Raw genomic sequence first — 57,040 nt, forward strand, 5'->3', positions numbered from 1 at the left:
CCGTTTGAGCACCGCGAACCACGATCGACGGGACAACTCCGTCGGACCGTCCGGGTTTTCCGTTGTGGCAGCCAAGGGAACCTCCTGAAGGGGATTCCCTCGCTTACCCGGGAGCGCCGGGGCGAAACAGCGATCAGACCGGGCGAGGACGCGGCTGTGGTGGAGGCGGGACGGTCTTCGCGAGGACGATGTCCGCCAGCCGGATCGTCACCAGCCCGCGTTTGGTCTCCACCGCGCATTCCGCGTCGTCACGGGAGCGCAGGTAGCCGAGCGCGTCGGTGAACCCGCCTTCGATCCGGTACCGCACGACGACCCTCGTGCCGACCGGGACGTCCGGGAGGGTCACCGGTCCAGGTGCGCGGTGAGCTCGTCGTCGCTCGGCTCGACCAGGTGGGTGCCGTCCGGCCAGACGATGGTGGGGATCCGGCGCTCACCGTTCTGCAGCGCCCGCACGGTTTCCTCGGCGACAGTGTCCGCTTCGACGTCGATGTAGTCGTACTCGACGCCCTTCGCGTCCAGCAGGGCACGGCTGCGTTTGACGTCGGGGCACCAGTCGGCGCCGTACACGGTGAGGTCGCTCATGGATCACAGCATGCCAGGTCGCGGTCCGGCGGCGTGTTCGGCGAGGGCCGAACGGTCGGCGAGCCCGGTCTTGGCGAGCAGGCTCGCGACGTGCTTCTCGACCGTGCGGGGCGAGATGTGCAGCCGGGCGCCGATGTCCTTGTTGCCCATGCGCTCGGCGAGCAGTACCAGCACCTCGTATTCGCGGACGGTGACGCCGGCCGCGCGCAGCTCACCGGGGACCCGGTCGACACCGGACCGGCGCTGCCGCACGGGTGCGCCGAGCTTGCGGAGCAGGCTCCGGCAGGCGGCCGCGACCGCCTGGATGTCCCTGCCGTGGAAGTACTCCTCGGCCTCGTTGAGCCAGCCCGCCGGATCTCCCCAGCCGTCGGCGGCGGCCGGTTCGGCGATCAGCCGGAGCCCGAGGTGCCGGGCAAGGGGATAGGGCGCCGACGTCTCGAGTGCGGAGGCCACCGACCGTTCGGCCTCCGCCGTGTCACCGCGCCTGCCGTGCTCGACGGCGTGCGCGAATTCGACGAACTGCCGGTTCCACCGCATCCCGCTCACGGCGGAGCCCGCCTCCGGGCAGGGAGCGCCGCCGAGGGTGTCGACGAGCGTCCTGAGCCCGTGCTGTCCGGCGAGGTGGAACCGGCTCGGCCGCCGGTCCTCCAGCTCGATGACCTGGTCGAGTTCGCGGCGCGCCCGCTCGAAGTCCTCCTCGAGCAGTGAACAGAAGACGCGTGCCAGCCCGATGCTCAGCACCATCTCCTGCGCGTTCTCGCCGCCGCTTTGCCGGAAGTCGTCGAGCGCCCGCTCCATCGCCGGGCGGTCGGCGCGGTGCCCGGCCGACATCGCCCTGGTCATATGCGCGTACTGCAGCAACGCGGTCAACCGGAGCCTGCCGAGCACGGCGAGGTTCTCTTCCAGCAGCGCGTGCGCGGTGTCGAACTCGCAGCGCAGGATCGCGTGCATGGTGCGCACGGAATCGACCGCGCAGTGCAGCGTGATGGACCCGGTCCGCTGGGCGTCCGCGCGGGCGAGCAGCAGGGTCTGCTCGTCGCCGTTCATCAGCACGCGATGCCCGCCGAGCCGGACCAGCGCCTGGGTGCGGAGGTGGTGCAGGTGGTTGTCCTCGGCGGTTCGCCGCGCGAGCTGCATGTACTGCTCGGATTCGGTGAGGTCCCGCGACAGCGCGAGCATGCCGAGCACCTGCAGTGCCTGGCAGACGACGAACGGCTGCTCGGTCTCCTCGGCCACTTTCCACGCCTGACGCGCGAGCCGTTCCGCTGTGCCGGTCCGGCCGGGGACGTCGAGCCACAGGTTCGCTTCGACGGCGTCGAGCGCGGCCTGCTGAGCTGGCGAGATCGCGGAACCGAGTGGAGCTCGGGCGCGTTCGATCTGGCCGAGGCATTCGTCGTGCCGTCCGGCGATGTAGGCGGCCCAGGCGAGCTGGGTGTGCAGTTTGGCGGCCCGTTCGAGCGTGCCGATCTCGACGAAGCCCGCCGAAAGCTCGACGGCGCGGTCGAATTGGCCGGTCTGCCCGAGCGCGTACAGCAGTGTCTCCAGTACCTCGGCCCGATCACCCGCGTCGGCACCGGCGAGCAGGTCGACGGCTTTGGTGAGCATCGTGACCGCGGAATCCGCGGCGCCGGCGTCGAGGGCGCGGCGACCGGTCCGCGCGAACAGGTGGCCCGCGGCCCGTTCGTCCATCGCGGTCAGCCGGAGCGACGCGACGAGCGCGCACAGATCGCCCGGCAGACCCGGGTACAGCTTCTCGACGGCGTCGGCGGCTTGACGGGCGAGTGCCGCCTTGCGGGCCGGTGACTGGCGTGCCAGCAGCGCTTCCGCGGTCAGCGGATGACGGAAGGCGTACCAGCCCGGCGTCGTCTCGTCGGTGGTCACCAGGTTCGCCGAGACGGCGGCGCTCAGGTGGTTGTGCAGGGTCCGGTCGTTCGTGCCGATCACCGTCTGCACCACCGTCAGCGGGAAGCGGCGGCCGATGATCGCGGCGACCGACAGCAGTTCGCCCGCCTGCTCGCCGAGTTGCTCCGTCCGGACGCCGATACTGGTGACCAGGGCGGCGGGTACGCGGGCGCGGAGTTCGCCGATGACCCGCCAGCCGTCCCGGCCCTCGACCAGCAGGCCCTCGTTCACCATGCCGTGGAGCAGTTCCTCGACGATGAACGGCAGGCCGGCGCTGTTGCGCCACAACAGTTCTGCCGCGGGCGACGGCAGTTTGCCCGGCTCGGTCTCCAGGCAGGCCGCCGCGAGTGCGCGGGTGTCGGCGAGACCGAGCCTGCCGAGTTCGACGACGGCGCAGCTCATCCGCTGGGCACCGGAGGTCGCGAGGCGGAGGGCGTCGGAGGGCTCGTTGCGGAGCGTGCCGACGAACAGGGTCTGTGCCGCGGGCAGGTTGTCGACGAGGTATTCGAGGATGAACAGCGTTTCGGCGTCGGCGTCCTGGAGGTCGTCGAGGACCAGGAGCGCGCCGCGGTCGCGGCTGGTCACGGCCAGCAGCCGGAACACCGCTTCGGCGAGCACCAGCAGGGAGCCCGATTCCCGCGGCCGGTCGCCTTGGCCCCAGTCGGGAACGAGCTGGGCGAGCACCGGGACGAACGGGTCGAGTTCGGCCGCCTCCGGCGGTCCGCCGCCGCGGAAATGCGACAACAGCGCCTGGGTCAGCGGCCGGAACGGGACGAGCGGACCGATCGAACCGGCCCTGCCCTGCAGAACCGGGATGTCGGCGGCGACCGCGCGAGACGCGGCTTCGGTGGCGAGGCGGGACTTGCCGATGCCGCCTTCGCCGACGAGAAAGATCGCGCCGCCGCGGCCCGCGATGGCGCGATCGAGAGCTTCGGAAAGCTCGGTCAGTTCGGCGTCGCGGCCGATCACCCGCGACGAACGGATCCCCACGGTCGCGACTATAGCGAGCGGATTCCGCAGTCATGGGGAAAGGCGATCACGAAGGCGGGCGGCGCGAGCCCGCCTTCGTGAGCTTTTGACGGACCTCAGATCCAGCCGCCGGTGAACACACTGACGACGGACGGTGAACCGGGGTCCGTGGAAAGGGTGGCGAGCGGGTTGGCGCTCAGCCGCGGCTTGCTGCCCGCCAGCGCGTGGTTGCGCGAGCCGACCTCGAGGGCGCGCGGCAGGTTCACGGCGCCGAGGGCGTCTTCGGTGGCGGGCAGATCTCTTTCGTACATTCGGTTCTTCTCCTCATACTCGGTTTACCGGCGGAACAACGGTGGCCGCGGGATGCGGCCGGTCGGGGCGGAGCAGGAGCGCGGACGGGACCCGGTCGCCGAATCCCAGCCGCAGCAGGCCGTAGCCGATCCCCGCCAGGCCGCTCAGCAGTCCTGGCGAGGGGACCGCGCCGGGAGTCCCGCAGCGGGTACCGCGCTGATCGATGGCGGCGAGCAGATGACCGGTCCGGCGGCGTACCGCGGCGGCGGCGCCAGTGTGCCCGTTCTCCGCCAGCACGCACAACACGTCCAGCACTCCGGACTCGCCGTGGCAGAGGCTGAGATCCTTCAGCGGTGCCCCGTCGGCCAGCCGTTTGATCGTCCGGTCCAGGCCACGGGCGGATCCGGGATCCGGCAGGTGCGCGGCCTGGCCGAGTGCCTCGCCCGCGAGACCTTCGCACCAGCCGCCGGTGCTTTCCGCCCGATCGTCCGCCTTTCCGGGTGGTTCTTCGCCGGAACGGTCGTGTGCCCGGAGGACCCAGTCGATCCCGGTCGGACCGCGGGCGAAACCGGTCTCATGTGGACGTTCGCGTTCGAGCAGCTGTCCGGTGTAGCGGTCCGCCCGCTTCAACGCCGCCTCGAGTCCTGTTTGGACATACACCGAGCGCATCGACGCGACCCCGCCTGCCAGGCCCGTCGTGAATCCGGACGGTGTTTCGGGGGTGGCCTCGGGCATCAGGTCGACGGCCTGCTCGATGAGGTCGCCCACAGGAAGGCCGACCAGGGTGCTGAGCCGCGCGATCGTGTACGCGACGCCGCCGAGCCCGAGAAGCCCGCCGCAGCCGGCGGTGGCGGCCAGTCCGGGATCGGCGCGGAGCGTGGCGAAGAGACCGGGGAGCGGGCTGATCGCGTACGCGGCCAGATCGCGGTACCGCGCGATCCCGGTCAGCTCGGCGAGCTGGGCGAGGAACAACGCGACCCCGCAATAGCCTTCGCCGAGTCCCGCCCCCATCGGCAGGACGGTCCAATAGCGGTCGTCGACGAGTTCGATCCCGAGCCAGTTCGAGCGGTGCTCGTCGGAGAAGGCGTTGGCGACGATGTGGTCGGCGATCCCGCACGCGGTGAGCAGCAGGCGTTCCGGGTCGGGCGCCTGGTTCGGCACCGCCGTTTCCGCGGTCTCGCCGCCGCCATGGTGGTCGTCGGTCGCCGTGCTGATCGCGAGGGTGGCCGAGATCAGCCATTCCTGGTCACGCTGATCGAGCGGATCCATGTCGGCGACCTTGGCCAGCACGGTGTCCAGCGACGCCCGGTCGACCACTCCATCGACGCTGTCACCACGCGAATCCAGCAGTGAGGTCGAGCCGGGGTTCGAGGTGAACATCGGCACGTCGCCCGCCCACAGGTCGGCCCGCTCGTGCGGGACGAGCCGGAGCAGTTTCTCCTCGTCCGCCGAGTCCTCTTCGAGCAGGTCGAACGCGTGGTCGCGGTCGGCGGCGTCACGCAGGAGGTCGGGATGGGTGGTCTCGTCGAGCAGGCGGAAGTAGAAGTTCGTCGGCCGGATGAGCACCCGGATGGGATCCTCGGCGCAGCGCCGCAGAAGCTCGGCGAGTTCGTCCCGTCCGGTGGAGATCGCGTCGTAGCCGAGCCGGAACCCGGCCAGCAGTGCCGCACTGTGCTCGACGGGGGTGACGTCACGGCCGTCGAGACGCGGGAGGTTGTTCCCGCCCGCGAGTTCGCCGGGGACCCGGATCAGCCGCATGTGGTCGGTGCCCGGATCGGCCCAATCGATCCGGTCGGTGGGCAGCTTGCCGCCGCGGCCCGCCAGACCGGAGATGTCGACGGCGCCGTGCTCGCCCGCGAAGAGCTGGGGGAGGAGCAGCGTGCGCTGTACCGATCGCGCCAGCATCGCCGCGGCCGGGTCGCCCTCCGGCGGATCGGGTGGAGACGGCTGGAACAGCGTCTCGATGTCGATCAGCACCGGCTGGTCACCGCAGGCGATGATGTTCTCGTAGTGGACGTCGGTCGCGTCGAGCGCGTGCAGGAGCGCCAGGAGGATGCCCTGACGGCGGTAGAACCGGTCGACGTCGGCGATGTCGGCGCACGGCCGGTGCTCGACGAACCGGAGCCAGCCGTACCCGTCACGCTGGAGTGCGTCGGCGGTCCGCAGGTGGAGACCGGGCAGTCGCTTGTTGACCTGTTCGACGATGTCGGTGAACCGATCGTGCAGGATCAGCGGGCGGGGTTTGTAGATCACCTTGGCACCGCTGGAGAAGCGGAGCAGTTTGACCGAACGCCCGCGTGCGTGCGAGTCCCCGATCCCGCCCGCGACCTCGACGAGCGTGCCGAGTTCGCCGTCCACGACCGAGCAGGGCAACGCGGCGGCATCGGCCGAGAAGCGGGCCAGTGTTTCGGCGTGGGCTTCGGCGGCGTGGAGGCAGGCCTGGGCGAGGAGCCGGGCCAGTACCGGGTATTCGCTGAACAGCCGGACGAGGCCGGCCGGGGTGGACTGCTGGCGCACGAAGTCCGAGAAGCGCTCTTCGGGTGTCTCGCCCCGAAGGATCCCGGCTTTGCGGGCGCGGTGGAGCTCCAGTACGAGCGTGCGGACCGAGAGCTTGAGCAGATGCTGGTCGAGTTGGGCCGCGAACCCCCGGCGGAGTGCTTCGACGTCGGCGTCCGCGAGATCGTCCGGGACCGCCTCACGAGTGGCGGCGTCGACGAACGACCTGAAGACCCCGGCGAACGCGGCACGCCAGTCACCGACTGGGGGACGCTCCGGCAGAAGCGCGGTGACGGCGTGTTCGGCGAAGTGCGCCCATGCGGGCTTGGTCGTCGCCGCGCGTTCGCGCGGGGTCTGGCCGTGCACCCACCACGTCAGCGGCAGGGACGTCGCCGTGGGCTGGGGCGTCACGGCAGTCATGCTTTCAGTTAGGCATCGCCCGCACATGGGGGCGACGTACCCACATTCAGCGCACGCACGAAGATGCCCGGAGAGTGACGACCGGCTCTCCCGCGGTCAGCCACCCATCGCGCCGGAATATGGGGGCCCTGCACCCATGCGCGGGCCGGGTCCCGGCCGCACGATGGTCGGGTGGAACGGGTCTCGCGGTGGTCGAGGAAGTGCCGTGAGGGTCGGGCGCGGGCCGGTTGCTGGGGGTCCGGCCCGCGCCACCCCAAATCCGCACTCAGTTCCGGCGGAGGATCTTCTTGGCTTCCTTGGCCTTGCGGATGACCGTGGCGAGCACACGGCGCGGCCGGAACCGGTTCGTGGTCTCCTCGGGTTCCGCCGCTTTCGGCTCCTCCGAGGCATCCTCGGGAGCGGGCCGATCCGAAGTGAGCTCCCCGGTGATCGTGCCTTCCTCCGACGGACGCGGCTCCGGCACCGCGGCGACCGGCTGGGTCTCCGGCTCCGGCGGGCTCGCCTGGGCCGGAACAGTGCCGGCATCGGTGAGCGGCTCCGCGATGGCCTGCGTTCCGGCGAGCCCCTGTTGGGATACCCGAGCGCGAACCCCGCTCGGCCGGGAAGCTCGCCAACGGCGCGGGCCGTGGATCATCTCCGGGGTGACCGCCGGGATCATGAGCGGAGTGTGCGCGGTATCGGCGTTCGGCACCGCCGGCCCCTGGGCGGCGGGATACCGCGCGAAGACGTCCGCGGCCGGAGCCTCGGCCTGGGCACCGGCTCGGTGCCGGATCCGGACGAGTCCGTAAGCCCCCAGCAGGCCGAGCAGGCCGGTCAAACCCCACCACGCCGTCATCGTCGTCCTCGCTTCCCTGGTAGCCGGTCACCGCTGGATGACCGCTGGCCGGTCGTCTAATCCGGAAGACAACCGTGTGGGTGACATTCGAGGAAACCCGAGTGTGGACGCCCTCGGTGCGGGTACGCGGACGCCGATGATCGTTTGTCACCGAAGGGAAGGATGATCAAATGCGGCACAGGGGAGCGAAAGTCGTCTCCACGTTCGTGGCCTCCGGCGCCATCGCCCTGACCGGAGCGATTCCCGCGTCCGCGATGCCCGAGCCCGCCATCGCGACGCAGGCATGGCACCAGGCCGACAACGACCCGAACGACGGGAATGACTCCGACGGGAACAACGGTCTGTGGGGCCTTCTGGGCCTGGCCGGACTTTTGGGCTTGGCAGGCCTCGCCCGCCGTGGGCCGAGACCGGGCGCGATGAACGGCTACCCGGCCGCGGGTTCCGGGGCGCCGCCGGCGAACACCTATTGAGGGGTAACGCAAAGGTGTCGGGTCGCGGGTATTCGCTCGCGGCCGTGCCGCGAAAGCCACTTTCGCGACCCCAGGCGTCGCGAAAGTGGCTTTCGCAACCTCCCAACTTCGCCTTACCCCCCAATAACTCGCGTGTTTGGGACCGCCCCCTGAACGAACGAGCTTGCACCATAGACCAAGGGCGAAGGGGCCCTTCACCGCATCGGACGCGGTGAAGGGCCCCTTCACCTCACCGCCGGCTCCACCCCACGACCACGACACATTTGACTTACCCCTCAATATCCGCCGGCCGAACCGCGACGGAACCCGCCGGGCGCCTGAGCACTGTCGGAGATCCGCTCCTCGGTCCCCTCGGGCTTCCGGCCCTCTACTCGGTGGTTCGCTTTTCGACGACCTCCGAGGCACCCCGCTTGGAGAACGCAGCCCAGAGATTGAACCCGACAATGCCGACGCACACCGCTGCCCACAGCCACAGGAAGCCGCTGTTCCGCCCGACGCCGTTGACGAACACGAAAACGAGCATCGCCACTCCGACCAGCGCACCGAAGACGGCGAAGGGTTTTGACGGTTTCACTCTGTAGGTGGCCACAGCCCGGCTCCTTGATCAAATCGTTGAGGTGAGGCCGTGATGCCCCGGCTCCCCGACGACGAAACCGTGCCTGCTGTCCAGAACAGGGATGTTGCGCTGAATGCGTATCCTCACTGGGCCGCAAGGACCTGGCCCTCTCCTCCATTCATCTGGTCGGGTGGGCACCGCCGTTGACCCCGAAGGTCTGCCCGGTGATGTGCCGGGCGCCGGCGGAAGCAAGGAAGTGCACCGTTTCGGCGATGTCGTCGGGAATCCCGGCGCGTCCGGTACTGGTCGCCTCGATCAGCTGCTCGGCCCGCTCGGCGGGGAGCTTGTCCCGGAAGAACTCGGTCTCGCGGATGTAGCCCGGCGCGACCACGTTCGCGGTGATCCCGCGGGCGCCGAGCCGCCGCGCCAGGTCGACGTTCCACGACGCCAGCCCGGCCTTGGCCGCGCCGTACGATCCGGCGCCCTGGTCGGCGGCGATGGACCCGATATGGATCACGGATCCGCCTTGGGCCAGCCTGCTCTCGACCGCGGTGGTGGTCAGCACGGCGCTGATCAGGTTGGCGTCCAGGTTGGCCCGCCAGCGCGCGAGGACCCCGGCGAGCCCGTCCTGGTCGGGAAGATCGAAGTCGGTGTTGCCGCCGGCGTTGTTGACCAGCACGTCGATCGGCCCGTCCAGTTCGGCCAGCGCTGAGGTCACCTGGTCGGGATCGGTGCTGTCGCAGACGAGTGGCCGGATCGACGCGCCCAGTTCGGCCGCGGCCGAGACCAGCACTTCCTTGCGTCGTCCGGTGATGTGCACGACGGCGTTCGACGCCGCGAACCTCGCCGCCACAGCCCTGCCGATGCCGGTGCCCCCACCGGTGACCAGGATCGTCCGAGTCATTCAGCCTCCTTCGAGTTCGCCGTTCTCACTCACGTTTAGGTCTAAATGATAGGCTGTGAGTCGTGCGTCCGACAACCGCGATGGAGGTCTGGGATGAGTGCAGCGCCCGAAAACGTCCCTGCCCCGGACGCCGCGGACGAGATCGAGGCGGCATGGCGGCGCGAGCGGCCCGGTACGTCGACCGAGTCCATCGGCATCGTGACCCGGGTGTGGCAACTGGCCAAGTTGTTCGGTGAGGACCGCCGCCGCGTCCTCTCCGACTCCGACGTCGATTCGGCCACGTTGGACCTGCTCAGCGTGCTCCGGCGCAGTTCCCCGCCGTACTCGCTGACGACCAGGGAACTGGCGAGGTCGACCCTGGTCACGGCGGGCGCGATCTCCCAGCGGGTGGCTCGCGCGGAACGGGAGGGGCTGGTCGAGCGGCACACCGAACCGCCAGGCCGCAGCGTGTACGTGACGTTGACCCCGGCGGGACACGCACTGGTGGAGCGGACCGTCGATCGGGTACTCGAGCGGGAACTCGAACTGGTGTCCGGACTGAGCGACGAGCAGCGGGCCCAGCTCACCTCACTGCTGCGGGTGCTCCTCGGCGAGGTCCAGAGCCACTGCGGTGATCACGGCGTTTCCCACGTGGGCGATCCCGGCCAGGCGCTCTGAACCCGACCTCACTGGCTCAGTCGAGCCGCACGCGCGGGTTCCTTGGCCTGAGTGGCGTAGTGGGCGGTGACGATCGCACCCGACATGGCCAGGATCAGGCCCGCGACCGTGAACGTGGCGAAGCCGTCGCGGACGCGGTCGTCGAGGAAGACCAGACCGATGATCGAGGACAACGCCGTGTTCGTGGTGAACATGATCGCGTTGACCGCCGTCGCCCCGCCCTTCTGCAGGGCGAGGGCGAACGAGACCGCCGCGGCCAAGCCGTTGAGGATCATCGCCCACACGGCCGGTTCCACCAGAATCGCCCAGCCGGACGACGGTAGGTCCAAGGTGCGTGCGGAGACACCGACCACGCTGAACCCGACCCCCGTCGCGAAACCGAGCACCTGCGCGGCCCAGGGGCGATCGAAGCGCCGAAAGTACCAGGCGATCGACCCCACGACCAGCGCCATCGCAGGCAGAACCCAGCGCCACGCCGCCGGAAGAACCTTGGCCGGACCCGGCTGCGCCGACAAGCCCAGCAAGATCAGACCGACCGCTCCGACACCCAGCGCGATCCAACCCGGCGCGGCCAGGCGGGTGCCCATGAACGCGGAAATCGCGGCCGTCACGCCGACGCTGAACGCCAGCACCGACTGGACCAGGAACAGCGGCAGCCGTTGCAACGCGGCCGCCGCGCAGGCGAAGCCGACCAGGTCGACGCCGATGCCCACGAAGTAAACCCATTGGCGCCGCAAGTGCACCAGGTCCAGTGCGCTGCCGCCGTACGCGCCCGCGCGGCGGACACCGATCGACTCCAGCACCGAACCACTACCCGAGGCCACCGCAGCCAGCAGCGCGAGGACGTATCCGACGATCACCCCCGCAGTCTGTCAGCCACGCCCTGGGCCCCTTACCGGTCACCCGCCGTGAAGTGGGCCTTCACACGGTGTCCGCCACGCGGTGGCAGCGGGCCGGTGGGCTCCACCAATGGCAGGAACGCCCGGCACGCTGGTCGGTGAACGTCGCCGAGAAGCCCTCTCCGGTCAGCGCAATTCGAGGCGGATGCCGTCTCCATCGGGTCCGTGATCGCGAATGATCCCGACGATCTCATCGAACAACGTCGAGCCTTCGCGGCGCTTGGCTTTGAGAATCTCTGCCTGGACGGTCGAACGGTTCGACGGGTGGCAGGTGAGGAGAAGCTGCTCTCGTTTTCGGAGCGTCGCCTCGTAGCCGAGCGCGGACCGGGACAACTCCGAGTTGAGCCACCTCAAAACCCAGCCGTTGTCGGGTGTCCCGAAGCCTCCGCCGAGGATGTCGTTGAAGGCGTCGAGGTTTCCCCGCCACGTGTGGTCGCGGAGCAGCAGCCGTGAGAACTCGCGAGTGAACCCGTCGAAGTCGGAAAAGCAGGCTCCGTCGATGGTCAGCACAGGAAGGTCGTCACTCCGGCCGGACATGACCCGAGCATGGCATGCGGCGCCCGGACCACTCGTTTGTTCGGGAGTCCTGTCACGCCGCAGACCGCGTGAGATCTGCCAAGATGACATGATGCCCTTGCTCTCGGCTGCCGAGGAGTTCGTTCGCCCGGCGGGCGGCGGCGATCGTGTGTATCGCCGGCCCGTGGCCCGGCTGAGGTGCTGAATCCGGTGGCGGCACAGCAAGATCCGTATCGCGGCTATGCCTGCGAACGGTGACAGTGTCGTGGTGATGAGAGAGGGATCATATGGATTCTCTGTGGACGACACTGGGCACCGTGGCCGTGGTGGTGGTCGTCGTCCTCGTTCTGGTCGCGCTGTTCCTCGTGGTCAAGCTGGTGCGGAAACACCGTCAGGTCCATCAGCCGGGCACGCCGGTGCCGACGAAGGCCGCCTACTGGATTTCCCTTGCCTACACGGTGTTCCCGTTCGATCTGTTGCCCGACCCGGTGTACTTCGACGACATCGTGGTCCTGACCAGCGGGCTGGTCTACGTCAGCAGGTCGCTCACCAAGAAGGCGCGCGAGGACCGCCGGGCGGACTGAAACACAGCCGGCCCTGGGCGCGGCCAGAGTGGACCGCCACCCGCCGTCCACCCGATGGTGGCATCCGGTCGGCGGGCTCCACCAATGGTAGGAATGCCTGGTGACCGAACCGAATTTGATCGAAGCAGCCGCCGAAGAGGCAGTCACGCTCACCAGTGAACTGATCCGCATCGACACGACCAACACGGGTGATCCCGACACGCTGGTCGGTGAACGCGCCGCGGCGGAGTACGTCGCCGAGAAGCTCACCGACGCGGGCTACGAGATCACCTACGTCGAGTCCGGCGGCAAGAACCGCCACAACGTGATCGTCCGGTTGCCGGGCGCCGACCCGTCGCGCGGCGCGCTCCTGATCCACGGTCATCTCGACGCCGTCCCGGCCGACGCCTCGGAGTGGTCGGTCCACCCGTTCTCGGGCGCGATCCAGGACGACTACGTCTGGGGCCGCGGCGCGGTCGACATGAAGGACATGTGCGGAATGGCGCTCGCGCTGGCCCGCCACTACAAGCTCAACGGCATCGTCCCGCCGCGTGACCTCGTCTTCGCGTTCCTCGCCGACGAAGAAGCGGGCGGCAAGTACGGCGCGCAGTGGCTGGTCGAGAACCGGCCCGAGCTGTTCGAGGGGGTCACCGAGGCGATCAGCGAGGTCGGCGGCTTCTCGATCACGCTGAAGGACAACGTCCGCGCGTACCTCATCGAGACGGCCGAAAAGGGCATCCGCTGGATGAAGCTGCGGGTGCGCGGCACCGCCGGCCACGGCTCGATGATCCACCGCGACAACGCCGTCACCAAGCTGTCCGAGGCCGTCGCCAGGCTTGGCAACCACCGCTTCCCGCTGGTGATGACCGACTCCGTGCGCGAGTTCCTCGACGGCGTCACCGAGATCACCGGCTGGGACTTCCCCGAGGACGACATCGAGGGTTCCGTCGCGAAACTCGGCAACATCTCCCGGATGATCGGCGCGACCCTGCGCGACACGGCGAATCCGACGATGCTCACCGCCGGGTACAAGTCGAACGTCATCCCCTCGGTCGCGGAGGCCTCGGTCGACTGCCGGATCCTGCCCGGGCGTCTCGAGGCGTTCAACGCCGAACTGGAGGAGATCCTCGGCCCGGACATCGAGAAGGAGTGGATGGAGCTGCCGCCGGTCGAGACGACCTTCGACGGCGCTCTCGTCGACGCGATGACCAACGCGGTCCTCGCCGAGGACCCGGGTGCCCGCACGCTGCCGTACATGCTGTCCGGTGGCACGGACGCGAAGTCGTTCCAGTCGCTCGGGATCCGCAACTTCGGGTTCGCGCCGTTGCAGCTGCCCGCGGACCTCGATTTCTCCGCGCTGTTCCACGGGGTCGACGAGCGTGTCCCGGTCGAGGCGCTGAAGTTCGGCGTGCGCGTGCTCGACCGCTTCCTCCGCTCGGCCTGATGCCCGGTCTGCTGGCCGCCGATGGCACACCCCTGCACTTCGAGCGCTGGGGTGATCCGTCGGCGCCGGTGACCGTGGTGCTCCTCCACGGGTACGCCCTCGACAGGCGGAGCTGGCGCGGCATCGCGCCAGTGCTGGCTGAGGCGTCCGAGTCTTCGGAGGAACCGATCTCGGTGGTTGCCTACGACCAACGCGGGCACGGCGAGTCCGGTGAGGTCCGGGCCGCGTCGGCCACCATGGGGCAGCTCGCCGATGATCTGGCCGAGGTGCTGGAGAAGGTGATCCCCGACGGCCGGATCGTCCTGGTCGGCCATGACATGGGCGGCCTCGCGATCCTGTCGCTCGCCCAGCGCCATCCGGACGTCTTCGCCGCGCGGGTGGCGGGAATCGGGCTGCTCGCCATGTCCGCGGGCGGCGTCACCCCGGACGCGATCTGGCCGAACGCGCTCGGGAAACTCGGCAGGGACCTGGAGATGGTGTTCGGGTCGAAGCTGATCGGCCTGGTGCGGGAGCATACGAGCAAGGCGGTGACCGCGGGGCTGCGATGGTGGCTCTTCGGGGACGACCCGGTGCCCGCCGACGTCGAACTGACCGTGCGGATGATCCGCGGCAACTGGCCGCAGACGGTGTCCGCGTTCCGGCCAGCCTTGGACGCCTACACGCGGGAATCGGCGTTGTCGCAGGTCGGCGCGGTGCCGGTGACCGCGATCGTGGGGGAGCGCGACAGGCTCGTGCCCACGGCGGACGTCGAGGAACTGGCGGGCGCCGTGGAGAACGGGACGTCAGTGGTGCTGCCCGGCGTCGGGCACGTGGTTCCACTGGAGGCGGCTCCGCAGGTGGTGCCGCGCCTGCTCGCCCTCGTGACCGAAGCACGCCGACAAGCCTGACGTTCTTGACAGTTTCTCTTTTCGGTGACACCTTCTTGCCATGTTCTCCGTTGCGGTGATCGAGGACGCGGAAGCGGCCGAAGTGTCGCTGGATCCCGTCCGGGCCCGGCTGCTCGCCGAACTCGCCGAACCGGCGTCGGCCACGATGCTGGCCGCGCGGATCGACCTGCCGAGACAGAAGGTGAACTACCACCTTCGCGCGCTGGAGAAGCACGGGCTGGTCGAGCTCGTCGAGGAACGGCGCAAGGGCAACGTCACCGAGCGCATGATGCGCGCGACGGCGTCTTCGTACGTCATTTCACCGACGGCGCTTTCGGCCGTGCAGCCCGATCCGGCCCAGTCGCCGGACCGGCTGTCCGCACGCTGGCTGCTCGCCGTGGCAGGCAGGCTGGTGCGCGACGTCGGCCTGCTGATCACCGGTTCGACCAAGGCGCGCAAACGGGTCGCGACCTTCGCGATCGACGGCGAGGTGCGGTTCTCGTCCGCCGCGGACAGGGCCGCGTTCGCCGAAGAGCTCACCGTCGCGATCACGAACCTGGTGAGCAAATACCACGACGAAGGCGCCGAACAGGGCCGCGACCACCGGATCGTCGTCGCCGTGCACCCGAGCGTCAAAACCGAGCCCGAGGAGCGCTGAATGGGCCACGAATTCGAGCTCACCGACCGCCTCGAGGTCGACGCGACACCGGAACAGGTCTGGGACGCCATCGCCACCGGGCCCGGGATCACGTCGTGGTTCATGGGGCGCAACGAGGTCGACGGCGGTGTCGGCGGCACCGTGAAGACCGCTTTCGGCGGCTACGAACCCACGTCGGCGATCACGGCGTGGGACCCGCTGGAACGGCTCGTCTACGGCACGGAACCCGGGCCGGACGGGCGATTCGTCGCCTACGAATTCCTCATCGAGGGCCGTTCCGGCGGCAGTACCGTGCTGCGGACCGTGACGAGCGGTTTCCTGCCGGGCGACGACTGGGAAGACGAGTTCGAGGCGATGACCGCCGGCGGCGAGCTGTTCTTCCGCACCCTGGTCGAGTACCTCAACGGCTTCGCGGGCAGGCGGGCGGTGCCGGTCACGGTGTTCGGGCCGATGATCGGGGACTGGGACAGCGCGTGGCTGAAGCTCGGCCGAGAACTGGGCCTTGCCGGGCGGCCGGAAACGGGGGACAAGGTCCGCCTGTCCACCGGCGCGGTGTCCACTGTGGACGGCGAGGTCTATTGCGCGAACGACCAGACGGTCGGGATCCGGACCGGGGACGCGCTCCTCAGGTTCGTCCGCGGCTTCGCCGGTCCGATGGTCGCGATGCATCACCTGTTCGGCGACGTCGACTCCGCGGAACAGGACGCGCTCTGGGCGGGCTGGCTCGACCGGGTGTTCAGGTGATGAGGCCGGGCAGAGGAGTGGCGGTGCGCTTGCGGCGCAACCACACCCTCCTGGTCCCATCGGAGTAGAGCCGGACGGTCGAGAGCTCCCAGCCGGCGAATTCGGCGTGGATCGACAGCTGCGTCGCCGCCGCCCGCCGGGAAACACCGGGAGGCAGCTGCAGCCGCCGGTACTCCCAATCCCCTTCGACCACCGCCTCGTCCACAACTGTCATGGCGTGATCACCTGGATCCCTTCTCCGATGGCCGAGCCGACGACCACGCGGCCGCTCTGCTCGTCGACGGTGACCGAATCTGGCTGCCGCACGGTGGGGAACCGGTGTTTCTCGATCGGCTCCCCGCCGCGGACGTCGAAGCCGACGACCTCGTTGCGTCCCGTGAGCGTGACCCACATGAGGCCGCGCGGGCGGTCGTAGGCGAGGCCGTACGCCCCGCCGGGAACGGGATAGCGCTGGCGCAGCAGCAACGGCGTCGTGGAGAACGCCAGCAGCGCGCCCGCGCGCGCGTCGGTGACGAAAACGCGTCCGAGATCGTCGGTGACGGCGTTGGCCGCGCCGTCGCCCGCACGAAGACCCTCGCCGATCTTGCCTTCGGTGAGGTCGACGGCGAACAAGGCGGTGCGCAGCTTGTCGAGCACGACCACGCCGTCGCCGGTGTTCAGCACGTCGTCGGCGCTGTAGATCTGGCCGGTGATGGTCTTCGGGCCCGCGTTCTTCGTCAGCACCTCGACGACCTTGCGGTCGCGGACGGAGACCAGCGTCGCGTCGCCGTCGGCGAGACCGGCCGACGGCTGCCCCGCGACCGGAACCGTCTCCAGCGCGCCACCTGGCAGGGAAACCTTCGCCAGCAGGCTCTTGCCGGGAACGCTGGCGAGCACCTGGGAGCCCGACACCGTGAGCCGCTCCGCAGGACCGGGCAAGGCCACGGTCGTCTTCGGCGCGTCCAGCGCGGCGAGATCGTAGATGCGCAGGGAGGGCGGCTCCGAGACGGCGACGACCAGCGTCTTGCTCGCCTCATCGGTCGCCAGCGCCTTCACACCCGGCCCGGCGAACACCGAACCGGCGGGTTTGGTCGTCACCGCGGGGGAGACCGCCGCGGTGACCGCGACGGGGTTCTGCACGATCTGCAAGGTGTCGTTCGGTGTGTCGTCCGAACTACAGGACGAGAGCACCAGGGCACCGGCGAGCGGGATCGCGATCCGGGAAACGGCGGACAGCCGACCCACCTTGGTGCCTCCACCTGCTACTCGTCGGACGGACCTGTCCAGCATCCTCCAGGAACTCCGCCACGTCACGTCTGCGTCACCCAACAGTCACCTAATCCAGTATTCGAGACGGCTCACAGGCCGCGTTCCGGGTATCCGACCTCGATCGCGCTGACGTCGTCGAGCGCCGAGCGGATGGCGGGCGGGAGCATGATGTCCTCGGCCGTGAGCGAGCCGGTCAGCTGACCGGTGTCACGGGCCCCGACCACGGGCGCGACCACTCCGGGCCGGTCGCGGACCCAGGCCAGCGCGACGGCCAGCGGCGAGGTCCCGAGGCCGTCGGCGGCCGTCGCGACCGCCTGCACGATCCGGGCCGCGCGTTCGGTCCGGTGATGTTCGACATAGCCCGCGAAAACACTCGAAGCACCGCGTGAATCGGCGGGTGTCCCGCTGCGGTACTTGCCGGTGAGCACGCCCCGGCCGAGCGGTGCCCACGGCAGGAGCCCGATGCCGTGGTGTTCCGCGGCCGGGACGACCTCGCGATCGACGCCGCGCTCCAGCAGCGAGTACTCGACCTGCGTCGAGACCAGCGGGGCGGCGGCGGAACTGCGGGCCGCGGCGGTCGCCAGCTGCCAGCCGGAGTAGTTGGAGACGCCGACGTAGCGGGCCTTGCCGCTGGTCACGGCGTACTCGAGGGCGCCGAGGGTCTCGTCGACCGGCACGGTGGTGTCCCAGGCGTGCAGTTGCCAGAGGTCGATGTGGTCGGTGCCGAGCCGTCGCAGCGAACCTTCGAGCGCGCTCAGCAGGGCACCGCGTGAGGCTCCGCCGCCGAACGGGCCATCGGTGCGGCGGGCGACGGCCTTGGTGGCGAGCACGATGTCGTCACGCGGGACGAGGTCGCCGAGCAGGGCGCCGAGGACGCGTTCGCTCTCGCCCTCGCCGTAGATGTCGGCGGTGTCGACCAGGGTGCCCCCGGCGTCGACGAACGCGACCAGCTGGCTGGCCGCCTCCTCCGAGTCGGTGTCGCCACCCCACGTCATGGTCCCGAGGGCCATCCGCGAGACCCGAAGTCCCGACCGGCCCAGCTGTCGCTTTTCCACGACGGGCGAGCCTAGCCGGAAGGCAAGTGGGTGACACGGAGCAGGTGAGCGTGTCGTCATCGAGTACCACCGGGTGGGTCATCGGCTGTCAACACCCTGAACGGAGGAGTGACACTCCGATGGATACATTCACGCCGTGCGACTCGGACTGAACTTGGGCTATTGGGGCGCGGGGAACGACGCGGCCAACCTGGCATTGGCGAAGAAGGCGGACGAACTGGACTACGCGGTCGTCTGGGCCGCGGAGGCGTACGGTTCGGACGCGCCGACGGTGCTGGCGTGGGTGGCGGCGCAGACCTCACGGATCGACGTGGGCAGCGCGGTGCTGCAGATCCCCGCGCGGACACCGGCGATGACCGCGATGACCGCCGCGACCCTGGACACGCTGTCGGGTGGCCGGTTCCGCCTCGGCCTCGGTGTTTCCGGCCCGCAGGTGTCCGAAGGCTGGCACGGGGTGAAGTTCGCGTCGCCGCTCGGCCGCACCCGCGAATACGTCGAGATCGTCCGTAAGGCGCTGAGCCGCGACCGGGTCCGCTACGACGGCGACCACTTCCAGCTTCCGCTGCCCGGCGGGCCCGGCAAGGCGCTGACTCTGACCGTGCACCCCGTGCGCGAAGAGATCCCTGTGTACCTGGCCGCCATCGGCCCGAAGAACCTCGAACTGACCGGCGAGATCGCGAACGGCTGGCTGCCGGTGTTCTACTCGCCCGAGCACGCCGGTGAGCAGCTGAAGCTGATCCAGACGGGGGCCGACAAGGCCGGGCGCTCGCTCGACGGCTTCGACGTCGTCCCCACCGTCCCGCTCGTGGTCGGGGACGACTGGGAGGCCTGCGCCGACGCTGTCCGCGGGTACGCGGCGCTGTACATCGGCGGGATGGGCAGCCGGGAGAAGAACTTCTACAACCAGCTCGCCTGCCGGATGGGCTTCGAACGCGAAGCGGCCGACGTCCAGCAGAAGTATCTGGGCAAGGACTACGTGGGCGCCATGGCGGCCGTCCCGCTCGAGTTCATCGACGCGACGTCGCTGCTCGGCCCTAAGGAGCGGATCGCCGACCGGATGCGGGCCTTCGCCGAGTCCGGCGTCACGACGCTGACCGTCGCGCCGTCCATGCCGGATCCGGAGGGCTCCGCACGCGCCCTGGAGATCGCGGCCGAAGCGATCGAACTGGCCGGTGTCGCCTGATGGGATGGTTCGAAGCACTGGTCCTCGGTCTCGTCCAGGGCCTCACGGAGTTCCTGCCGATCTCCTCCAGCGCGCACCTGCGGATCACCGCGGCGCTCGCCGGCTGGGACGACCCGGGCGCCGCGTTCACCGCGGTGACCCAGATCGGCACCGAACTCGCGGTCATCCTGTACTTCTCGACCAAGATCGGGAAAATCCTCCGCGCCTGGTTCTTCTCGATCTACAAGAAGGACTGGCGCCGCGACCCCGACGCCCGGCTCGGCTGGCTGATCATCGTCGGCTCGATGCCGATCGTCGTACTGGGCCTGCTGCTGCAGGACGCCATCGACGAAACCTTCCGTGACCTGCGGATCACCGCGACCACGCTGATCGTGTTCGGGCTCGTCCTGCTGGTGGCCGACCGCATCGGGAAGCAGCAGCGCACGCTCGACCACCTGACCGTGCCGCACGGCCTCGGCTTCGGGTTCGCGCAGGCGCTGGCGCTGATCCCGGGTGTCTCCCGCTCCGGCGGCACCACCAGCGCCGGGCTGCTGCTCGGCTACACACGCGCGGAGGCGGCGGAGTACTCCTTCCTGCTGGCGCTGCCGGCGGTGTTCGGGTCGGGCCTGTACAAGCTGACCGACATCGGCAAGGACGGCGCCCCGGCTCAGTGGGGGCCGACGATCCTGGCGACGCTGGTCGCGTTCGGCGTCGGTTACGCCGTCATCGCCTGGCTGATGTCCTACATCAAGACCAAGAGCTTCGTGCCGTTCGTGATCTACCGGCTCGTGCTCGGTGCCCTGCTGTTCGTGCTGATCTTCACCGGCGTCCTCGACCCCGGTGCGGGCCCGCACCTGTAACCCCCCACGCAATTCGTCACCTGCTTGCGGTGGTTGCCAGGCGCAACGATCGCAAGCAGGTGCCGAATTGCGTAGCAGGGCAAAGCACGGCACGTAGGGTGGGCCACGTGAGTACTGTGATCCTTCTGCGCCACGGCAAGTCCACGGCGAACGGTTCGGGTGTCCTGGCCGGGCGCACGCCCAAGGTCGGCCTGGACGACACGGGCCGGGCACAGGCGGCCGCGCTCGTCGACCGGCTGGCGCCGGTCCCGCTCGCGGAGCTGGTGGTCTCGCCGATGCTCCGCTGCCGTCAGACGGTCGCGAAGCTGGCCGAGGCGCGCGGGATGGACAAGGTCAAAGAGCCCGGCCTGTCCGAAGTGGACTACGGCGAATGGACCGGTCGCGCGCTCAAGGATCTGTTCAAGGAACCTCTGTGGCGGATCGTGCAGGCGCATCCGTCGGCCGCGGTCTTTCCCGGCGGCGAAGGGCTCGCCGAGATGCAGGCCCGGTCGGTCGCGGCCGTCCGCGCGCATGACGCCAGGATCACCGCGAAACACGGGGAAGACGCGGTGTGGCTCTTATGCAGCCATGGCGATGTGATCAAGGCGATCCTCGCCGACGCGCTCGGCCAGCATCTCGATTCCTTCCAGCGCATCGTCGTCGATCCGGCGTCGGTTTCGGTCGTCCGGTACACCGAGACTCGTCCGTTCGTGTTGCGCGTCAACGACAACGGCGGCGACCTGGCCGGTATCGCACCACCGGAACCGAAGACCAAAGCCAAGCGAGGCAAGGGAAAGCGGAGCTCCGACGCGGTGGTGGGCGGTACCACCGGAGCGTGACCACTCCCCGTCGGTGGCGTCACGCCACGGACGGCATCCACCGGCCCCTCGCTGCCCGTAAGGTGGCCAGACCAGCAGATTCGACGACCCGGGAGCAACACCGATGATTTCGCAGGACAACCCGTTCGCCGCGCCGAGTGAGCTGCCCTACGCCCTTCCTCCGTTCGACCGGATCGCCGACGAGCACTTCCTTCCCGCCTTCGAAGCGGGCTTGGCCGAGCACGCCGCCGAAATCGACGAGATCGCGAACTCCGCCGAGCCGCCGACCTTCGAGAACACCATCGTCGCGCTCGAGAAGTCCGGCAGGCTGCTGTCCCGCGTGTCCAGCGTCTTCTTCAACCTCGCCGGATCCAACGCGAACGACGAGATCCAGCGCGTGCAGGCCGAGATGGCGCCGCGGCTGGCCGCGCACGCCGACGCCATCAACCTGAACCCGGCGCTGTTCGCCCGGATCAACACCCTGTTCGAGCGCAGGCAGGAACTCGGTCTCGACCCCGAGTCGCTTCGCCTGCTGGAGCGTCACCACACCGACGTGCGCCGCGCCGGCGCCGGGCTTCCCGAAGCCGAGCAGAAGCGCCTGCGTGAGCTGAACGAGCAGCTTTCGACCTTGTCGACCAAGTTCCAGCAGAACCTGCTCAAGGACACCAACGAACTCGCCGTGGTCGTCGACGACGTCGCGGAACTCGCGGGACTGGGCGAGGCCGAGATCGCCACGGCCGCCGAGACCGCAGGCGAAGAGGGCAAGTACGTCCTCAAGCTGACCCTGCCGACGGCGCAGGCCGCGTTGGCCTCGCTGGAGGACCGCGCCTTGCGCGAGCGGATCTTCACCGCGTCGGTGTCCCGCGGAAACCGGGGCAACGAGTCGGACAACAACGAGATCGTGGCTCAGCTGGTCCGCTTGCGCGCGGAGCGGGCGGCGGTGCTGGGCTTCCCCGACCATGCTTCGTACGTCATCGAAGACGAGACCGCGAAGACCGCCGAGGCCGCGGTGGGCCTGCTCGAACGCCTCGCCCCGGTCGCGGTCGCCAACGCCAAGGCCGAAGCCGAAGAGTTGCAGCGCTACCTCGAAGCCGACATCCCCGGCGCGGTCCTGCGGCCGTGGGACTGGGCGTTCTACGCCGAACGCGTCCGCAAGGACCGGTTCGACGTCGACACCGCGGCGCTGCGCCCGTACTTCGAACTGAACCGGGTGCTGACCGACGGGGTCTTCTTCGCCGCGTCCAAGCTGTACGGCCTGAGCTTCACCGAGCGGGAGGACCTGCCGAAGTACCACCCGGAGGTCCGGATCTTCGAGGTCTTCGACGCGGACGGCACGGAACTCGGCCTGTTCCTGCTCGACTACTACGCCCGCGACTCGAAGCGCGGCGGCGCCTGGATGAACAACTTCGTCGACCAGACGAACCTCCTGGGCACCAAGACGGTCGTGGTGAACGTGCTCAACGTCGCCAAGCCGCCGTCCGGCGAGCCGACCCTGCTGACCTTCGACGAGGTCGACACCGCGTTCCACGAGTTCGGGCACGCACTGCACTCGCTGCTTTCCGGCGTCGAGTACCCGATGTTCTCCGGCACCAACGTGCCGCGTGACTTCGTCGAGTACCCCTCGCAGGTCAACGAGATGTGGATGCTGTGGCCCGAGGTCCTGGCCAACTACGCCAAGCACCACGTGACCGGTGAGCCGCTTCCGCAGGAGCAGATCGACAAGCTCCTGGCGTCGCAGCAGTACGGTGAAGGCTTCTCCACCACCGAGTACCTCGCGGCGGCCCTCCTCGACCAGGCGTGGCACGCGCTCGGCACCGAGGACCACGTCGAGGACGTCCAGCGGTTCGAATCCGAGGCGCTGACGAAGGCGGGTGTCGCGCTGGAGGCCGTGCCGCCGCGCTACCGCACCACCTACTTCGCGCATATCTTCAGCGGCGGCTACAGCGCCGGGTACTACTCCTACATCTGGAGTGAGGTCCTCGACGCCGACACCGTCCAGTGGTTCCGCGAGAACGGCGGGCTCACCAGGGAAAACGGTGACCACTTCCGCCGTGAACTGCTCGGCCGGGGCGGCAGCGTCGACCCGATGGCCGCCTTCCGCGCGTTCCGCGGCCGCGACCCGGAGATCGAGCCGCTGCTGAAGCGCCGCGGCCTCGCCGGGGCCTGATCCCTGACGGTTTCCCTGCCCGGACACCCCCAGTGCCCAGGCAGGGAAACCGCGTCAGGCGGCGAGTTCGGCGACGGCAGCGGCCACGTCGTCCACCTCTTGTTCCGTGTTGTAGTAATGCGGACTCAGCCGCAGGCACCAGTCGACGTCCTTGTCCCCGAAGTCGAACTGCGCGAACTCGCGATAGCTGAGCGCCGAGTTGATCCGCCGGGCGTCCATCGCCGCTTTGAACGGCACGGCTTCCCAGCCCTTGATCGAGAACGTCACCAGTGCGCCCAGCCGCGGGCCGCGGTCGAGCACCTCGACGCCCGCGATGGCGCCGAGTCCGTCCCGCAGCCTCGCCGCGAGCGCGGGGGTGCGCCGTGAGATCGCCTCCAGGCCGACCGCACGGGCGTACCTCGCGGCCGCGGCGCAGCCGAGCACCGTGGCGTACGGGAACTCCCATTCCTCGAACCGGGAGGCCGAAGCCGCGGGTTCGTACTCGCCGGGCGCGCTCCAGCGGGCGCCGTGCATGTCGATGAACAGCGGCTCGTGTCCTGCTTCGAGGAACCTGTCCGAGACGAACAAGAACCCCGAACCACGGGGACCGCGCAGGAACTTGCGGCACGTCGAGGTGAGCAGGTCGGCGCCGATCTCCTCCACGTCGATGGGGTACTGACCGACCGACTGACAGGCGTCGACGAGATACAGCAGACCGAGGTCCCGGCAATGCCGCCCGATCTCGGCGACCGGCTGGACCAGCCCCGAGTTGGTCGGAATATGCGTGGCGGCGACCAGTTTCGGCCTTCTCGCGCGCATCAGGGCCGCCATGGCCTCGACGTCGACACCGCCTTCCGGCGTGTCCGGCGCGTGCACGACCTCGACGCCGAACCGCTTCCGCAGGGACAGGAACGCGATCTGGTTGGAGATGAAGTCGTTGCGGGTGGTGAGCACGACGTCGCCGGGTTCGAACCGGATCGAGGACAACGCCGCGGAATAGGCGTGGGTGGCGCTCGCCGCGAAGGCGATGTTGTGCGGCCGCGCGTTGATGAGCGCGGCGATTTCGCGGTAGAAGCCGTCGACCTCGGCCGCACGGGCGGCCGCGGCCTCGTAACCGCCGATCTCGGCTTCGAGATTCAGGTGGTCGAGCATCGTCGCGAGTACCGGCTTCGCCAGCAGTCCGCAGCCCGCGTTGTTGAAATGGACGACCTTGTCGCTGCCCGGTGTGTCGGCGCGCAGTGCCGGAATGTCCAGTAGTGATTCCGTGCGAGGTTCAGTAGCACTATCATGTTCCTTCATGTCGGATAGTAGCACTTCCGCGCTTGCCCTCCAGTTGCGTTCGCTGATCCGCGCGGCGGCGGCAGGGGACCGGCTGCCCAGTAGTCGTGAGCTCATCGAGCGCTACCGGGTCGGCCCGGTGACGGTCTCGCGCGCGATCGCCCTGCTCGCCGCCGAGGGCGCCGTCGTGACGCGCCCCGGGAGTGGGACGTACGTGGCGACGAAGCCGTCGAGGGCGGGCGAACCGCTCGATACGGCGTGGCAGACCGTCGCACTGACCGACCGCAGCGTCGACACGAGATCCCTCACCGGCACCCTCGGCCCACCGCCGGACGGCGCGATCCTCCTCGACGGTGGCTATCCGCACCGGTCGCTGCAGGCGACCCGGTTCCTGAGCGCGGCACTCGCCAGGGCGGGCCGCCGTCCGGACGCCTGGGATCGCGCGCCCGCCGCCGGGCTGACCGCGCTGAGGTCAGTGTTCGCGGGACCGGCCGGTGCGTCCCCGGACGACGTCCTGATCACCGCCGGCGGGCAGAGCGGGCTCTCCATGGCGTTCCGGGCCATCGCAGCGCCCGGAAGCCCGATACTCGTCGAATCACCGACGTACCCGGGAGCGCTTGCCGCCGCACGGGCGGCGGGACTCCGCCCGGTGCCGGTGCCGATCGACGACGACGGGGTACGCCCGGACCTGCTGGCCGAGGCGTTCGCGATGACCGGAGCCCGGCTCTTCTACTGCCAGCCCACCTTTCACAACCCGACCGGCACCGTGCTCGCCCCCGAACGCCGCACCCCCGTGCTGGAGGTGGCGCGGGCGGCGGGCGCGTTCGTGCTGGAGGACGACTTCGCCCGGCATCTCTCGCACGGGACCACGGCGCCGCGTCCGCTGATCACCGACGACCGCCACGGCACGGTCGTCCACCTGACGTCGGTGACGAAAGCCGCCGCACCGAGCCTCCGGATCGGCGCGCTGATCGCGCGGGGGCCGGTCCTCGACCGGATGAAGGCGATCCGGCGGGTCGACGATTTCTTCGTCTCCCGCCCGCTGCAGGAGGCGGCCCTCGAACTGCTCAGCGCGCCTTCGTGGGAACGTCACGTGCGGAAACTGGGTGTGGAATTGCGGGAACGATGCGGAAAAGCCGCCGCGGTGCTGGCCGGGGAGTGTCCTGAGTGGACTGTCGCGCGGCTTCCCGAGGGAGGGCTGCATCTGTGGGTGCGGCTACCGGCGGGGAGCGACGCGAACGCGCTCGCCCGCACCGCGAGAGAGCGAGGTGTCGTGGTCGGGGCAGGGGAGCGGTTCTTCGCGACCGAGCCGTCCGGACCGTTCCTTCGGCTGGGCTTCGCCGCCGCTGCTGACATCGCCGAACTCACCGAGGGCATCCGACGGCTCAACCAAAGTGTATAACGACCTATACAGCGCGGCTCAGGCCAAAACCGCTTCCAGCAGCAGAAAAACCCCACCGCCGAGGACGACACCGGCGACCATGCCGACCGTGACCTCGGCCTTGGTGTGATCGCCGAGTTCGACGCGGGACCAGCAGACCCAGCCGACACCGAGGAAGACGAGTGCGAGCCAGGGACCGTAGACGCGGATCAGCATCACGGCCGCGCCGGCCGCCACCATCGCGTGCATCGAGATCTTGAACTTCCAGCCGAAGGTGATCGCGAGCGCGGCGACCAGGCAGACGAGTTCGGCGGCCGCGAGCGCGATCATCTCGTGCGGCGCGCCACCGGCGATCAGGACGACGAATCCGGCGGCCAGCGAGCCGATGCAGACCGCGAACGGGACGAGCCGTCCGGCCCGATCGGTGACATGGTGGCTGTCCCACTTGCCTTTCCGGGCGCCGCGCACGATCACGGCCATCGGGATCAGCGAGCCGGTGACACCGACGATCAGACCCCACAGCACCGTCTCGCCGAGGTGCTGACCGGTGACCTTCCAGGCGACGATCAGCGGGAGACCGAGCACCCAGACCCAGGGGGCGAGCACCTCGGTCGCGACCCGCGCGAGGTGGCGGCGGGTCCCTGGTGCTTCGGTGGACTGGGACGACATGGCGCGTGGTCTCCTCGGGGATCGTGGCCGGAGCGGCTCCTGCCGGACTCGCGTCCGGCAGGAGCGTCGATCATCGTCGCAGACCCCGGCGGCCCGCCCGCGCCAGGATGTCGGCGCCCGCCGGGACCGCCTTGATCGCCTCGTCGAAACTCTCCTTGGGCAGCAACGTGTTCCCGGCAACGGTCACCGTCTCGGGCGGGGTGTCGTAGCCGTCGGGAAGGACGTCCCAGAAGTTGCCGATGAAGGCGACGTTCTCCATCGGCGGACCCACTTGGAGGACGATCGGGGTGTCGGCTCGGTGGACGATGTTGCCGACGACGGTGATCCACGCGGCGCCGTAATCGGCGTAGAGGCCGAAGTTGTACGAGGTGAGGACGTCGCGGATCACGTTGCCGCGGACCATCGCCCCGCCGGCGAACGACGAGCCCTGCGGTGCCGAGAGGTAGATCCCGCCGCCGTCCATCAGCTTCCCCATGCTGCGTTCGACGAGGTTCGAGATCACCTGGATGCCACTGGCCCGCTCGCCGCCGGTGATCACGATGCCGTTGTGCGGAACGTCGTGGATCTCGTTGTGGGCGACGGTGGTTTCTTCGGACTCGACGACGAGGACGGCGGGGGAGCCGCGGTACTCGGTGGCGATGTGGTGGACGAGGTTGTCCTCGACGGAGACCCGGGTGCTCGTGTGGACGGCGATCCCGCTCCCCGAGATCTCGTCGAAGACGTTCGCCCGGATCTCGACGTCGGTGCCGTCCTCGATCAGGAGTGCCCCCGCGCCGAGCCGGGTGAAGTGATTGCCCTCCAGCGTGACCCGCTGGGCCGAGGTGAGGCTGACGTTGGCCGGCAGCTGAACCGGCTCCGCGGGCACGTGGACGTAGCCCACGTCCGCGCCGAGGTCGATCTTCTGGAATTCGCCCCGCTCGTGGCGGGCGTTGCCGTGATAGTGCAGGTAGCCGCCGGTTTTGGTGGGGCCGGACCAGGCCGCGTCGGTGAAGGTGAAGCCGCGCAGCACAAGGTCGTGCACGCCCTGTCCGCTGACGAGCGTCTCCAGCGCCGGGGCGACGACTCGGGTCTTGCCGATCTCCTCGCCGGGGCGCGGACGGTAGTGGAGGACGTGGCCCGCCGGGTCGGTGCTGACGGCGAAGGTTCCCGGCTCGGTCAGGAAGGCCACGTTGTTCTCGAGTACGGAAGGCGCGGCGAGGCCGTCCCAGGTGCCGTCTCCACCGGCGCCGTACCACTTGGAGTCGTAGAGGGACTTGGCGTTGTCGAAGGCGGGTTGGGCCATGGTGATCGTGGACGAAAAGGCGTCACCGGAGATCGACGCGACCGCGAGCCTGGCCTCGGACCACGGGTAGACGCCGGGGTACACGAACTCCAGTCCGGACGGGTCCGGCCACGCCTGCGGCTCCGCGCTGTCCGTGACGTAACCGGTCGCTGTTTTCGTCACGCTCCCCGGAAGACCGTTCGTGCGGGCCGCGCGTGTGGCGGGGCGGCCGTCGACGGTGAGACGTCGCGGTGCCAGGTCGCCGATGGGTGCCGTCCAGACGCCGTCGTCGCCAACGGTCCAGCCGGTGATCACGCGGCCACCGCTCACTTCGACCTCGGCCTGATCAGGTGTTCCGTAGCCGTGGACCTGGTAGATCACGCGGAAGCCGTTCATGCCGGAATCGCCGAGCGCGTCGTCGAAGGCAAGGGGTTCTTCGAGGTGATGGACGCCTGCCGTGAAGGTGACGATGACGTCGCCGGTCATCGCGGCGGTGACGGCACGGACCGCTTCTTGTGCTGCTTTCGGAGTGGCGAAAGGCTGATCGGCGGTGCCGGACCAGTCGTCTCTGCCGTCGGAGGACACGAAGAACCTGATTTCAGGCATGCTGAAGCGCTCCTGCGAGAGGTTTATGGGATATACTGAGGTTTATCACCTAAACACGTTCGAGTGATGAGAGTCAAGGAGTAGGTCGGTGGCGGAAGACGACACGCAGCCGGATCCGGAGCGCGCGATCGAGTTGCTGTGGGGCGCCGCCGAGCCGGAGCGGCCCGGCTTGAGTCTCGGCCGGATCGTCGCCGCGGCCGTCGAAGTCGCGGACGCCGAGGGGCTCGCCGCACTGTCGATGCGCAAGGTCGCGGAACGGTTCGGCACCACCACCATGTCGCTCTACCGGTACGTCCCCGGCAAAGCGGAGCTGGTGGAACTCATGCGTGACGCGGTGTACGGCGAGCTTCCTTTGGATCCCTCGGACGGGCTCGGCTGGCGAGCGGGCCTGGAACGCTGGGCGCGGCGTGCGTGGGAGATGTATCGCCGCCACCCGTGGCTGGTTCACAGTGCCGGAACCCGCCGTCTGCCGGGGCCGAACATCATGGCCGGATACGACCACGCGCTCGATGTGGCGGCTCGGAGCGGCCTGGCGCCGGCGCAGGTGATCGCGGTGGTGAACCTGGTGGGCGGATTCGTCGAGTCCGTCGCGCGTCAAGCGGGGGAGACCGCCGAACTCCAGCGGCGCACAGGTGTGTCCCATGAGCGCTGGTGGAGCGAGCGCGAGTCCCTTTTCGAGCGCCTGGACGGCTATCCGGCCCTGGAGAGGCTGTGGAAGGCCGGGGGAATGGACGTGCCGCTCGACCCCTTCGACTTCGGATTGCAGCGCACCCTCGACGGCGTCCAGGCGCTCGTCGACAGCCAGGGTAGTGAGGTAATGCGTGACGAAATTAGGGGAGGGGAGTGCGTCATGTGCGGTAAACCGCTGGATGGGGGAGGGCGGGGCAGGCCACGGGACTACTGCTCACGGGCTTGCCAACAGCGCGCTTACCGCAAGCGGCAGGCTCAGCCGGACTGATCTGGTCGCTTTGACGTGTATAACGAGCTATTCAGCACGGCATTAAACAAGATCAACTCTAATTAAATGATAAAACCCGCAAAGAGTGTCACAGGTCCTGGCTAGGGTTTCCAGGTGATCACTGAGGTCTTGCTGGAGCAGGTCGAGGAGGATGTCCGGACCCCGGTCCTCTTCAAGGGGTTCCTCGAACCCGGAGTGCAGACGGCTCAGGCGCTGCTCGTATTGGGGAAGGTCGCCCGCACCCGGTTCTGGATGCCACCGTCGATGGTGAACCGGCTCATCGCCGAGTCCGACCCGGTGTTCACCACGGACCGGACGGCACTGCGCGCGGAAGCCTTCTCGCCGTGCTGTGGGGTGTACGCCAGGCTCGATCTGCTCGACGTGGGGACTCTCGGCGAAGGCTGCACGAACGTCGATCTGTCCGACGCGACGCGAACCGTTCTGGCCGGTGTCGTGGCCCAGGATCCGTTGCATCTGACCGTTCGTGGCGACGGAATCCGCCTCCGCACGCTCGACGGGCAGAACGACGAGCCCCAGGTGCCACTGCCGGATCGCTGGGTCGCTGGGTTCGCGGAGGTCGCCGCTGTCACGGCGGGCGCGGTGAAGAAGGCTGAGCTCGACAAGCCTGCGACGCGGAATTTCCTCCGGCAGCTCCCGGCCACCGTCGGTCGGTCGTGGGTGGTGGCGTCCGGCAGGGTGCTCCGGCTGACGTCACTGTCAGGGCGAGACTCGGTCCCGGCGGCCGGGCTGCATCGGCTTCGGGTGATAGAACCGCTGATCCGGTTCGCCCAAGGGCTGACCGTCTACACGCGACCGGGCAGCGAGGTCGCGACCTGGGTGGTCCAGCTGGAGAGAGCGCGGCTCGTCGTCACGCTGTCCCCGGAGCCGTCTCGCGGCTTTTCGGGTGAAGGCGGCTGGTTGAACTCGCTGGCAGCATGCATTGAAGCTCCGGAACCCGTCGCGGGTCGCGCCGGTCACGACGTCGTCGACGGCGCCTGGTTCGCGCGTGCGCTCCCGAGCGGGCATGCGCCGGCGAACGGCCGGCTGGCGAAGGCCCGTGAGCTCGTCGCCGCCGGAGCCGTCCGGTCGCTGCCCGACGGTGGCTACGAGATCACACGCGCCGGCTCGGTGCAGCGGGTCCGGCTTTCGCCTACCGGGTGCACGTGCGCTTGGTGGGCCAAGCACCAGGAGACCCGGGGGCCGTGTTCGCATGTACTGGCCGCCCGGATGTCAGCGGTTGAGCCGTGACGCCGCATTTGCCGCCTTCGAACTGCCTTTGAAGCCCGCCAGCCATTCCTTCGTTTCGGCGCCGATCGTGCCCGCACCGCGTTCCACGAGATCTGCCGCGAGTTCCAGCAGTGCGAAGATGCCGCGATGGGAGGGCTCCAGCTTCGGCAGCAACGTGTCCAGTGTGGACAGAACAGCTACCGGGTGCTCGTTCGCGATGATCGAAAGTCGCGGAGCCAGCCGTGTCGTGATGAGGTGCGGGCCGAGTACGGCCAGGGCCGCGCCGAGTGCGCGGGGGCCGAGCAACCGCCGGTCCAGAAGAGTCAGTGCGGCGTCCGTGCCGAGTTGGACGGCGGTGGGGCGTTTCAGCGTGAGGCTGGTGGCGATGAGCACCGTGCCAGGGATGCCCGGGATCGAAGGGCTGTCCAGGAACTGGGGTAGTGCCGACTTCTCCACTGGATAGCCGAATTCGGTGTCGTTGGAGAACAGGGCTTCGGCGACGGCGGCTTCCAGGTGGTCCCGGTCGTAGGGTGAGGAGACCGCTTCGTGGCATTCCGTGAAGCCGAGCCACTCAGGGGCCGGACCGTCGAAGAGCACGCCCAGCCAGGGAGCTTTCTGCGGGATTGTTTCCGGGGACCGTCCGATCGTCAAGGAGCTCAGGCCGTAGCCGTCGGGTCCGGTCCTCGCCGTCCAGGCGAGGGGCGGTCCGGGTTCGCCGCGTAGCGCGGAGGCGGGATCGGCGGATTCGGGGTGCCGGGCCCGGGCGGCGGCGAGGGCGATCCAACCCGTGTCTTCGATGGCCGGGCCGCCGAGGGCGTAGCGGATGGCGTCGGTGTGCGGTCCGGTGAGTGCGGAGGCGAGCGCGAGAGCTTCGGGCCGGGTGTCCGGCGCGAGCCGGAGCAGCGCGTCGGCGACGTCGTCCTCGGCCGCGTCGGGGTGTTCGAGCATGCGGGAGACGAAGACGACGGGGTCGAGCCAACCGCCTCGGTGGGTGGCGGCGGAGACGGGGACGGCGGTGCCCTTGAGGAGGGCGGTAATCCGGTGGTGGAGCGGGCGTCGCCAGCCGTCGACCGGTGGCAGGTGCGGCGCGGCGCGCCCGGTGAGGCCGAGGACGAGGGTGGCGATCATCTTCGGCACGGCCGCGCTGTACTTCTGGTCGGCGATCCTGGTGGCGCGTTTCACCAGCGGTTCGAGGGCGTTCTGGAGTTCGCCAGCGACGCGGTGGGCGCCGTCGAGGGCGGCCAGGAGGAGATCTGCCTGGTCGGGGTCGGCGAGGAGGGAGGAGAGGGCTTCCGCGACGGCTGCGGGGGTGTCGGGGATTTCGAGCGGGTTGGTGAGCGTCTTGCTCTGGTCCCACGGTGGTCGCGTGGGTTCGGGGTATTCGGCGGTCTCGATGACCGGTGTGTCGTCCGGGGTGGTGCCGAGCCGTGCGGTGGCGAGGGCGCGGACGTCGGAGGCTTCGTGGGTGAGTGCCGCTTCGAAGACGTCGTCGGCGAGGCCGGTGAGGTCGGGTCGGCGGTCGGCGACGCGGCCGGCGAGTTTGAGAGCGAGTTTGGCGGTGGTGGCGCCGCGTCCCGCCGCCGCGGCGGGGAGGTGCTGGAGAGCGACTTCGTCGTCGAGCGCGCCTTGTTTGTCCACAAGGGAGAGTGCTTTGACGGCGAAGGAGACCGTGCGCGGGAGGCCGCTTCCGCAAAGCCGGGCGTAGTGGTTCTGAGCCGCTGTGCGCTCTTGCGGGGTGGGGGCGAGTGCTTCGTGGAGTGCGGCGTACCACTGGGCGCGGAAGGCGGCGAAGTCGCGGGAGAGGATGTCGAGGGTGAGGTCGAGGAGTCGGGCTCGGTCGACGTCGCCGGTGGCGGTCAGTTCGAGCAGCGCGGTGGACCACTTGTCCTCGTCGCGGACGTACTTGTCGAAGCCCGCGAAGCTGGCGTCGCCGCTGCCTTCGATCGTGAGCAGTTCCCAGAGTTCGGTGAGTGCTTCGGGTTCGGTTCGGAGGCGTTCGGCCAGGGGTTTCCCGTGGAAGCGTCCGGCCCAGCGGAACCAGCCCGCGTGGTATTCCGGTGTCCGGATGGGTTCGAGGTCGCCGTCGAGGATCATGCGGCGGATGGCTTCCCAAGCGGTCTGGTGACCGATCATGCGAAGGGCGATCGTCTTGCGGTCGGCGAGTGTCCGGTCCTGCAGGACGCGTTCGAGGATCGGGGGTGAGGCGATCCAGAGTTTGCGGAGCAGGGGGTCGCCGGCGGGGAGGACTGCCCAGAGGGCGGTCGCGGCCTGCTGGCCCCTGAGCGGGTTCCGGGCGCCGTAGGTGTTGGGCCGGATCTCGGTGAATTCGCTGCTGTCCTTGAACGCGGCCAGGAGTTCGGGGATGAGGGCTTTCCGCTCGGCTCGGGAGAGGTCGAGGGTCCGGGTGAGGACTTCGGAGGGTTGGCCGGTCAGAAGCGCGTCCAGGTGCACTGGGTCAATTTAGCGGCCTGACGGCTCGTGAGTGGTAATGACGGTTATTGAGGGGTAGGGCAAAGACCCAGATCACGCGAGTCACGTCCCCAAGCACGCGAGTCACGCCTTGCCGACCGGCCGCCGAGGTCACAGCCGTCCCACTACCACCAGGGACCACATCCGACGGTAGCGAAAGCCTCCTTCCCTACCGTCAGGGTAGGCAAGGAGGCCCTCACTACCAGGAGAACGCGTACGCAAGAGCGACACCGGCCCCGCACCACGACACGTTTGCCCTTCCCCTCAATAACCGTCCTCACCACACACTGGAGCGTTGTCAGGGAACGAGGATCGCCCGGCCCCGGATACGCCCGGCGTCGAGGTCGTCGAGTGCGGTTTGGAACTCCTCGAGCGGGTAGCGCGCGGTGTGGAGTTTCACGCGGCCCTGTGCGGCGAGGACCATGAGTTCGCAGAGGTCGGTGTAGGAGCCGACAAGGTTGCCGATCAGGTTGATCTCGGTGGAGATGACGTCGATGGTGGGGACGTCGATGTTCTCCCCGTAGCCGACGACGTGGTAGTCGCCCGCGCGGCGGAGCATGGCGAGGCCGTCCTTGGTGGCGCCGCCTTCGCCGACGAAGTCGATGACGGTTTCGGCGCCTTCGCCGCCGGTGAGGTCGAGGACCTGGTCGACCTGGGTGCCGTCGGCGATGACGCCGTGGTCGGCGCCGATGGTGACGGCGAGATCGAGGGCGTCGGGGTTGCGGTCGACGACGACGAGTTCGGCGGCGGTGAGGGCTTTGAGGACCTGGATGCCGATGTGGCCGAGGCCGCCGGCGCCGATGACGACGCAGCGGTCGCCGGGCCGGAGCCTGCGGGCGGCTTTCGCCGCGGCGTGGTACGCGGTGAGGCCCGCGTCGGCGAGGGCGGCGACGTCGGCGGGTTCGAGGGAGTCGTCGATGCGGACGACGCTGCGGGCGGAGGTCTTGAGGTACTCGGCGTAGCCGCCGGCGGTGTCGATGCCGGGAAACTGCGACTGGGCACAGTGGACGTCGTCGCCGGAGCGGCAGGCGCGGCAGAGGCCGCAGGTGATGAGGGGGTGGACGATGACCTTGTCGCCTTCGGCCACGTTCGTCACCGCGCTGCCGACGGCGTGCACCCAGCCGGCGTTCTCGTGGCCGATCGTGTACGGCAGGGTGACGCCGGATTTCTCGGCCCATTGGCCTTCGAGGATGTGGAGGTCGGTGCGGCAGACGCCGGCGCCGCCGATGCGGACGATGACGTCGTAGGGGCCGGTCGGTTCGGGTTCGGCGACCTCGGTCAGCTGGAGCTTTTCGTGGTAACCGATGACCTGGATCGCTTTCACGATGCGTGGACCTCCTGGGTTCGGGGTGTCTGGTCGGCGGCGGATTCCGGGTAGCGGGTGCGGAGCAGGCCGCGGCAGAAGTGGGCGTTGCCGTCGATCGAGATGCGGACGGAGCGGGCGAAGCGCAGCCGTAGGGGGACTTCTTCGCGGGGGTAGGGCTTTCCGTGGTCGTCGACGAGGACCGGCGCTTCCGGTGCGGTGTCGAGTCCGAGCGCGGCTCGGCGGCGCAGGAGCGCGTGGGTGGTGCGGTGGTCGGGAAGGTCGCCGAGCGTGATGTCGTGGAGCCCGTCCTCGGTCAGCTCGCGGTTTTCGCGCAGGAGCCGGGTGAGGGCGCGTTCCATGGCCGCGGTGCAGGCTTTGCGGCGGAAGGTGAGCCGGAGTTCGTCGAGGTCCTGTTCGGCTTCGTCGCCGAAGGTGCCGCGGTATCCGGCGTCGGCGGCGAGGCCGCGGTTGATGAGGTCGGAGTCGTGGTGGTCGTCGAGGACGACGTGGACCCGGGATACACCGTCGAGTGCGCTGAGGACGTCCTTGGTGTCGGAGGCCATGAGGTAGGCGAAGTTCGGTGAGCAGAACGACGTCGGGAGCCTCAGGTGGACGGTGACCTCGGTTCCGTCGACGGTGAGGGAACGGACGAAGCCGAGGTCGGTGATGGGTTCGTCGAGTTCGGGGTCGAAGACGGCGTGGAGTGCGGTGTAGGCGTCGTGTTCGCGCATGTCAGGCCACCGAGACGGCTTGGGTTTCGATGCGCCGGACCTGGAGTTCCTCTGGCACCGGGAGGTCGTACATCGCGGCGGCGTTGAGGCCGAGGATCTTGCGTTTCTGGTCGGTGGTCAGTGGCGCGTACTCGGTCATGTCCTCGGGGATCTGGAAGTCGACGAACCGTTCGACCAGCCATTTCGGGGTCCATAGCGCGTAGTCGCTGGAGAACTGGATGCGGTCTTCGTCGAGCCAGTAGAGGAGTTCGCCGATGATCTGGGCGAAGTAGCGCGGGCGGGTGTGGATGAAGGGCATCGCGACGGCGAGGCCGGCGTGGACGTTGGGTTCCTGGGTGGCGATCCAGCAGAAGTCTTCGAGCCGGGGGAGTCCGCAGTGTTCGACGACGAAGTCGAGGTCGGTGTAGTCGGTGGCGACCTTGTCGACGTCGGCGACGTCGAAGGCGTCGCGGTCGAGGGGGCGGATCGTGGGGCCCTTGTGGATGTGGATGTTGCGGATGCCGAGTTCGAGACACGCTTCCAGGTAGCGGCGGCACCAGGAGTCGTCGAGTTTGTAGCCGCGGGAGTCGTCCCGCCATTCCGCGGTGTAGAGCTTGACGCCCTTGAGGCCGAAGCGTTCGGCGTCGCGGCGGAGCTGGTCGAGGCCCGCTTGTTCGAGGCGTGGGTCGAAGCAGTGGTTGTAGGTGAGTTTGTCCGGGTGCTGCTTGGTGAGGGCGAAGGCCTCTTCGGTCTGCCCGAAGCCGGTTTTGTAGAAGGCGCCGAGGTGGGCGGGCTGAAAGATGGCGTGGTCGACGTAGCCGTCTTCGAAGAGGTCCTTCATCAGGCGTTCGCCGCCGTAGTAGAGGTAGTCCTCGTAGGGCCAGAGCTCGGCTTCCGGGCTGAGGTTGCGGTGGTAGTCGTAGAAGCAGTCGATGAACTGTTTGCCGTGGATGTTGGCCTGGTTCTCCGGCCGGGCGTCCCAGAGCGCGACGTGCGCGTCCACGATGAAGTAGCTCTCGCCGTCCTTGGTGTACATGGGTTTCCTCCGCGTTCGTGACCGCCGTTGGCACGTTGGGGGTGAACGGTAGGGGTGTCGGCGCAGGTCAGGGAGGCGCTCGGTGTCTCAGTTTGAGACACCGACGGTCCTGTGTGCCGGTGGCCGTGGACGTACGCTTGGCGGAAGTCCGAACGCACTGTGGCGTCCCGGGAGGTCGATGTGGAGAGCGCGAACGCGGTGATCGCGCCGCGGTTGCGGGCGTCTTGGCAGCGCAGCGCCCGGTACGGCGCGCCCGAGGACGAGGTGCGGCCGGTGTTCACCGGTTCGCTGGACACCGGTTCGCTGTTGTACGAGTGCGGCAACGAGGTGCTTCGGGGGTTGCAGGCGACGCTGGCGAACGAGCCGGTCAGCTTGATGATCACCGACAGTGAGGGTCTGGTGCTGAGCAGGTTGTGCACGGACGCGTCGATCGTCCGGTCGTTGGATCGGGTCCACCTGGCGCCGGGGTTCTACTTCGCGGAGAGCAACGCGGGGACGAACGGGCTGGGCTTGGCGCTGGCCGATCGCGCGCCGACGCTGGTGCGGGCGGCGGAGCACTATTGCACGGGTTTGCGGGGGTATACGTGTGCGGCGGTGCCGGTGCTGGATCCGCTGACCGGTGCACTGGCCGGGAGTGTGAATCTGACGACGTGGTCGGATCAGTCTTCGGAGTTGCTGCTGGCGTTGGCGCAGGCGGCGGCCGGGAACACGGCGGCGTTGATGCTGGCGCGGGCGTCGGGGCGGACTCCGCGGCCGGCGCCGCGTGGTGAGGTGTTCCGGGTGCATTCCGACCGGTTCGATCCGGCTGATGCCCCGAGTCTGTCGCCGGGCTGGTCGGATGCGCTCGATGAGGTGCGTTCGGCGTTGAGCCGCGGGAGGGTGGCCGCTGTCGTCGGTGAGACCGGGGCGGGGAAGACGGCGCTCGCGTCGGCCGCGCGACGGGCGATGCGGCCGAGGGACCGGGTGCTGAACGCGCGTCCGCCCGCGCCGGACGACGTCGACACGTGGCTGACGTTGTGGACTCCTGAGCTGGTCAAGGACGGGACGTGCGTGATCGTCTCGGGGGTGGACACGCTTCCGGCGTGGGCGGCCGCCGAGTTGGCCGGGTTGTTCGCCGAGGCTCGGCGGGAGGGTGAGCCGCCGCCGTTCGTGCTCACCGCGGCGGACGCCGGTGCGCTTCCGGAGGCGTTGGCCCCGCTGGTGGAGGTCGTGGTCGAGGTGCCGCCGTTGCGGTTCCGGCCGGATGACGTGCTCCCGCTGGCGCATCATTTCGCCCGCCGCGACCGGGGTCGTGAAGTCGTGTTCACCCCGGCCGCGGTGCGGGCGCTGACAGCCTGCGATTGGCCGGAGAACGCCAAGCACCTGCGCCGGGTGGTGCGGGAGGCGGCGTCACGGTCGGACGTGGTCGATACGCAGCATCTGCCGGCGGAGGTGTTCTCCGGGGTGGGGCATCGGTTGGGCCGGTTGCAGGCGATGGAGCGGGACGAGATCGTGCGTTGTCTCGCCGAGCCGGGGTCCACTGTGGTCGGTGCGGCGGAGAAGCTCGGGATGGGCCGGGCGACGCTGTACCGGAAGATGAACCAGTACGGCATCACGGCGCGGCAGTTCCGGTCCGGGTCGTGAGTAGGGGGTTCCAGGTAGCTGCGGCGGGCGAGTCGGGATCGCAGGTCCGTGAAGGACCCCTTCCCAAGAGGCTCGCCAGAAGCGTCCTTGCCACTCACGACCCCTGGCTTTCACTGGAGTGCGGCGAGCCTGGCGAACCCGTCGGAGCCGTGGCCGGTGTCGATCGCGTGCTGCACTTGGGCTCGGGCGGCGGTGAGGACGCCGTTGTCGAGGCCTTGCGCGCGGATCGCGTCGAGGATGTGGTCCATGGTCGCCGCGGTGGCTTCGAGGGTGCCCGCGTCGCCGGCGTAGTTCTCGGCGGCGACTTGCCCGGCGAGCAGGTCGATCATGTCGGGGAAGAAGCCGAGCAGCGCTTTCGCGTGTGCGGCGATGTCGGCGGCGCCGATGTTCTCCGCTTTGGCGAGCGCGAACATGTGGATCACGCCGCTCATGGAGGTCCAGAGCATGTCCTGCAGGGCCGCGTCGAACGCGGCGGCGCGGCCGGGGGAGTCGCCGACGTATTGGGCGTTCTCGCCGAGTGCGGCCAGCGTGGGGCGGTGTGTTTCGTAGACGTCGGCGGGTCCGCTGAAGAACAGGGCGGCGTCCGGGCCGCCGATGGCGTCGGTGGTCGCCATGATGACGCCGTCGAGGTAGTCGATGCCGTGTTCGGTGGCCCACGTCGCCATCGCGCGGGCTTGCCGTGGTGATCCGCCGCTGAGGTTCACGAGCGTGCGGCCTTTGAGTGCGTCGGCGTCGAGGATCGACTGTGCCACGGCGTAGTCGCGCACGCAGACGATCACGAGCGGGCTTGCCTCGATCGCCTTCGCCGGGGTTGTGGCGACGGTGGCGGCGAGGCCGTTTTCCTTGCCAGGGGTGCGATTCCAGATGGTGGTGGGGTGGTCGGCGGCGGTGAACGCGGTGGCGAGGGCGTGTCCCATGGGGCCGAGTCCGAGGACGGTCACGGTGGTCATGGCGGCTAAGCTAAACCTTGACATTGACGTGAGAGTCAAGTCTGGAGTGCGGATGCGGATCGGGGAACTCGCGCGGCGGACCGGCGTCAGCGAGCGCGCGCTGCGGTACTACGAGGAGCAGGGTCTGCTCACCCCGGAGCGGCGGCCGAGCGGTTATCGCGTGTACGGGGACGTCGACGTGGCGGCGGTGCGGCGGATCAGGATCCTGCTCGGGGCCGGGCTGAACACCGCGCAGATCCTGGAGATCCTGCCCTGCATCGTCGACGAGGACGGTTGGTTGACCCCGGATTGTCCCGAGCTGGTCGACGCCTTGCGGCAGCAGCGTGACCGGATCGACGCGGCGATCGGTGAGCTGGAGATCACCCGTACGAATCTCGACACGATCATCGGCAGCGAAAAGGCGGCCGCGTCCCGGGGGACACGGCCGCCTTCGTGAAGCGGATCAGGCTCAGATGAGGCCGAGCTTCTTCACCGCGTCGCGCTCTTCGGCCAGCTCGTTGACCGAAGCGTCGATGCGGGCGCGCGAGAAGTCGTCGATCTCCAGGCCCTGGACGATCTTGTACTCGCCGTTCGCGGCGGTGACCGGGAACGAGGAGATCAGGCCCTCCGGGACGCCGTAGGAGCCGTCGGACACGACCGCCGCCGAGGTCCAGTCACCCTCGGGGGTGCCGTTGACCCAGGTGTGGACGTGGTCGATCGCGGCGGAGGCGGCCGACGCCGCGGAGGACAGGCCACGGGCTTCGATGATCGCCGCGCCGCGCTTGGCGACGGTCGGGATGAAGTCGTCGGCCAGCCACTGCTGGTCGGTGATGACCTCGGTCGCGGGCTTGCCGGACACCTCGGCGTGCGCGATCGACGGGTACTGGGTCGCGGAGTGGTTGCCCCAGATCGCGACCTTCTTCAGCTCGGTCACCGGCACGCCGAGCTTCTTCGACAGCTGCGCGAGGGCGCGGTTGTGGTCGAGGCGGGTCATCGCGGTGAAGCGGTCGGCCGGGACGTCGGGCGCGTGCGCCTGGGCGATGAGGGCGTTGGTGTTGGCCGGGTTGCCGACCACGAGGACCTTGATGTCGCTCGCCGCGCCGGCGTTGATGGCCTCACCCTGCGGCTTGAAGATGCCACCGTTGGCCTCGAGCAGGTCGCCGCGCTCCATGCCCTTGGCGCGGGGACGGGCGCCGACCAGCAGGGCGACGTTCGCGCCCTCGAAGGCCTGCTTCGGGTCGTCGAAGATGTCGATGCCCGACAGCAGCGGGAACGCGCCGTCTTCGAGTTCCATCGCGGTGCCCTCAGCCGCCTTGACCGCCTGCGGGATCTCCAGGAGCCGCAGCTTCACCGGGGTGTCCGGGCCGAGCAGCTGACCGGACGCGATGCGGAAGAGCAGCGCGTAGCCGATCTGGCCGGCCGCACCGGTGACGGTGACGTTGACAGGGGCTTGGGTCATTGCGGTTCTCCAGCTTGAGGCGACATCGACTTGTACCGCGATGCTAGTCCTGTCCCGAGTCGCCGTTCGGGTGCGTCCAGTCACTGTTTTCTTGATCGATGCCGCCGCCGGGTGATCGGGCCCACGCTCTCCAGGGCGTCGAGGTGGTGGGTGGGCGGCCGCGAGCGCTCGCGCTGTCTCATCGGAATCGTCAACGCCGAATCCGCGAAAGCCTTTTCATATCGTGCGAATCGAATGGTGTTTTCCGGGCCGGATGGCGTTCTCATGCGCACCGGAAAACGGTTACAGACCATAATGTCATTTCATGAACCGATTGCCGTGCCGAATTGCGTCCGATCGGCGGGCGGCATCGTGAAGATCGTTTCGCTAACATGAGTCCGCCCAGTTCCCCGCCCCCCGTGTGGAAGTTTTCGGGAAGGACCCCATGCTCAATGCAGTGGTTGCCGCCGTATCGCTTTTCTCGTCGATAATAACCCCGAACAGCATGTCGCCGCCGCCGGTACCCCCGCCCGACCGGGTCGTCATCGACGTGGTCACCGTCAATGGTTCCGGCTGCCCGCCGGGTTCGTCGGCGGTCGCCGTCGCCAGGGACAACAGCTCCTTCACGGTCACCTACAGCGAATACACCGCCCAGGTCGGCGTCGGCGCGAAGCCGACCGACTTCCGGAAGAACTGCCAGCTGAACCTCAACATCCACATACCGCAGGGATTCACCTACGGTATCGCCAGTGCCGATTATCGCGGTTTCGCTTCGCTCGAATCCGGCGCCAAAGGGCTCCAGCGGGCGAATTACTACTTCCAGGGAAATTCGCCGACCGCGCAGGTGAGCCACCCCGTCAATGGGCCGTTGTCGGACAACTGGCAATTCCGTGACGAGGCCGAAGGTGGCGTCATCATCTACAAGCCGTGCGGTGAGGACCGGAATCTCAACGTGAACACGGAACTGAGGGTCGGTGCGGGTTCGTCGGATCCGAAGAAGACCACCAGTTTCATCACGATGGATTCGACCGACGGCGCGTTCAAGACCACCTACCACTTCTCGTGGAAGACCTGCCCGGCCTCCTGACCGCTCCACCAGGGTGACGGCCTGCTTCCCGGTCCGGAAGAAGGCCGTCCACCCCTGCCTGTTCAGGACCTTGGCCGCTCTGAACGACGACTCCGCAGCTCGTCGCCGCCGTGCCCGGCGGCGGCGAGTCTTCTCGACCCATTTTCGGCGGTCATCCCTGTGTCCGGTGACCGAATCCGTTTCGTCCCGATCGGCGGGCGGGCCGGGAAAGAACGTCTCGCTGACCTCGAATCCGCCCAGTTCCGCCGTGTGGAAGCTTTGGGAAGGATCCCATGCTCAACGTGCTGGTCGCTGCCGTGACCCTGTTGTCCTCGGTCGTCACGCCGAACGCCTGGGTGCCGCCTCCGTTGCCGTCCGACAAGATCGTCATCGACGTCGTGACGGTCAACGGAACCGGCTGCAGACCGGGTACCGCGGCTGTTTCCGTGTCTCCGGACAACACCGCGTTCACGGTCACCTACAGCGAGTACACCGCCCAGGTCGGCGTCGGTGCGAAGCCGACCGATCTGCGCAAGAACTGCCAGCTCAACCTCTATGTCCACGTGCCGCAGGGCTTCACCTACGGCATCGCGGGCACCGACTACCGCGGATTCGCCTCGTTGGCCGCGGGAGCGACCGGGCTGGAGCGAGCCAACTACTACTTCCAGGGCAATTCCCCGACGTCCTTCGTGAACCACGGCCTGAAGGGACCGTTCGAGGACAACTGGCAGTTCACCGACGAGATCGAAGTCGGCGCCATCGTCTACAAACCCTGTGGTGAGGACCGGAACTTCAACATCAACACGGAACTGCGGGCCGCGGTCGGCACTTCCGATCCGAAGAAGACCACCAGCTTCGTCACCATGGACTCGACCGACGGCGCCATCAAGACCACCTACCACTTCTCCTGGAAGACCTGTCCCAAACCGAAGAACTGATCCCTGATCCCTTATGTCGTGAAGGGCACCTTTGAGACCTTCATCGTCTCAAAGGTGCCCTTCACGACATCCCCACGGACCGAGCACCCCTCACGACTTCCCGGACGGCGCCGGATCCGTGGCCTCGACCCCGAACACACGGCCCAGCGCGATCACCGTCTCGTCGAGATGCCCGAGACTGTTGAGTACCGAACGCGCCTGCGGATCGTCGATCCGGTCGGCCACCGGCGTGCCGTCGTCGCGGATCAGCGTCCCGCGGGCGAGTCCGCCCGGATCGCCCATGGCCTTCCTCAGCACCGAGGTGTTCTCCCGGATTCGCCCGGTGTACAGCAGCAGCCGATCCGCCTCGTTGAGCAGCAGCCCTGCTTGCGAGCGCGCCGCGACGTGGCGGGCGCGGAAGGCGATGGTCTCCACCGTCGTGAGCACATGCCAGCCGTAGTCGCGGCGGCTGCTGAGATTCACCGGGTGGGTGAGCGGCTCGATCGTCGTGCGGACCTTGTCCACCGCCCGGTCCAGATCGCGCGACTTCTCGATGACGCTCACGTTCTCGGCACCGGAGAGCAGGCCCGCGGCTTTCTCGACGAACTCGTCCAGCTCTTCCAGCAACGCCGAGACGTCGTCCAGCATCACCGCCCGCGTGCGCACCGGCACGATCACCACCGCCGCCAGCACCCCGGCCGCCGCGCCCACTGCGGTTTCCGCGACCCGGATCCACAGCACCTCGATGCTGAACGTGCCCAGCAGGCTGTACAGCAGCCCGAGCATGCTGGTGATGAAGAACGCCATGATCACCTGCGACACGCGCGCCATGTAGACCATGCCGAACACGCACACCAGGATCAGCGCCAGCGTCGCCGGGACGCTGCCCGACACGAGCAGCGTCAGCACCAGCCCGCCGACGATCCCGATCAGCGTGCCGCCGAGCCGCCGGACGCCCTTGACGAACGTCGCCCCCGCCGTCGACGAGCCGATGAACACCACGAACACCGTCAGCACCGCCCAGTACCACCGCTGGCTCGACACCAGCTCACCGCCGAGCACGGCGAGCCCGCCGCCCACCACGGCCTGGATGGCGCTGCGCGTCTGGTTGTCGTAGGCGAACGCCGCCGACTTCCCCTCGTCGGGATCTTCGGGGTCGTCGGCCGTGTCGGAGACGTCGTGCTCGGCGACCCGCTGTGCCCGCACATCGGCCAGCGCGAGTTCGGCGAGCGCGCGGCGGACGCCGTCACCGGGGGCGGCGTGCTCGTCGATCCGGCTGCCTTCCACCAGCATCTTGCTGAATTCTTCGGTCTCGCTGATCAGCGGCAGCTCGCGGGGATCGCGTTCGATCAGCGACCGGAACCGCCGCATCCGCGCGATCAGATCGTCGCGGACGTCCTCGTCGAGATCTTCGGCACAGGTGCGCTGCACGGTGATCGTCAGCCACTGCACTGCCAGTTCGACCTCGATCGCCCGGCGGCGGAGCCGGTTCGCCGATTCCGCGCCGGTCACCTCCGGCGCGGTGTCCTCGATGAGCAGCACGGATTCGTGCATCCGGGCGTTCGTCCTGCGGAGCCGTTTGCGGGTGCGCTCGCTGCCGCCCACCGCGAGGTGGTCCTCGGCCGCCCTCACCACCGCGGCGAGCCTGGCCCGGAACGCCCGCCGGATCCGGAGGAACTCCGCGTCGGTGTCCCTGCGCAGCAGGATGAACCGGACCACCGCGTTGGCCGCGATCCCGATGGTCAGTGCCAGCAGCAGCGCCGGGACCTGCTTCAAATGCGTCTGGAGGAACATCGCGAAGAAGAACAGGAAGAACGACAGCGAGCCCAGCGCGATCCCGCGCGAGCCGAATCGCTGGGCGTAGACCGCGGCGAAGATCAGCAGCACGAACACGATGCTGTCCAGCGGCGGCACCGCCGATCCCACACTGGCCGCGGTGAGTGACGCCGCGCCGAGGAGCAGCCCCAGTACCAGCGTCACCGCCTGCTTCCCGGGGGTCTCGTCGTTGACGGTGAAGGCGGAGGTCATCGCGGCGATCGCGGCGACGAGGGTGACCGTGAGCGGCTGGTGGAACGGCAGGATGGCCAGCACCGCGACGACGATGCTGAGCACGGCCGAGAAGCCGAGCCGGAGCCGGACCAGGCCGGGATCGGAGGCGACCAGACGGTCGGTCGTGGCCTGGGTGATGCGGGTGATCATCGGGCGAGCAGCTCTCCTTGGGCGAGGGTGACCCGCCGGGCGGTGGACGAGGTGACGCGAAGACGGTATCGGGCGTGCCGCGCCGGCGCGGCGAGGGCGAACGGCCGCGTCTGGCGGCGCCATCGGAACGTCTCGCCCTCACGCTGGTCCAGCAGCGTCCAGTGCTCGCCGTCGTCGGATCCCTCCAGCACCCACGAACGCGGATCGCCCCGGCGGCTTCCCGAGGTCAGCGTGTACATGACGACGTCGCGAGAAGCGTCCTCAACGGGGAACTCGATGACAGGTTCGCGCCCGGGGAAGGTGATCTCGGTCTTGGAGGTGTCGTCGAACAGCGGTCCGTCGACCGCCGTGATGTCCGTGAGTGGTCGCGGGTCGGCGGGCTCGACGGGGGAGTGGCCCCAGTCCGACGGCCGCTCGCCCATCGTGAACTCCAGTTTCGCGCCCTCGGCCAGCGCGGAATGCGGGAGCGTGGTGCTCTCGTGCGGCCGCCCGTCGATCGTCAGCCCTTGGACGTACACGGTGTCGTCGGTGTTGCCGGGCGCCTCGACGACCAGGTCCTTCCCGTTCTCGAGGTGGACGGTCGCCTTCGTGAACAGCGGCGCGCCGATCGCGTACTCGGGGCTGCCCATAGCCAGCGGGTAGAACCCGAGTGCGGCGAAGACGTACCAAGCGGACATTTCGCCGTTGTCCTCGTCGCCGGGGTAGCCCTGGCCGAGGTCGCTCCCGACGTAGAGCCGCCGCAGGACCTCCCGCACGATCCGCTGCGTCTTCGAGGGCGCGCCCGCGTGGTTGTAGATCCAGGGAATGTGGTGCGACGGCTGGTTGGAATGCCCGTACTGTCCCATCCGGACGTCGCGTGCCTCGGTCATCTCGTGGATCAGCCCACCGTAGGAACCCGGTTTGCGGCCGGTCTCCGGCGTCGCGAAGAACGTGTCCAGTTTGGACTCCAGCGCTTCCGTCCCGCCGTGCAGCGCCGCGAGGCCGGCGCCGTCGTGGGGCACGGAGAAGGCGGTGTTCCAGGAGTTCGTCTCGGTGAAGTCGCCGCCCCACGCTTCGGGGTCGTAGCCCTCGGCGGCGAAGTGGCGGCTGCCGTCCCGGTTGCGGCCCTGGAAGAACCCGATCAGGTGGTCGAAGTGGTTCGCGTACTGCTGCGAGCGCTGCCGGAAGTACGCGGCATCGTCGTCATGTCCGAGTGCCTCGGCGAAATTGGCCAGGCCGAAGTCGTTGATACAGCCCTCCAGCGCCCACGACAGTCCCTCGTGGACCGACGTCGGCGTGAACCCGAGGAAGATCGACTCGTGCAGGCCCTTGCGGCCGACGCTCTGCCCGCGCGGCGTCACCGTCGCGTTCTTCAGCGCCGCTTCGTAGGCGGCCTCGACGTCGAATCCGCGTACCCCCTTGAGGTACGCGTCGGCGAACGCCACGTCGGAGCTGGTGCCGGTCATGAGGTTGGCGTAGCCGGGGGAGGACCAGCGTGAGATCCAGCCGCCTTCGCGATACTGCTGGACGAACCCGTCGATCATCCGCCCGCACCGGCCGGGGGTGAGCAGCGCGTACGCGGGCCAGGTGGTGCGGTAGGTGTCCCAGAAGCCGTTGTTGACGTACATCTCGCCGTCCACGACCTTCGCGCCGGTCCGGGTGCGCGTGCTGGGCCAGAGGCGGCGGACGACCGGGCTCGCGTGGCGGACGCCCTTCGGGGTGTCCTCGTGCGCGGAGTTCGGATACAGGAACAGGCGGTAGAGATTGGAGTAGAACGTCGTGCGCTGGTCCTCGGTCGCTCCCTCGATCTCGACCCGGCCCAGCACCTCGGCCCACTGCGCGCGAGCCTGATCGCGGACCTGCTCGAAGGTCTTCCCGGCGGGGATCTCCTGGTCGAGGTTCCGCTTGGCCTGCGCGAGGCTGATCAGCGACGTCGCGATCCGCATCGTCACCTCGCCGGCCGCGAACTCCAGGAACCCGGTCACCGTGCGCCACATCGGGCGCCGGATCCTCCCGCCGTTTTCGGCGTGGACGTCGAACTCGGCGTGGACGAACATCCGCCGCGCGCCGGCCGACAACCTGCTGCGCACCCAGGTGTGGCCGGTGAGGACACCGTTCGCCGGGTCGAGTCGCAGCCCTCCCCGGTTGCGGGCGTTGTCGAACAGCAGCCAGCCGCGGTCACCCGGGAAGGTGAACCGGAACAGTGCCGCGTGATCCGCCGGGGCGATGTCGGTGGTGATGCCGTTGGCGAACCGGACCCCGTAGTGATGCGGCCGGTCGATCTCGTCGTCGTGGGAGAACGCGAGCGCGCGGCGGGCCCGGTCGGACTCGACCGGGCCGATCCCCGGCATCACCTGGAAGGTGTGCCGGTCGCCCATCCACGGACTCGGCTGATGCGACAGCGCGAACGCCTGCAGCGCGGGACGGTTCTCGGCGTCGTTGTGCCGGTGGTAGCTGTAGATCCAGTTGGTGACGCCCGCGTCGGTGACCGGGGTCCAGAAGTTGAAGCCGTGCGGGACGGCGGTCGCGGGGAAGTTGTTGCCCCGCGAGAACTTGTCGCTGGAATGCGTGCCGCGGGTGGTGCGGACGTGGTCGACCGGCTCGCGGATCTCGATGACGCGTTCGGTGATCCGGACGTCGTCCACCCAGCCCGCGCCCTCGCCGTCCGGTGGTTCGCTGACCAGGACGATCCGGGCGATCCGTCGTCCGGTGAACTCGCCCAGCCCGCGGCGCACGAGGTTCCACTGGTCCACGTACAGCGTCTTGTCCAAGCCCTGTCCGGCGGCGCTGAACCCGGCGGACGCCCCGTCGGCGAACTCGACGTCGAGGGCCACGAAGGTGCCGCGGTAGTCGGTCCCGGCCTCGGGGAAGACCACATAGGACAGTTCGGTGTCGCCGGTGACCTCGATGTCCACTTCGAACAGGGTGACGCGCAGCGTGTTCTCGTAGCGGAGGGCGTGCGCGCCGGTGAACCCGACGCCGGTCTTCGCGGTCGGTGACGACCGTGGCCCGGTGCCGACGCGCAAGGCCGGATCCACCGGTTGCGGATCACCCGTTTCGAAGGAGGAGAAGAACCCGGTGATCGTCACCAGGCCACCGTAACTCGCACGCGTGAGCCCGGCTCGGTGTGCCGCGTCCGGTGGGCTAAACGCGTGAGGAGAGGAACTCCTCGAAGGTGCCCGTGCCGGTCGCGTTCTCCGGGGTCAGGTTGCCGCCCGCCCGGAACGCCCGCGCCGCCGTGCCCGGCAGCCACAGCGGCACGATCGGCTTCCGGTGCCCCACTGACCGCTGGTACGCCTCCGCCAGGTCGCGAGCGCTCCGCACCTCGGGGCCGCCCATATCCGGTACCCGCCCCGACGGCGCTCTGGACACCAGCTCGACCAGCCGGTCCGCGACGTCGCCGGTGCTGACCGGCTGGAACCGGAACCCCGACGGCATGAACGTCACCGGCAGCCGCCGCTGCGCCGACGACGCCCGCGCGACGAGCTCGTGGAACTGCGTCGCGCGCAGCACCGTCCACGGCAGACCGGACTCCTCGATCACCTTCTCCGAGGCCAGCTTCTCGTTGTAATAGAAGAACCGGATCACGTCGATGCCGACGATCGAGATGTACACCAGATGCGGGCCGCCCGCGCGCCGCGCCGCCTCGACCAGATTCCTGGTCACCTGCTCGTCCCCGCGACCCAGCGTCGACGCGCAATGGATGATCGCCGAGACACCGTCGACAGCCTCGGCGAGACCGTCACCGGTCTTCAGGTCGCACCGCGCCCACTCGTTCGGTTCCTCCGCGGGACGCGGCCGCCGGCTCATGATCCGGACCGGCCGGTCTCCGGCGACCAGCCGCCGCACCACCTCACGGCCGAGGTCGCCGGTACCGCCGGTCACCAGAATCGGGTTCGCCACCTTGATCCTCCGTTCAGAGAGCTTCCACCCTCAAGAACCGGCGGGCCATCCGGAACGTGACAACTGCCGCGACAGGAACGTCAGTTTGTCCGGATTCGCGACCGCGCGGAGCCCGGAGATCCGGCCGTCCACGATCTCGAACCCGAGGATGCCGTACAGGGCGCCGCCTGCCGTCGCGATCACCGCGGGACCGCCGTTGACCTCGCCGATCCTGATCGACACCTGTCCGGCACCGGCGAACATCCCGGCGTACAGCCGCGCGACCTTGGCCGCGCCGTGCACCGGACGCCGGGCCGCGGTGGCCTTGCCACCGCCGTCCGACCACGCCGTGACATCGGCGGTCAGCAGACTCTCCAAAGCGGGCAGATCGCCGTCCTTCGCCGCCGACAGGAAGCTCTCGACGAGCCTTTCGAGATGTCGCGGGTTCGAAACCCGTCGCTCGTCCGGCCGGTTCAGCGCCCGTCGCGCGCGGCTGTGCAGCTGGCGTGAGTTGACCTCGGACACGTCGAGGATCTCGGCGATCTCACGATGGCTGTACGCGAAGGCCTCTTTCAACACGAACACCGCCCGCTCGACCGGGCTGAGCCGTTCCAGCAACACCAGCATCGCCAGCGACACCGAATCCCGCTGCTCCGCCGTCTCCAGCGGACCGAGCACCTCATCCGAGGTCAGGACCGGTTCGGGCAGCCACGGCCCGACATACCGTTCTCGCTGTGCCCTGGCCGAGGTCAGCCGGTTCAGGCAGAGGTTGGTGACCACTTTCGCCAGCCACGCCCGCGGCGACGCGATCGACCCGTGTTCGGCGCCCGCCCACTTCGGATAGGCGTCCTGAACGGCGTCTTCCGCCTCCGTCGCCGAACCGAGCAGGCGATACGCGAGACCGAACATGACAGGGCGCAGCCGCTCGAATTCCGTGGCGCTGTCCATCTTCCCCTACGAATCCCGTTCGATCCACTGTGGACGCTCAGACGCGAGGGTCCCGCTCACCGGGAATTCCGTACCTGATCGGCGCTGACGTCCACTGTGACTGTATCGGTACGAAGAGAACGTCTGCGTCACCACCAAGAGAGGGGTCTGGAGTGACGTCACGTTCGTCGCGTTCGCGTACCTCGTTGTGCGCCGCGACCGCAATCACAGTATTAGCGCTGGTCACAGCGCCCCAAGCCGGAGCGGCACCGGCACCGGGCGCCGTGCACACCACACCGGACAGATCCGGGAAGGACATCGATGTCCGCGACACGGCGAGAACCAGCCCGCGCGTCCTCGGCGCGCACGACCGGCTCTCGGCGTCACGGGCGAATTCCGTCGCGAAGGCACGCGCGGAACTGGGCAACCAGGCCGTGCTCGACTACGACGAGCTGACCGGCACACCCCGCGTCCTCGCCCGCACCGACGGGTTCCTCACCGGACCGAGCGGGAAATCACCCCGCGACATCGTGCTGAACTACCTGCGGGAGAAAGAAGGCCTCGTCGGCCTCAGCGCGGGAGACACCGCGAAGCTGAACCTGCGCAAGGACTACGTCGACGTCGAAGGCACCCACCACCTGTCCTTCACCCAGTCCGTCGGCGGGATTCCGGTGTTCGGCAACGGCTTGAAAGCACACGTGGCCAAGGACGGCAGGCTGATCCAGCTGGACGGGGCGCCCGTGCGCGACCTTCCCGCGTCGCTGGGCGCGGCCACGCTGACCGCCCCCGCCCCGGACTCCGAACAGGTCGCTTTCCTGACCGGCGACGGGATCCGGCCCGCCTGGTACACGCTGGCCGAACCCGCCGTGGACAAGATGTTCCAGGAGGTGACCGACGCCGGCACCGGCAAGCTGCTCTACCGCAAGAACCTGGTGAACCACGCCAACGACGCCACCGACGCTGCCGGCGCCAAAGGCCTCGCCTGGGAAGCCCAGCCGGGCCCGCAGAAGCAGGTCAACCTGACCCAGAAGGGCTGGCTGCCCGCCGACGCCAAGACGCTGGACGGCAACGTCGCGCACGTCGCCGCCGACGTCAACGGCGACCTGAAGTTCCAGCCGCAGGAGGAGATCGGGCCGAACACCGACGGCACCTACCGCTACAAGTTCACCGACTTCACCGGCGTCGTCGGCCCGCCGTGCTCGACGGCGAGGCCGTGCTCCTGGGACCCGAAGACTCCGGGCTCGTGGGCGAAGAACCGCGAACAGAACGCCGTGCAGGCACTGGCCTACGTCGGGAGCTTCCACGACCACCTAGCCTCCTTCCCGATCGGCTTCACCCGCGAGGCCGGCAACTTCGAGAAGGTCGACGGCGACGCCGTCCAGGTCCACACCCTGCTCGGCGCGCAGGAACCGGGCTACTACGACAACGCGTTCATGGGCACCCCGCCGGACGGGCAGCCGCCGACGATGGGGATGTTCCTGTTCCACGACCCCCGGGACCCCACCGACCCGTTCCTCGCGGCGAACTCCGCCGACGACGCCACGATCATCCATCACGAGTACGGCCACGGCCTGCCCAACCGGCTCGTCGTCGACGCGCAGGGCAACTCCACGCTGAACTCCTTCCAGTCCGGGGCGATGGGTGAGGCTTGGAGCGACTGGTACGCCTTCGACTACCTCGTCGGACGCAACGCGATCAAGGACACCTCGGCGCCCGGTGAACTCCTCGGCGGCGACTACGTGAGCAACGGCGTCCCCCTCGCCCGCACCCAGCCGCTGGACTGCCCGGTCGGCGCCGGTGCGCCGCAGTGTCCCGGCACGCCGGGGGCGGGGCCTGGTGGTTACACCTACGGCGACCTCGGCCGGATCATCGGGTTCCCGCAGGTCCACGCCGACGGCGAGATCTGGGCGAGCACCCTGTGGGACCTCCGCTCGGCGCTCGGTGTGCAGCTGACGCGGGCGCTGGTCACCCGTGCGATGGAGCTTTCACCCGCGTCGCCGTCCTTCCTCGACATGCGGAACGCGATCCTGCAGGCCGACACGGTGATCAACGGCGGCCGCGCGCACGCCGAACTGTGGAAGACCTTCGCCGCACGCGGCATGGGCTACTTCGCCGCGTCGATCACCGGCGCCGACACCGCACCGGCCGAGGACTTCTCCACCCCGCCGCCCGCCGGCACCCCGACCGGGACCGTGACCGGCAAGGTCACCGAACGCGAAAGCGGTGCCCCCATCGGCGGCGTCGCCGTCCGGTTCAGCGGTCACGACTCCGGATTCGGTGGCTCGCTCTCCGCGGTCACCGACGCCGGCGGCGGCTACACCATCCCCGGCGTGCTCCCCGGTACCTATCCGAAGGTCTACGCCTCCGGAGGCGGCGCCGACAGCGAGACCCGCGCGGTCTCGGTGCGCTCGGGGACCACCAAGGTCGACTGGTCACTGCGGTTCAACTGGGCCTCCACCGACGCGGGCGCCGGTGTCACCGCGTTCAACGGCGAGGACTTCACGCCGTACGGCTGCGGTCCCGGTGACCTGGTGAAGTCGTCGGTGCTCGGCGGTGGTGGCTGGTCGACCGACAAGGTCGTCCGCGCCGACGGCACGGTCGAGACGCGGTTCGTCACGATCAAACTCGGCAAACCGGTCAACGTCAGCGCCATCGAGATCGACCCGACCAATGTCTGCGGCGACGACCCGCCCGCCGCGGCCAAGGACGTCACCGTCGAGACCTCGGTGGACGGCACGACGTGGGTGAAGGCGGGCACCGGCGACTTCGAACCCGCCGACCTGAACAAGCTCACCGCGCTCCAGCTCGCGCCGGGCAGCGCGACCGGGGTGCTGTTCGTGCGGCTGACCGTTTCGTCCAACCAGCTGTCGTTCTACCCGGGCAGGGTCTGCTCGCCGCAGCCCACGACGGCAGGCTGCCTGTACATGGACGTGCAGAAACTGGCCGTGCGGGGCGCTCCCGCCTGACGGTTCGCAGTACGTGAAGGCCTCCTTCCTTACCCTCAGGGTAGGGAAGGAGGCCCTCACGTATTGGAAGGTCGAGATCTTGCAGGTCAGACGAATATTCGTCACTTCACCGTCACAGGGCCGCACTCACGGGTGGCGGAGCTTGATCAACGGAAGATCAGGGACACTCAACGTCCTGAATCCTCCGCGCTCGACCACCGCGGGCACTACCCCCCACATTCAAGTGATCAGCGACCAAGTCCGGACCACCAAGAGCGCCGCTAACCAGTGACTTCACGTACTGGGGAAGGTGTGAAGGCCGAGTTCCTTACCCTCAGGGTAGGGAAGGAGGCCCTCACGGCACCGTGCCTCCGGAAGACCTCAGCAGAAGACTTCGTTGAGCAGCTTGAAGAGCGCAGGGTTGGGGTCGCCCCCGGTCGGCGCGCTCGTGGCCGAGAGCTCCAGCCGCTTCTTGGTGTCCGGCGTGGTCAGCAGCTGCGAGGAGTAGCCGGGGATGCCGCCGCCGTGGCCCCACACCTTGCTGCCGCACGGCAGGGTTTGCACCTGAAGGCCAAGGCCGTAATCGGGGCTGACCGTGGTGGTCTTGCTGATCTCCCGCTGTTGCGCGGGCTTGAGCAGCTTGCCGCTCGCGAGCGCCACGACGAACGTGTCCAGATCACGGGTCGTGGAGATGATCTCGCCGGCGGCCCACGCGACCGACGGGTTGATGCGGGTGACGTCGTTCGGTTTGCCCGCCACGGTCACGTAACCGTGGGCGTGCGGGCCCCTGATCTCGACGTTGTCACCGGGAACCTCGGTGCTGTCGAGGTGCAACGGCTTCAGGATCCGCTGTTCGACCGCCTTCCCGTACGGCTTGCCGGTCAGCTTCTCCACCAGCAGACCCGCGACCACGTAGTTGGTGTTGGAGTAGCTCCACCGGGTGCCGGGGTCGAAGTCGAGTGGCTTGTCGGTGGCAAGCTTGAGCAGCTGCTCGGGAGCCCAGTGTTTGTAGCGGATCTGCTCGAATTCGTCCGGGTCGAGCGGTAACGCGCTGGTGTAGTTGTAGAGGCCGCTGGTGTGCTGCAGGACCTGGCGGACCGTGATGCGGCCGTCGATCAAACCGGGCAGGTAACGGACGACCGGCGCATCCAGGTCGAGCTTGCCTTCGCCCGCGATCTGCAACAGCACTGTCGACACGAACGTCTTGGTGATGCTGCCGACGCGGAACCGGCCGTTCTCCGGCACTGGGCGATGCGAACCCAGCTCTGCCTTTCCCGAGCGAGCGGTGAACCGCTGCGCGCCGTCGGTCACCCTGGCTTGCACGCCGAGCACCCCGTTCACGGTGATCTGGTCCAGCGCCTCCTGTACGACCTTGCGGTCGGCGCTGGTGTCGGCGAGCGCGGTACCCGTGGTGGCGATCAACCCGGCGACGGTGAGCGCGGCAACGAGCCGGGTTCTCAGCAAAGGCCGCGACGATTTTCTTTGCACCATAAGAAAAATCTCCCCTGTAAGCGCGAATGCTCTCCCCAGCCGACGCTAGCGTCCGGCGCTCCTTACCCGCAGTAGCGGAAAACACTTCCACTCGAACAGAGCAGCGATGGTAAGATCGCGGTATCGGGGTAGAAACGTGCTGTCCGATCGGCACGCGCATAAGCGGTATCGAATGAACCGTCACTCCTTCCCAGTGAAGGAGTTTTTCTTTGCGTACCCACGTTCAAAGCCGGTCCTTGGTCGAAGCGTGGCCCGCGCTGGCCGGGCTCTCGGCCGTGTTCCTGTTCGAGATGCTCGACAACTCGATCCTCAACGTCGCGTTGCCGACCATCGGCCGCGAACTCTCCGCCTCGACCACCACCCTGCAATGGGTGACCGGCGTGTATTCCGTCGTGTTCGGCGGGCTGATGCTGGCCTTTGGTGCGCTGGCCGACCGGATCGGACGGCGCAAGGTCATGCTCGCCGGGCTCGTGCTGCTCGGCGTGGCGAGCCTGGCCACGATGTTCGTCACCGTCGCGTGGCAGCTCATCGCCGTCCGGGCCGTCATGGGTGTCGCGGCCGCGATGACGACACCGGGGTCGCTCGCCCTCGCGTTCCGCCTGTTCGACGACGACGTGTTGCGCGTACGCGCGACCACCCTGATCTCGACCGTGGGCCTGGTCGGCCTCGCCATCGGCCCCACCGCCGGTGGGCTCGTGCTCGGCTTCGCACCGTGGCAGGCATTGCTGCTGGTGAACGTGCCGGTCGCAGCGCTCGCGTTCCTCGGTATCCGGGCGGGTATCCCGGTCGACGACCCCGCCGGCCTGCACCGCGATCCGATCGATGTTGCCGGTGCCGCGCTGGGGACCGCGACGATCATCCTCACCCTTGTCGCTCCCACGTTCTTCGTCGAAGCCGGCACCGTCTCCGCTCTGCCCTGGGGCGTCGCCGCGGCCGCGCTCATCACTGGAACCTGCTTCGTCCTCCGCCGGAGGACCGCACGGCATCCACTGCTGGAGCTGAAACTCATCGCCCGGCCACTCGTCTCCAGCGGCCTGGCGCTCAAAGCCGCTGCCGCGCTGGCGACCGCCGGGCTCGGCTACCTCGTGACGCTGCACCTCCAGTTCGGCCTGGGCTGGACTCCCGCCCAAGCCGCCCTCGGGATGCTTCCCCAGGTCGTCGTCCTGATCGCCGGCGGCGCGCTCATCACACCGCTGATCACCCGCGTCGGTCTCACCAAGGCCGCGTGGCTCAGCGCCTGCGCGGTCGTGTGCGGACTCGCCGTCTACACCGCGTTCGGCGGGCTCGGCTACGGCTGGATCGCCGTCGCTCTCGCCCTCGTCGCGGCGGGTATGCGCGTTGTCGGTGTCGTGGCGGGCACCAACGTCATGCGTGGCCTGCCGTCGGACCGGACCACCGTCGGGGCCGCGCTCGTCGACACCGCCGGCGAGGTCACCACCGGGATCGGCATCGCGCTCGGCGGCACCATCCTGGCGCTGGTCTTCCCCGGCGCGCTGACGGCGGCTCAGCAATCGGCGGACTTCCCGAAGGCGGTCACCTACGCCGGGCTCGCGCTCACCCTGCTTTCCGCGGCTCTCGTCGGCTTCGGAATCCTCCGCGGCCGCAAGTAGATGACGAATTGCGGCACGTCCTGAGTACGTGAAGGCCCCTTTCACTGCGTCTAGCGCAATGAAGGGGGCCTTCACGTACTTACCGGAGGACTACAGCTTCGCGCACTGTCCGGCGGCCGGGCCGCGGACGGTGTTCTGCAGGTCGTAGTCCGTCGGAGCGGGGGAGTTGGCCGCGCACGCCAGAGGTCCGCCGATCGTGCTCGCAGTCAGCACCGGCCCCTTGTTGCCCGTCAACGCCACCGGTCCGCCGATCTCGGTCAGTTCGATCGAGACCGGTCCGGTCGCCCCGGTGATCGACACCGGACCGTTCACCTTCGTCCGGTCCAGCACGATCTGCGCCGCACCGTTCGCGGTCAGCGGACCGGAGATCGTCCCGCCGCGGACGATCAGGCTCGCGCCCGCCGCCACCGACACCGGACCCGACACCGTCGCACCGTCCACACAGGTCACCCCGTCCCGCACGGTCAGCGGGCCCTTGCGCTCGCCCGTGATCGTCTGCGTGCACGCCGCGTCGGGTTTGCCCAGCACCTCGAACTCCGACAGCGACGCCTCCCCGCCCGTGGTCGCGATGACCTCGAGCCGGTAGTGGGCGTAGTGCGCCGGGTTCGCGATCTTGAACGCCCTGGTCTGCTGACGCCACGAGAACTTCTGATCGGTCCGCTGATCCGCGACCGCCCACGTCTTCCCGTCGTAGGAACCCTTCAGCACCCAGCTCTTCGCGTCGCCCGCGCCCTTGCCCGAGGTCAGCGTGTAGAACGAACCCGCTTCGTTCGTCGAGGGCACCTGATACTGGATCGGCGCCTTGACCTTCGCCTCGGTCCGCGACGTGTTGTCGAAGAACGCGGCGTCCCCACCGGAGACCGGCTTGGTCAGGTCGTGCACCGGCGTCGGCACCGCGTCGCCCTTGGTGATCGACTTCGGCGCGTCGTCCGGGCCGGTACCCCACGACGACGGGTTCGGGCCCATGTCGAAGTCGAGCGTCCCGCCTCCTCCGATCGCCGCATGCGCCAGGGACGTCGAGGTCTGCGCCTTGCCGTTCACCTTCAGACCCTGCACGTAGACGTTCTTCGCGCTGTTCTTCGGCGCGTTGACCACGATCTTCTTACCGCCCGGCAGGTTCACGGTCGCCTTGGTGAACAGCGGCGAGCCGATCGCGTAGTCCGAACTGCCGACCTGCAGCGGGTAGAAGCCCAGCATGCCGAACAGCCACCACGCCGACTGCTCACCGTTGTCCTCGTCACCGCCGTAGCCCTGGCCCAGCTCACTGCCGACATACAGCCGGGACAGCGCTTCGCGGACCTTCGCCTGCGTCTTCGACGGCTGACCCGCGTAGTCGTACATGTAGAGCGTGTGGTGCGCGGCCTGGTTGGAATGCGCGTACATGCCCATCCGCACATCCCGCGCCTCGGTCATCTCGTGGATGACCCCGGGGTAGGTACCGAACTTGAGCCCCTGCTCGGGTTTGGCGAAGAACTCGTCCAATTTGGACGCCAGCCCCGCCTTGCCGCCGTAGAGGTTCGCCAGGCCCTGCCCGTCCTGCGGGACCGAGAACCGCATGCCGTACGCGTTGGTCTCGGTGTAGTCGATACCCCAGACCTCCGGGTCGAACTCCTCCTTGCTCCGGGTGAACTTGCCCGCCGCGTCACGGCCCTGGAAGAAGCCGACACTCGGGTCGAACACGTTCACGTACTGCGTGGCCCGCTCGGTGAAATACCCGTAGTTGTCCAGGTACTCCTGCTTGCGCGGGTCGTTCGCCGGAGCCTCGTCGTGGAGTTTCTTCGACATGTTCGCGATCGCGTTGTCGTTGACGTAGCCCTCGATCGCCCACGAGAACCCGTGGTCCGCGGTGTTCGGCGCGTACCCGAGGAACGTGCCCTCGTCGATGCCCTTGCGGCCGACCGCGCCGTTCGGCGGGGTCACCGTGGCGTTCTTGATCGCCGAGTCGTAGGCCGACTGGACGTCGAAGCCCTTGATTCCCTTGAGATAGGCGTCCGCGAAGGCAGCGTCCGAACTCGTTCCGGTCATCAGATCCGCGTAACCGGGGGAGGACCAGCGCGAGATCCAGCCACCGTCGCGGTACTGCTGCACGAAAC

50 protein-coding genes (2 of these 50 cut by a window edge) are annotated in these 57,040 nt (G+C 68.7%); 21 read left to right on the forward strand and 29 right to left on the reverse strand.

Annotation, left to right across the window (positions count from 1 at the left end):
* The 7 genes from ACLJO0_RS26335 to ACLJO0_RS26365 all read right to left on the reverse strand — a co-directional run.
* Window positions 1-75: the start of a YihY/virulence factor BrkB family protein gene (locus tag ACLJO0_RS26335; RefSeq protein WP_410581106.1), read on the reverse strand. It extends 900 nt beyond the left edge of the window; 75 of the gene's 975 nt are visible here — the first part of the coding sequence; its start codon is at window positions 73-75; its stop codon lies beyond the left edge, outside the window.
* 58 nt (window positions 76-133) lie between these two features.
* A complete protein-coding gene (locus ACLJO0_RS26340; RefSeq protein WP_125783063.1) occupies window positions 134-346 on the reverse strand; it encodes a ferrous iron transport protein A in 213 nt (70 codons plus the stop codon).
* On the reverse strand, window positions 343-582 hold the full coding sequence (locus tag ACLJO0_RS26345; RefSeq protein WP_125783065.1) for a glutaredoxin family protein: 240 nt from the start codon (window positions 580-582) through the stop codon (window positions 343-345). The genes ACLJO0_RS26340 and ACLJO0_RS26345 overlap by 4 nt, the downstream gene beginning before the upstream one ends.
* Window positions 583-585: 3 nt before the next feature.
* Entirely contained in the window at window positions 586-3,474 is a 2,889-nt protein-coding gene (locus ACLJO0_RS26350) for a helix-turn-helix transcriptional regulator (RefSeq protein ID WP_410581107.1), read from the reverse strand.
* Window positions 3,475-3,569: 95 nt separating this feature from the next.
* On the reverse strand, window positions 3,570-3,764 hold the full coding sequence (locus ACLJO0_RS26355) for a hypothetical protein (RefSeq protein WP_125801601.1): 195 nt from the start codon (window positions 3,762-3,764) through the stop codon (window positions 3,570-3,572).
* A gap of 13 nt (window positions 3,765-3,777) precedes the next feature.
* Window positions 3,778-6,660, reverse strand: coding sequence for a type 2 lanthipeptide synthetase LanM family protein (locus tag ACLJO0_RS26360; protein ID WP_410581108.1), 2,883 nt, complete (start codon window positions 6,658-6,660; stop codon window positions 3,778-3,780).
* 265 nt (window positions 6,661-6,925) lie between these two features.
* Entirely contained in the window at window positions 6,926-7,495 is a 570-nt protein-coding gene (locus ACLJO0_RS26365; RefSeq protein WP_410581110.1) for a hypothetical protein, read from the reverse strand.
* A 170-nt stretch (window positions 7,496-7,665) separates the two neighbouring features.
* Between ACLJO0_RS26365 and ACLJO0_RS26370 the strand changes: the two genes are divergently transcribed.
* Window positions 7,666-7,965, forward strand: coding sequence for a WGxxGxxG family protein (locus tag ACLJO0_RS26370; RefSeq protein ID WP_410581111.1), 300 nt, complete (start codon window positions 7,666-7,668; stop codon window positions 7,963-7,965).
* A gap of 367 nt (window positions 7,966-8,332) precedes the next feature.
* Here the strand turns inward: ACLJO0_RS26370 and ACLJO0_RS26375 are convergent, their stop codons facing one another.
* Window positions 8,333-8,554: a hypothetical protein gene (locus ACLJO0_RS26375; protein ID WP_410581113.1), complete on the reverse strand. Its 222-nt coding sequence runs from the start codon at window positions 8,552-8,554 to the stop codon at window positions 8,333-8,335.
* A 145-nt stretch (window positions 8,555-8,699) separates the two neighbouring features.
* A complete protein-coding gene (locus ACLJO0_RS26380) occupies window positions 8,700-9,425 on the reverse strand; it encodes an SDR family NAD(P)-dependent oxidoreductase (protein WP_410581115.1) in 726 nt (241 codons plus the stop codon).
* Between the two features lie 93 nt (window positions 9,426-9,518).
* Between ACLJO0_RS26380 and ACLJO0_RS26385 the strand changes: the two genes are divergently transcribed.
* Window positions 9,519-10,082, forward strand: a complete 564-nt coding sequence (locus tag ACLJO0_RS26385; protein ID WP_410581116.1) for a MarR family winged helix-turn-helix transcriptional regulator — start codon at window positions 9,519-9,521, stop codon at window positions 10,080-10,082.
* Window positions 10,083-10,090: 8 nt separating this feature from the next.
* Here ACLJO0_RS26385 and ACLJO0_RS26390 read toward each other — a convergent pair whose 3' ends face one another.
* Window positions 10,091-10,942, reverse strand: a complete 852-nt coding sequence (locus ACLJO0_RS26390) for a hypothetical protein (RefSeq protein ID WP_410581117.1) — start codon at window positions 10,940-10,942, stop codon at window positions 10,091-10,093.
* 165 nt (window positions 10,943-11,107) lie between these two features.
* Window positions 11,108-11,518: a barnase inhibitor gene (locus ACLJO0_RS26395; protein ID WP_410581119.1), complete on the reverse strand. Its 411-nt coding sequence runs from the start codon at window positions 11,516-11,518 to the stop codon at window positions 11,108-11,110.
* 266 nt (window positions 11,519-11,784) lie between these two features.
* Here ACLJO0_RS26395 and ACLJO0_RS26400 point away from each other — a divergent pair, with 266 nt between their 5' ends.
* The 5 genes from ACLJO0_RS26400 to ACLJO0_RS26420 all read left to right on the forward strand — a co-directional run bounded on the left by ACLJO0_RS26400 (window position 11,785) and on the right by ACLJO0_RS26420 (window position 15,772).
* On the forward strand, window positions 11,785-12,081 hold the full coding sequence (locus ACLJO0_RS26400) for a YkvA family protein (RefSeq protein ID WP_410581120.1): 297 nt from the start codon (window positions 11,785-11,787) through the stop codon (window positions 12,079-12,081).
* A gap of 100 nt (window positions 12,082-12,181) precedes the next feature.
* Window positions 12,182-13,504: a M20/M25/M40 family metallo-hydrolase gene (locus ACLJO0_RS26405; RefSeq protein WP_410581122.1), complete on the forward strand. Its 1,323-nt coding sequence runs from the start codon at window positions 12,182-12,184 to the stop codon at window positions 13,502-13,504.
* Window positions 13,504-14,391: an alpha/beta fold hydrolase gene (locus tag ACLJO0_RS26410; protein ID WP_410581123.1), complete on the forward strand. Its 888-nt coding sequence runs from the start codon at window positions 13,504-13,506 to the stop codon at window positions 14,389-14,391. The genes ACLJO0_RS26405 and ACLJO0_RS26410 overlap by 1 nt, the downstream gene beginning before the upstream one ends.
* A 40-nt stretch (window positions 14,392-14,431) precedes the next feature.
* Window positions 14,432-15,028 carry a winged helix-turn-helix domain-containing protein gene (locus tag ACLJO0_RS26415; RefSeq protein WP_125787694.1) on the forward strand — a complete coding sequence of 199 codons (597 nt, stop codon included), beginning with the start codon at window positions 14,432-14,434 and terminating at the stop codon, window positions 15,026-15,028.
* Window positions 15,029-15,772, forward strand: a complete 744-nt coding sequence (locus ACLJO0_RS26420; protein WP_410581125.1) for an SRPBCC family protein — start codon at window positions 15,029-15,031, stop codon at window positions 15,770-15,772. It begins immediately after the preceding gene.
* On the opposite strand, the gene ACLJO0_RS26425 is transcribed toward ACLJO0_RS26420, so the two are convergent.
* The 3 genes from ACLJO0_RS26425 to ACLJO0_RS26435 all read right to left on the reverse strand — a co-directional run bounded on the left by ACLJO0_RS26425 (window position 15,765) and on the right by ACLJO0_RS26435 (window position 18,075).
* Window positions 15,765-15,986 (reverse strand): DUF5703 family protein, encoded by a 222-nt coding sequence (locus tag ACLJO0_RS26425; protein WP_016334446.1) that lies wholly within the window; start codon window positions 15,984-15,986, stop codon window positions 15,765-15,767. The two genes, ACLJO0_RS26420 and ACLJO0_RS26425, sit on opposite strands and share 8 nt — an antisense overlap.
* Complete coding sequence (locus tag ACLJO0_RS26430) at window positions 15,983-16,996, reverse strand: YncE family protein (protein WP_410581126.1); 1,014 nt, start codon at window positions 16,994-16,996, stop codon at window positions 15,983-15,985. The genes ACLJO0_RS26425 and ACLJO0_RS26430 overlap by 4 nt, the downstream gene beginning before the upstream one ends.
* Window positions 16,997-17,109: 113 nt before the next feature.
* Window positions 17,110-18,075, reverse strand: a complete 966-nt coding sequence (locus tag ACLJO0_RS26435) for an aldo/keto reductase (protein WP_199746780.1) — start codon at window positions 18,073-18,075, stop codon at window positions 17,110-17,112.
* Between the two features lie 136 nt (window positions 18,076-18,211).
* Here ACLJO0_RS26435 and ACLJO0_RS26440 point away from each other — a divergent pair, with 136 nt between their 5' ends.
* The 4 genes from ACLJO0_RS26440 (at window position 18,212) to ACLJO0_RS26455 (ending at window position 23,061) form a co-directional block, all read left to right on the forward strand.
* Window positions 18,212-19,258 (forward strand): LLM class F420-dependent oxidoreductase, encoded by a 1,047-nt coding sequence (locus ACLJO0_RS26440; protein ID WP_410581127.1) that lies wholly within the window; start codon window positions 18,212-18,214, stop codon window positions 19,256-19,258.
* The gene (locus tag ACLJO0_RS26445; RefSeq protein WP_410581129.1) at window positions 19,258-20,097 is read left to right on the forward strand and encodes an undecaprenyl-diphosphate phosphatase; all 840 of its coding nucleotides are present in this window, start codon (window positions 19,258-19,260) and stop codon (window positions 20,095-20,097) included. Before ACLJO0_RS26440 ends, ACLJO0_RS26445 begins: the two co-directional genes overlap by 1 nt.
* Window positions 20,098-20,204: 107 nt before the next feature.
* On the forward strand, window positions 20,205-20,915 hold the full coding sequence (locus ACLJO0_RS26450) for a histidine phosphatase family protein (RefSeq protein WP_410581130.1): 711 nt from the start codon (window positions 20,205-20,207) through the stop codon (window positions 20,913-20,915).
* Window positions 20,916-21,018: 103 nt separating this feature from the next.
* Window positions 21,019-23,061 (forward strand): M3 family metallopeptidase, encoded by a 2,043-nt coding sequence (locus ACLJO0_RS26455; protein ID WP_410581131.1) that lies wholly within the window; start codon window positions 21,019-21,021, stop codon window positions 23,059-23,061.
* Window positions 23,062-23,115: 54 nt separating this feature from the next.
* Here ACLJO0_RS26455 and ACLJO0_RS26460 read toward each other — a convergent pair whose 3' ends face one another.
* Window positions 23,116-24,339 (reverse strand): aminotransferase class V-fold PLP-dependent enzyme, encoded by a 1,224-nt coding sequence (locus ACLJO0_RS26460; protein ID WP_410581133.1) that lies wholly within the window; start codon window positions 24,337-24,339, stop codon window positions 23,116-23,118.
* Here ACLJO0_RS26460 and ACLJO0_RS26465 point away from each other — a divergent pair.
* A complete protein-coding gene (locus ACLJO0_RS26465) occupies window positions 24,338-25,720 on the forward strand; it encodes a PLP-dependent aminotransferase family protein (protein ID WP_410581134.1) in 1,383 nt (460 codons plus the stop codon). The genes ACLJO0_RS26460 and ACLJO0_RS26465 overlap by 2 nt on opposite strands.
* 18 nt (window positions 25,721-25,738) lie before the next feature.
* On the opposite strand, the gene ACLJO0_RS26470 is transcribed toward ACLJO0_RS26465, so the two are convergent.
* The gene (locus ACLJO0_RS26470) at window positions 25,739-26,368 is read right to left on the reverse strand and encodes a hypothetical protein (protein WP_396556137.1); all 630 of its coding nucleotides are present in this window, start codon (window positions 26,366-26,368) and stop codon (window positions 25,739-25,741) included.
* Window positions 26,369-26,438: 70 nt separating this feature from the next.
* On the reverse strand, window positions 26,439-28,235 hold the full coding sequence (locus tag ACLJO0_RS26475; RefSeq protein WP_410581136.1) for a right-handed parallel beta-helix repeat-containing protein: 1,797 nt from the start codon (window positions 28,233-28,235) through the stop codon (window positions 26,439-26,441).
* 88 nt (window positions 28,236-28,323) lie between these two features.
* On the opposite strand from ACLJO0_RS26475, the gene ACLJO0_RS26480 reads away from it, so the two are divergent.
* Together ACLJO0_RS26480 and ACLJO0_RS26485 are read left to right on the forward strand one after the other, a co-directional pair.
* Window positions 28,324-29,193: a TetR/AcrR family transcriptional regulator gene (locus ACLJO0_RS26480; protein ID WP_410581138.1), complete on the forward strand. Its 870-nt coding sequence runs from the start codon at window positions 28,324-28,326 to the stop codon at window positions 29,191-29,193.
* Window positions 29,194-29,307: 114 nt separating this feature from the next.
* Entirely contained in the window at window positions 29,308-30,441 is a 1,134-nt protein-coding gene (locus ACLJO0_RS26485; protein ID WP_410581139.1) for an SWIM zinc finger family protein, read from the forward strand.
* On the opposite strand, the gene ACLJO0_RS26490 is transcribed toward ACLJO0_RS26485, so the two are convergent.
* The 4 genes from ACLJO0_RS26490 to ACLJO0_RS26505 form a co-directional block, all read right to left on the reverse strand.
* On the reverse strand, window positions 30,424-32,871 hold the full coding sequence (locus tag ACLJO0_RS26490) for a DUF6493 family protein (protein WP_410581140.1): 2,448 nt from the start codon (window positions 32,869-32,871) through the stop codon (window positions 30,424-30,426). The two genes, ACLJO0_RS26485 and ACLJO0_RS26490, sit on opposite strands and share 18 nt — an antisense overlap.
* 316 nt (window positions 32,872-33,187) lie before the next feature.
* Window positions 33,188-34,213 (reverse strand): NAD(P)-dependent alcohol dehydrogenase, encoded by a 1,026-nt coding sequence (locus ACLJO0_RS26495; protein WP_410581141.1) that lies wholly within the window; start codon window positions 34,211-34,213, stop codon window positions 33,188-33,190.
* A complete protein-coding gene (locus ACLJO0_RS26500) occupies window positions 34,210-34,926 on the reverse strand; it encodes an iron-sulfur cluster assembly protein (RefSeq protein WP_410581143.1) in 717 nt (238 codons plus the stop codon). Before ACLJO0_RS26500 ends, ACLJO0_RS26495 begins: the two co-directional genes overlap by 4 nt.
* A gap of 1 nt (window position 34,927) precedes the next feature.
* Complete coding sequence (locus tag ACLJO0_RS26505) at window positions 34,928-35,941, reverse strand: amidohydrolase family protein (RefSeq protein ID WP_410581144.1); 1,014 nt, start codon at window positions 35,939-35,941, stop codon at window positions 34,928-34,930.
* A 180-nt stretch (window positions 35,942-36,121) separates the two neighbouring features.
* Between ACLJO0_RS26505 and ACLJO0_RS26510 the strand changes: the two genes are divergently transcribed.
* Complete coding sequence (locus tag ACLJO0_RS26510) at window positions 36,122-37,564, forward strand: helix-turn-helix domain-containing protein (protein ID WP_410581146.1); 1,443 nt, start codon at window positions 36,122-36,124, stop codon at window positions 37,562-37,564.
* A 110-nt stretch (window positions 37,565-37,674) separates the two neighbouring features.
* On the opposite strand, the gene ACLJO0_RS26515 is transcribed toward ACLJO0_RS26510, so the two are convergent.
* Window positions 37,675-38,514 carry an NAD(P)-dependent oxidoreductase gene (locus ACLJO0_RS26515; RefSeq protein WP_410581147.1) on the reverse strand — a complete coding sequence of 280 codons (840 nt, stop codon included), beginning with the start codon at window positions 38,512-38,514 and terminating at the stop codon, window positions 37,675-37,677.
* Window positions 38,515-38,566: 52 nt separating this feature from the next.
* On the opposite strand from ACLJO0_RS26515, the gene ACLJO0_RS26520 reads away from it, so the two are divergent.
* Window positions 38,567-38,950: a MerR family transcriptional regulator gene (locus ACLJO0_RS26520; RefSeq protein ID WP_410581149.1), complete on the forward strand. Its 384-nt coding sequence runs from the start codon at window positions 38,567-38,569 to the stop codon at window positions 38,948-38,950.
* 12 nt (window positions 38,951-38,962) lie between these two features.
* On the opposite strand, the gene ACLJO0_RS26525 is transcribed toward ACLJO0_RS26520, so the two are convergent.
* On the reverse strand, window positions 38,963-39,952 hold the full coding sequence (locus tag ACLJO0_RS26525) for a malate dehydrogenase (protein ID WP_396556151.1): 990 nt from the start codon (window positions 39,950-39,952) through the stop codon (window positions 38,963-38,965).
* Window positions 39,953-40,102: 150 nt separating this feature from the next.
* Here ACLJO0_RS26525 and ACLJO0_RS26530 point away from each other — a divergent pair, with 150 nt between their 5' ends.
* The 3 genes from ACLJO0_RS26530 to ACLJO0_RS26540 all read left to right on the forward strand — a co-directional run bounded on the left by ACLJO0_RS26530 (window position 40,103) and on the right by ACLJO0_RS26540 (window position 41,935).
* On the forward strand, window positions 40,103-40,327 hold the full coding sequence (locus tag ACLJO0_RS26530) for a hypothetical protein (RefSeq protein WP_410581150.1): 225 nt from the start codon (window positions 40,103-40,105) through the stop codon (window positions 40,325-40,327).
* 49 nt (window positions 40,328-40,376) lie between these two features.
* Window positions 40,377-41,018: a DUF4360 domain-containing protein gene (locus tag ACLJO0_RS26535; RefSeq protein WP_396556153.1), complete on the forward strand. Its 642-nt coding sequence runs from the start codon at window positions 40,377-40,379 to the stop codon at window positions 41,016-41,018.
* A gap of 272 nt (window positions 41,019-41,290) precedes the next feature.
* Complete coding sequence (locus tag ACLJO0_RS26540) at window positions 41,291-41,935, forward strand: DUF4360 domain-containing protein (protein WP_410581151.1); 645 nt, start codon at window positions 41,291-41,293, stop codon at window positions 41,933-41,935.
* Between the two features lie 90 nt (window positions 41,936-42,025).
* Here ACLJO0_RS26540 and ACLJO0_RS26545 read toward each other — a convergent pair whose 3' ends face one another.
* From ACLJO0_RS26545 to ACLJO0_RS26560, 4 genes are read right to left on the reverse strand one after another with little or no spacing between them, the layout of a single operon-like run.
* A complete protein-coding gene (locus tag ACLJO0_RS26545; protein WP_410581153.1) occupies window positions 42,026-44,113 on the reverse strand; it encodes an FUSC family protein in 2,088 nt (695 codons plus the stop codon).
* Window positions 44,110-47,181, reverse strand: a complete 3,072-nt coding sequence (locus ACLJO0_RS26550) for a GH92 family glycosyl hydrolase (protein WP_410581155.1) — start codon at window positions 47,179-47,181, stop codon at window positions 44,110-44,112. Before ACLJO0_RS26550 ends, ACLJO0_RS26545 begins: the two co-directional genes overlap by 4 nt.
* Before the next feature lie 55 nt (window positions 47,182-47,236).
* Window positions 47,237-47,995 carry an SDR family oxidoreductase gene (locus tag ACLJO0_RS26555; protein WP_410581156.1) on the reverse strand — a complete coding sequence of 253 codons (759 nt, stop codon included), beginning with the start codon at window positions 47,993-47,995 and terminating at the stop codon, window positions 47,237-47,239.
* Between the two features lie 30 nt (window positions 47,996-48,025).
* Entirely contained in the window at window positions 48,026-48,922 is an 897-nt protein-coding gene (locus tag ACLJO0_RS26560) for an RNA polymerase sigma-70 factor (RefSeq protein WP_410581158.1), read from the reverse strand.
* A gap of 263 nt (window positions 48,923-49,185) precedes the next feature.
* Between ACLJO0_RS26560 and ACLJO0_RS26565 the strand changes: the two genes are divergently transcribed.
* Window positions 49,186-51,867 carry a M36 family metallopeptidase gene (locus ACLJO0_RS26565; RefSeq protein ID WP_410581160.1) on the forward strand — a complete coding sequence of 894 codons (2,682 nt, stop codon included), beginning with the start codon at window positions 49,186-49,188 and terminating at the stop codon, window positions 51,865-51,867.
* 360 nt (window positions 51,868-52,227) lie between these two features.
* Here ACLJO0_RS26565 and ACLJO0_RS26570 read toward each other — a convergent pair whose 3' ends face one another.
* Window positions 52,228-53,310 (reverse strand): serine hydrolase domain-containing protein, encoded by a 1,083-nt coding sequence (locus tag ACLJO0_RS26570; RefSeq protein ID WP_410581162.1) that lies wholly within the window; start codon window positions 53,308-53,310, stop codon window positions 52,228-52,230.
* A 236-nt stretch (window positions 53,311-53,546) separates the two neighbouring features.
* Between ACLJO0_RS26570 and ACLJO0_RS26575 the strand changes: the two genes are divergently transcribed.
* Complete coding sequence (locus ACLJO0_RS26575; RefSeq protein WP_410581163.1) at window positions 53,547-54,947, forward strand: MFS transporter; 1,401 nt, start codon at window positions 53,547-53,549, stop codon at window positions 54,945-54,947.
* A gap of 90 nt (window positions 54,948-55,037) precedes the next feature.
* Here ACLJO0_RS26575 and ACLJO0_RS26580 read toward each other — a convergent pair whose 3' ends face one another.
* On the reverse strand, window positions 55,038-57,040 hold the 3' portion of the coding sequence (locus ACLJO0_RS26580; protein WP_410581165.1) for a GH92 family glycosyl hydrolase. It continues 2,290 nt past the right edge of the window; only the last 2,003 of its 4,293 coding nucleotides appear in the window; its start codon lies beyond the right edge, outside the window — the gene reads right to left on this strand; its stop codon occupies window positions 55,038-55,040.

The sequence above is a fragment of the Amycolatopsis sp. lyj-108 genome, assembly GCF_046549005.1.
Lineage (GTDB): Bacteria > Actinomycetota > Actinomycetes > Mycobacteriales > Pseudonocardiaceae > Amycolatopsis.

Excerpts from the sequence above, each read along its gene's own strand:
- ACLJO0_RS26345 (WP_125783065.1), bottom strand. The coding sequence starts at position 582 with ATGAGCGACCTCACCGTGTACGGCGCCGACTGGTGCCCCGACGTCAAA.
- ACLJO0_RS26355 (WP_125801601.1), bottom strand. The coding sequence starts at position 3,764 with ATGTACGAAAGAGATCTGCCCGCCACCGAAGACGCCCTCGGCGCCGTG.
- ACLJO0_RS26360 (WP_410581108.1), bottom strand. The coding sequence starts at position 6,660 with ATGACTGCCGTGACGCCCCAGCCCACGGCGACGTCCCTGCCGCTGACG.
- ACLJO0_RS26365 (WP_410581110.1), bottom strand. The coding sequence starts at position 7,495 with ATGACGGCGTGGTGGGGTTTGACCGGCCTGCTCGGCCTGCTGGGGGCT.
- ACLJO0_RS26370 (WP_410581111.1), top strand. The coding sequence starts at position 7,666 with ATGCGGCACAGGGGAGCGAAAGTCGTCTCCACGTTCGTGGCCTCCGGC.
- ACLJO0_RS26380 (WP_410581115.1), bottom strand. The coding sequence starts at position 9,425 with ATGACTCGGACGATCCTGGTCACCGGTGGGGGCACCGGCATCGGCAGG.
- ACLJO0_RS26385 (WP_410581116.1), top strand. The coding sequence starts at position 9,519 with ATGAGTGCAGCGCCCGAAAACGTCCCTGCCCCGGACGCCGCGGACGAG.
- ACLJO0_RS26395 (WP_410581119.1), bottom strand. The coding sequence starts at position 11,518 with ATGTCCGGCCGGAGTGACGACCTTCCTGTGCTGACCATCGACGGAGCC.
- ACLJO0_RS26400 (WP_410581120.1), top strand. The coding sequence starts at position 11,785 with ATGGATTCTCTGTGGACGACACTGGGCACCGTGGCCGTGGTGGTGGTC.
- ACLJO0_RS26410 (WP_410581123.1), top strand. The coding sequence starts at position 13,504 with ATGCCCGGTCTGCTGGCCGCCGATGGCACACCCCTGCACTTCGAGCGC.
- ACLJO0_RS26415 (WP_125787694.1), top strand. The coding sequence starts at position 14,432 with ATGTTCTCCGTTGCGGTGATCGAGGACGCGGAAGCGGCCGAAGTGTCG.
- ACLJO0_RS26420 (WP_410581125.1), top strand. The coding sequence starts at position 15,029 with ATGGGCCACGAATTCGAGCTCACCGACCGCCTCGAGGTCGACGCGACA.
- ACLJO0_RS26425 (WP_016334446.1), bottom strand. The coding sequence starts at position 15,986 with ATGACAGTTGTGGACGAGGCGGTGGTCGAAGGGGATTGGGAGTACCGG.
- ACLJO0_RS26445 (WP_410581129.1), top strand. The coding sequence starts at position 19,258 with ATGGGATGGTTCGAAGCACTGGTCCTCGGTCTCGTCCAGGGCCTCACG.
- ACLJO0_RS26455 (WP_410581131.1), top strand. The coding sequence starts at position 21,019 with ATGATTTCGCAGGACAACCCGTTCGCCGCGCCGAGTGAGCTGCCCTAC.
- ACLJO0_RS26465 (WP_410581134.1), top strand. The coding sequence starts at position 24,338 with ATGTCGGATAGTAGCACTTCCGCGCTTGCCCTCCAGTTGCGTTCGCTG.
- ACLJO0_RS26460 (WP_410581133.1), bottom strand. The coding sequence starts at position 24,339 with ATGAAGGAACATGATAGTGCTACTGAACCTCGCACGGAATCACTACTG.
- ACLJO0_RS26470 (WP_396556137.1), bottom strand. The coding sequence starts at position 26,368 with ATGTCGTCCCAGTCCACCGAAGCACCAGGGACCCGCCGCCACCTCGCG.
- ACLJO0_RS26475 (WP_410581136.1), bottom strand. The coding sequence starts at position 28,235 with ATGCCTGAAATCAGGTTCTTCGTGTCCTCCGACGGCAGAGACGACTGG.
- ACLJO0_RS26500 (WP_410581143.1), bottom strand. The coding sequence starts at position 34,926 with ATGCGCGAACACGACGCCTACACCGCACTCCACGCCGTCTTCGACCCC.
- ACLJO0_RS26505 (WP_410581144.1), bottom strand. The coding sequence starts at position 35,941 with ATGTACACCAAGGACGGCGAGAGCTACTTCATCGTGGACGCGCACGTC.
- ACLJO0_RS26515 (WP_410581147.1), bottom strand. The coding sequence starts at position 38,514 with ATGACCACCGTGACCGTCCTCGGACTCGGCCCCATGGGACACGCCCTC.
- ACLJO0_RS26520 (WP_410581149.1), top strand. The coding sequence starts at position 38,567 with ATGCGGATCGGGGAACTCGCGCGGCGGACCGGCGTCAGCGAGCGCGCG.
- ACLJO0_RS26525 (WP_396556151.1), bottom strand. The coding sequence starts at position 39,952 with ATGACCCAAGCCCCTGTCAACGTCACCGTCACCGGTGCGGCCGGCCAG.
- ACLJO0_RS26535 (WP_396556153.1), top strand. The coding sequence starts at position 40,377 with ATGCTCAATGCAGTGGTTGCCGCCGTATCGCTTTTCTCGTCGATAATA.
- ACLJO0_RS26540 (WP_410581151.1), top strand. The coding sequence starts at position 41,291 with ATGCTCAACGTGCTGGTCGCTGCCGTGACCCTGTTGTCCTCGGTCGTC.
- ACLJO0_RS26545 (WP_410581153.1), bottom strand. The coding sequence starts at position 44,113 with ATGATCACCCGCATCACCCAGGCCACGACCGACCGTCTGGTCGCCTCC.
- ACLJO0_RS26560 (WP_410581158.1), bottom strand. The coding sequence starts at position 48,922 with ATGGACAGCGCCACGGAATTCGAGCGGCTGCGCCCTGTCATGTTCGGT.